Genomic DNA, 57,181 nt, shown 5'->3' with positions numbered 1-57,181 from the left:
GCTCGCGGGCGTACTTGGCGGCCAGCACCTTGCCTTCGAAGCCGCGCTTGCCGAAGCCGCCCGGCACCAGGATGGCGTCGACGCCGCCCAGCACCTTGGCCGCGCCCTCGGCTTCCACCTGCTCGGAATCGACCCACTGCAGGTTCACGCGCGTCTGCTGCTTGATGCCGCCGTGGCGCAGGGCTTCGCCCAGCGACTTGTAGGCGTCCTTGTGCTCGACGTACTTGCCGACGATGGCCACGTTGACCTCGTCCTTCGGATGCTCCACCGCTTCCACGGTGCGCTGCCAGGCGGAGAGGTCGGCCGGGCCGGCGTCGAGGCCGAGGCGCTTGACCACGATCTCGTCCAGGCCCTGCTTGTGCAGCCACAGCGGCTGCTTGTAGATGATGTCCACGTCGGTGGCGCTGATCACCGCGTGCTCCGGCACGTTGGTGAACAGCGCGATCTTGCGGCGCTCGCCATCGGGCAGCGGCTGCTCGCAGCGGCACAGCAACACGTCCGGCTGGATGCCGATCGAGCGCAGTTCCTTCACCGAATGCTGGGTGGGCTTGGTCTTGATCTCGCCGGCGGCCTTGATGTACGGCACCAGGGTGAGATGCATGAACAGGCACTTCTCCGGGCCATGCTCGATGCGCAGCTGGCGGATCGCCTCCAGGAACGGCAGCGACTCGATGTCGCCCACCGTGCCGCCGATCTCCACCAGGGCCACGTCGAAGCCGCGGGTGGCCTCGTGGATGCAGTGCTTGATCTCGTCGGTGATGTGCGGAATCACCTGCACGGTGGCGCCGAGGTAGTCGCCGCGGCGCTCCTTGCGGATCACCGACTCGTAGATCTTGCCGGTGGTGATGGAGTTCTTGCCGGTGAGGCGGGTGTGGACGAAGCGCTCGTAGTGGCCCAGGTCCAGGTCGGTCTCGGCGCCGTCGTCGGTGACGTAGACCTCGCCGTGCTGGAAGGGGCTCATCGTGCCCGGGTCGACGTTGATGTACGGGTCGAGCTTCATCATGGTGACCGAAAGGCCACGCGCTTCCAGAATGGAAGCCAGCGACGCCGCGGCGATGCCCTTGCCAAGCGAGGACACCACACCGCCGGTGACGAAAATCAGGGGGGTCATGGGATGCAGCCGTGCTGGAAATCGGCATTTTAGCGGAGGTCGCTCCGGGCCGCGAGCGGTAGAGCGAAAATTCCTCCGGCGATTCATTGTGTCGCGTACAGATCGGCTCGATCCGACTGCTAGCATGAACGGATGAGCGAACTCATTCCGCCCCGCCTCGCCCTCTTGCGCCAGGCCATGCGCCGCCACGGCGTCGATGCCTGCCTCGTCCCCAGCGCCGATCCCCACCTGTCCGAATACCTGCCCGCCCACTGGCAGGCGCGGAGCTGGCTGTCCGGCTTCACCGGTTCGGCCGGCACCTTGGTGGTGACCGCGGACTGGGCCGCGCTGTGGACCGATTCGCGCTACTTCGCCCAGGCCGAGCGCGAACTGGCCGGTACCGGCGTGGAACTGATGCGCCAGCGCACGGCCAACGTGCCCGAGCCGCAGGAATGGCTGCGCCAGCAGTTGCACGAAGGCCAGGTGCTGGCCGTGGCCGGCGACAGCCTGCCGCTGTCCGGCCGCAGCCGCTTCGAACGCCAGTTCGAAAGCACCGGCGCACGCCTGCGCACCGACCTGGACCTGCCCGGCGAAGCCTGGACCGGGCGCCCGCCCCTGCCCGCCGCGCCGGTCACCGAACACCCGATCCGCTACGCCTGCATCACCCGCGCCGACAAACTCGCCCGCCTGCGCACCGCCATGCGCAAGCTCGGCGCCAGCCATCACCTGGTCTCCAGCCTGGACGACGTGGCCTGGCTGACCAACCTGCGCGGCAGCGACGTGGAGTGCAATCCGGTCTTCCTCGCCCACCTGCTGGTGGCGGCGGAAGGGCCGGCCGTGCTGTTCGTCGACCGCCGCAAGCTCACCGACGCGCTGGTCGGCGCGCTCGCCGCCGACGGCGTGCGCATCGCCGACTACGCCACCGTCACCGACGCGCTCGGCGAACTGCGCGAAGGCGAGCGCCTGCTGCTGGATGCCGGCCGCGTGGCCTGCGCCGTGGCCGATGCGATCGCGCCGGCCGCGCAGCTGATCGACGCGGCCAATCCGTCCACCGCGATGAAGGCGCGCAAGAGCGCCGCCGAGCTGGATCACGTGCGCGAGGTGATGCGCCGCGACGGCGCCGCCCTGTCCCGCGCGTTCCGCCGCCTGGAGGAACGCCTCGCCGCCGGCATGCGCCAGACCGAGCTGGACGTGCACACCCTGCTGCGCGAGGAGCGCTCGGCCCAGCCCGACTTCGTCGGCGAAAGCTTCGCCACCATCGCCGGCTACCAGGCCAACGGCGCCCTGCCGCATTACCGCGCCACGCCCGAGCACCACAGCACCCTCAAGCCGCTGGGCCTGCTGCTGGTGGATTCCGGCGGCCAGTACCTGGGCGGCACCACCGACGTCACCCGCGTGCTGGTCCTGGGCGAGACCACCGCCGAGCAGCGCCGCGACGCCACCCTGGTGCTGAAGGGCCTGATCGCGCTGTCGCGCGCCCGCTTCCCCAAGGGCGCCAGCGGCCCGCAGCTGGACGCGTTGGCGCGCGCGCCGCTGTGGGCGTCGGGCATGGACTACGGCCACGGCACCGGCCACGGCGTGGGCTATTTCCTCAATGTGCACGAGGGGCCGCAGAGCATCCGGCCGCCGACCAGCGGCCCACTGGTGGCGCTGGAGCCGGGCATGATCAGCTCGATCGAGCCGGGCCTGTACAAGCCGGGCCGGCACGGCATCCGCCACGAGAACCTGGCGGTGGTGGCCGAGGCCGACCAGACCGAGTTCGGCGAATTCCATGCCTTCGAGACCCTGACCATGTGCCCGTTCGACCGCCGCGCACTGGAGCCGGGCCTGCTCAACCCCGAGGAGCGCGCCTGGCTGGACGACTACCACGCCCGCGTGCGCGCCGCGCTCAGCCCGCTGCTGGAAGGCGCCGACCTGGTCTGGCTGGAGCGCCATTGCGCGCCGCTGTGAGACCAAAGCTGGCTTGACCTCCTTGGCCGGCCACCCCATCCTCCCGCGGCTTTCCCCGCTTAACTTCCGGCAGAACCCCCGAGCATGAGCAGTCGCTACAACGCCGCCGACATTGAAGTCCTCTCCGGCCTTGACCCGGTCAAGCGCCGGCCGGGCATGTACACCGACACCAGCCGCCCGAACCACCTGGCGCAGGAAGTCATCGACAACTCGGTGGACGAGGCCCTGGCCGGCCACGCCAGCGCGATCGAGGTGATCGTGCACACCGACGGCTCGGTGCAGGTCAGCGACGACGGCCGCGGCATGCCGGTGGACATCCATCCGGAGGAAGGCATTCCCGGCGTGGAGCTGATCCTCACGCGCCTGCATGCGGGCGGCAAGTTCTCCGGCAAGAACTACAACTTCTCCGGCGGCCTGCACGGCGTGGGCGTGTCGGTGGTGAATGCGCTGTCCAGCCGGGTGGAAGTGACCATCCGCCGCGACGGCAACGAATACCGCATGGCCTTCGAGCACGGCGACCGCGCCAGCGCGCTGGAAGTGATCGGCAGCGTGCCGAAGAAGAAGACCGGCACCACCGTGCACTTCTGGCCCGACCCGAAGTACTTCGATACGCCGAAGATCCTGCTCTCCAAGCTCAAGCACCTGCTGCGCGCCAAGGCCGTGCTGTGCGCGGGCCTCAACGTCAAGCTCACCGACGAAGCCAGCGGCGAAGTGGTGTCCTGGCACTACGAGGACGGCCTGCGCGATTACCTGCGCGGCGAACTGGAAGGCGCCGAGACGCTGCCGGCCGAGCTGTTCGTGCATCACGTGCAGCGCGACACCGAAGGCCTGGACGTGGCCCTGGCCTGGCTGCCGGAAGGCGAGCTGGTACAGGAGAGCTATGTCAATTTGATTCCCACCGCGCAGGGCGGCACCCACGTGAACGGCCTGCGCAGCGGCCTGACCAATGCGGTGCGCGAGTTCTGCGACATCCGCAACCTGCTGCCGCGCGGCGTGAAGCTGGCGCCGGAAGACGTGTGGGAGCGCTTGTCTTTCGTGCTGTCGGCCAAGCTGCAGGATCCGCAGTTCGCCGGCCAGACCAAGGAGCGCCTTTCGTCGCGCAACGCCGCCGCCCTGGTGGAAGGCGTGGTGCACGACGCTTTCAGCCTGTGGCTGAACCAGAACGTGGAGCTGGGCGAGCGCATCGCCATGCTTGCGATCGAGCGCGCCAGCGCGCGCCTGAAAGCCTCCAAGCAGGTGGTGCGCAAGAAGATCACCCAGGGCCCCGCCCTGCCCGGCAAGCTGGCCGACTGCAGCGCCACGGACCTGAGCCGCACGGAGCTGTTCCTGGTCGAAGGCGACTCCGCCGGTGGCAGCGCCAAGCAGGCGCGCGACAAGGATTTCCAGGCGATCCTGCCGCTGCGCGGCAAGATCCTGAACACCTGGGAAGTCGAATCCGGCTCGGTGCTGGCTTCGGAGGAAGTGCACAACCTGGCCGTGGCGATCGGCTGCGATCCGGGCAAGGACGACCTGAGCGGCCTGCGCTACGGCAAGGTGATCATCCTGGCCGACGCCGACTCCGACGGCCTGCATATCGCCACCCTGCTGAGCGCGCTGTTCCTGCGCCACTTCCCCGCCCTGGTGCGCGACGGCCACGTGTTCGTCGCGATGCCGCCGCTGTTCCGCGTGGACGTGGGCAAGCAGGTGTTCTATTGCCTGGACGAGAACGAGAAGACCGCGCTGCTGCAACGGATCGAGCGCGAGAAGATGAAGGGCCAGGTCAGCACCACGCGCTTCAAGGGCCTGGGCGAGATGAACCCGGGGCAGCTGCGCGAGTCGACCATCCATCCGGATACGCGGCGGCTGGTGCAGCTGACCGTCGAAGATGGCGAGGGCACGGCGAAGCTGATGGATATGCTGCTGGCGAAGAAGCGGGCGAGTGATCGCAAGGCTTGGCTGGAAGAAAAGGGCGACCTGGCGACGCTTGAGGTTTAAAGCTTTTAAAGCCCCTCTCCCACCGGGAGAGGGGTTGGGGTGAGGGTACGGGCGGAGCGCAAGAATGATGTGCACGACTCCGCCCGAACCCTAATCCGGCTGCCGCCACCTTCTCCCGGCGGGAGAAGGACTCCAGATTGAAGACTGAGAATTAGCGAAGCGCCCGTTGCGGCGCTAAGGTACGCCGACTTCATCCGAGCCTTCCGCCATGGCCCTGACGCCACCGCTGGACCTGCAACGCTGGATCGACGAACACCGCCACCTGCTGAAGCCGCCGGTGGGCAACAAGTGCATCGTCGACGGCGACTTCATCGTGATGATCGTCGGCGGCCCGAACGCGCGCACCGACTACCACTACGACGAAGGTCCGGAATTCTTCTACCAGCTCGAAGGCGAGATGGTGCTGAAGGTGCAGGACGACGGCGCCGCGCGCGACATCCCGATCCGCGCCGGCCAGATGTTCTACCTGCCGCCGCGCGTGCCGCATTCGCCGCAGCGCATGCCCGATTCGATCGGCCTGGTGATCGAGCGCCGCCGCCTGGCGGACGAGAAAGACGGCCTGCTGTGGTTCTGCCAGCAGTGCAACCACAAGCTGTTCGAGGAATATTTCGCGCTGGAAAGCATCGAGCGCGATTTCCCGCCGGTGTTCGAGCGCTTCTACCGTTCGCTCGAAGCGCGCACCTGCACGCAATGCGGCGCCGTGCATCCGGCGCCAGCCAAATATGCGTAGGTTGGGGTGACAACCCCAACACAAGGGCGCGGTCGGCGTAACGATGTTGGGGTTGTCACCCCAACCTACCGAGCCATTTCTTAGCCATGCGCCGCAGCGATTCGTCCGCCGAAGCATCGGCCGCGATCTCCGCCACCGGCTTCCACGCCAGCGCCAGCGATTCCTCGCTTACCGCGAACGCCTCGCTGCCGCCGGCGCGCACCACGTAGCGCACGTCGTAATGCCAATGGCCCGGTTCGCCGGCGCGCTCGGGAATCCAGTGGCAGTCCAGGTCGAACGGCAGCGGCTCCACCGCCAGCTGGGTCAGGCCGGATTCTTCCTCGGCCTCGCGCAGCGCCACGCCGGCGAGGTCCGGGTCGCCGTCGGCATGCCCGCCCAATTGGAGCCAGCGGCCGAGCTTGCGGTGATGGGTGAGCAGCACCCGCGCGCCGTCCGCGCTGACCAGCCAGGCCGAACCGGTGAAGTGCCCCACCGCATGGGCGCGCTCGAACACCGTCGGCGCCGAGCGCAGGAATTCGCCGAAGCTTGCGGCGACCTCGCCCTCGTCCGGATGGGCCTGCGCGTAGGCGTTCAAATGCGCGGAAAAAGCCTGGCGGTGATCGTGCATGACTTGTGACATATAGGAATGGGATGAACCTGCGATTGTAGCTGCGGCGCGTCTTGTACCCCTCCCATCGCTCGGCTAAGGTTCGGTGCTTCCGCGCCGAGCGCAACCGGCTTGTGGCGTCGAAATCCTTTGCCGGACAAGCCCGTAGGGCGATTCGTTCGGTAGTTGTCCGAAAAATTACAAGCAGCCATTCCCGGAGGGGGGAACCCATGCTGAAAAACCTGTTTGCGACGACGCAGATTTCGCCTGCGTCCGCCGATCTGCAGGAGGGCGGCGCGCACGGCGAGGCCACCCTCAAGCGCGCACTTACCGCGCGGCATCTGGTGATGCTGGGCATCGGCGCGATCATCGGCGCGGGCATCTTCGTCATCACCGGACAGGCCGCGGCCCAGCATGCCGGCCCCGCGATCGTGCTCAGCTTCGTGTTCGCCGGCATCGCCTGCGCGCTGGCCGCGCTGTGCTACGCCGAGTTCGCCGCGATGCTGCCGGTATCCGGCAGTGCTTACTCCTATTCCTACGCCACGCTGGGCGAGTACGTCGCCTGGTTCGTCGGCTGGAGCCTGGTGCTGGAATACCTGTTCACCGTGGCCACGGTGGCGGCGGGCTGGTCGGGCTATTTCAACAAGCTGCTGTCCCTGATCAGCGGCTGGATCGGCCAGGACGTGAGCCTGCCGCAGACCCTGGCGTCCGCGCCGTTCACGGTGGTCGACGGCCATATCCAGGCCACCGGCATGTTCATCAACCTGCCGGCGGTGGCGATCATCGCCGCCATCACCGGCCTGTGCTACGTGGGCATCACCCAGTCGGCCTTCGTCAACTCGATCATCGTGGCGATCAAGGTCACCGTGATCCTGCTGTTCATCGCCTTCGCCACCAAGTACATCAACCCGGACAACTGGCATCCCTTCATCCCGGCTTCCGAAGGCGCGTCCAAGTACGGCTGGGCCGGCGTGGGCCGCGCGGCCGCCATCGTGTTCTTCTCCTATATCGGCTTCGACGCGGTCTCCACCGCGGCCGGCGAGGCGAAGAACCCGCAGCGCGACATGCCGATCGGCATCATCGGCTCGCTCATTCTGTGCACCATCCTGTACATCATCGTCGCCGGCATCCTCACCGGCATCGCCGACTTCCGCCTGCTCGGCACGCCCGAGCCGGTGTCCACCGCGCTGGACAACTACCCGAGCCTGCACTGGCTGCAGATCATCGTGGTGATCGGCGCCGTCACCGGCCTGAGCTCGGTGATGCTGGTGATGCTGATGGGCCAGCCGCGCATCTTCTATTCGATGGCGCGCGACGGCCTGATCCCGGCGGTGTTCGGCCGCATCCACCAGAAGTTCCGCACGCCGCACGTCGGCACCGTGGTGGTCGGCGTGCTCGCCGCCGCGCTGGGCGGACTGTTCAATATCGGCGTGCTGGGCGAAATGGTGGCGATGGGCACCTTGCTGGCGTTCGCCACCGTGTGCATCGGCGTGCTGGTGCTGCGCTATACGCGCCCCGAGCTGCCGCGCGCGTTCCGCGTGCCGGTGCCGTGGCTGGTCTGCCCGCTGGGCGCGCTGGCCTGCATGGCGCTGTTCCTGCAGTCCTTCCTCGAGCACTGGCGCTGGATGCTGGCCTGGATCGCGATCGGCCAGGCGATCTACTTCCTCTACGGCTACTCGCACAGCAAGCTGCGCAAGCCGGCCGCCTGATCGATCCCGCCTCCGAGGGCCGGCTCCGCGCCGGCCTTCTCTTTTATAGTCGGCCCGATCCGACACCCGCATCACCCAGGTCCACGCATGCTCAAGCAGCTTCTCGCCCGCAAGACCGATTTCTCCGACGCCGACGACTGCCACGGCGGCCCTGCCCTGCGCCGCACCCTGGGCAAATGGGGGATCACGGCGCTGGGCATCGGCGCGGTGATCGGCACCGGCATCTTCGTGGTGACCGGACAGGCGGCGGCGGAACATGCCGGTCCGGCGGTGCTGATCTCGTTCATGCTGGCGGCGATCTGCAGCGGCTTCACCGCGCTGTGCTATGCGGAATTCGCCACGCTGATCCCGATTTCCGGTAGCTCGTATTCCTACGCCTACGCCACCCTGGGCGAACTGGTGGCCTGGTTCATCGGCTGGAACATGGTGCTGGAATACGGCATCTCCGCCTCCGCGGTGGCGGCGAGCTGGACCGGCTACTTCACCAGCCTGCTCGACCACGTCGGCATCCACCTGCCGGTGGCGCTGACCGAAGCGCCGCTGGCATTCAAAGACGGGCACCTGGTCGCCACCGGACATCTGCTCAACCTGCCGGCGGTGGCGATCGTGCTGGCGCTGACCTGGCTGTGCTACGTCGGCATCCGCGAGTCCTCGGGCCTGAACGTGCTGATGGTGGCGCTGAAGGTCGGCCTGATCATCGTGGTGGTGGTCGCCGGCTACCGCTATATCGATCCGGCCAACTGGCATCCCTTCATTCCCGCCGAGCAGGAACCGGGCAAGTACGGCTGGTCCGGCATCATGCGCGGCGCGGCGATGGTGTTCTTCGCCTACATCGGCTTCGAGGCCACCTCGACCGCGGCGCAGGAATGCAAGAACCCGCAGAAGGACCTGCCGTTCGGCACGCTGGTCTCGCTGGTGATCTGCACCGTGCTGTACCTGGCGATGGCGGCGGTGCTTACCGGCCTGATTCCCTATACCGAGCTGGGCACCAGCGAGCCGGTGGTCACCGCGATCCGCAACCATCCGGAGCTGGGCTGGCTGCGCCTGGTGGTGGAGATCGGCGCGATGATCGGCCTGTCCTCGGTGATTCTGGTGATGATCATCGCCCAGCCGCGCATCTTCATGATCATGTCGCGCGACGGCCTGCTGCCGCCGGTGTTCAACCGCATCCATCCCAAGCACCGCACGCCGCACCTCAATACGGTGATCACCGGCGTGGGCATCGCCATCCTGGCCGCGGTGTTCCCGCTGGACCTGCTGGCCGACCTCACCTCGATGGGCACCCTGATCGCCTTCGTGGCGGTCTGCGCCGGCGTGCTGATCCTGCGCTACACCTCGCCGGAGCTGCCGCGCCTGTTCCGCGTGCCGGCGGCCTGGTTCGTCTGCACCGCCGGCGTGCTGAGCTGCCTGGCCCTGCTGTACTTCATGGCCTGGTTCAACTGGCTGCTGATGATCGCGTGGACGGTGATCGGCCTGTGCATCTACTTCGGCTACGGCCGGCGCCACAGCCGCCTGCGCCGCGCCTCCTGAGGCGATCTCCGCCGAACGCCCGCCAATGGCGGGCTATGGCGCAAAACGCCAGCGTATGGTGCTCAACTGAACAGAACTGCCGCGAAATGCGCAATCGACGCGGATTTTTGATGCTCAGTCACGAATAACGCCATAAGCTATTGTTTTTTCTCATTTTAACGAGACTTTTTCGGGAAAAATTTTTCGTCCGGATGCCCCAAACGGCGGTTTGGGGAGTAACATCTGCCGTCCGTGGGTAGATCACTTGGCAGTGGGCCCCGGATTGCCGCCCGGCGCGTCAGGCGGGTCAGCTCCTCGGCCTGACGCGTCTGGGCTGCATCTTCTCTCCGGCTCGATTCTCCGATCGCCGATGGAAGCTCCAGACACTCTCTTCAAACGCGCTACGGCGCGTTTTTTCATGTCCGCCGCGCAAAGAAAAAGGCCGGCACCAGGGCCGGCCTCTTTGCGCATGCCGCTGTCGCTCAGGCTTTCTTCGAATGCGACACGCACCAGCCCTTCGCATTCACCGACTTGCCCGGGAACAGCTGGCAGGGACCGTAGCCCGAGGCGCCGCCCGAATAGAACTGGCAGTTCGAGCAGGCGTCGCCGGCCTTGTGCTTGGCGTCCTTGGTGGTGCCCGCGTCCTCGACATAGCCCAGCGCCTTGGCGGTCGGATCGTCCGGACTCACGTGCGGCAGGTCGGCAGCGCGCGCTACGCGCGGCAGCGTGCCGATCACCGCGGCGGCGGCGACGGTGCCGCTGGCGATCTTCAGGAACTGGCGGCGGGATTCGAGTGTTTTGTCGTTCGACATTGGGGACAACCTCCGTCTTGGGGACATGGCGCCGCGCCGGGCGGCGAATCGGCGGCCATGGTACGCCCGGCCTGCACAACACCATGAGAATGGCTCGCATTCGGCGCCCAGGTTGTCAAAAGGGCGTACGGACCGGCGTGCTATAGTCCCCTGCCATTTGGACGTCCATATCGCAATGAGCCAGGTCCTTCCCTCCTCCATCGCGCCGGAACTGTTCGCCGAACGCGCCGACGCGATCGCCAACGCCGCGCGCGAACTCGCGCTCGCCGGCTGGACGCCGGCCACCAGCAGCAACTTCTCCATGCGCATCGACGCGGAGCACGCGGCCATCACCATCTCCGGCCGCGACAAGGGCAAGCTCGGCCGCGCCGACATCATGCTGATCGACATGCACGGCAAGGCCGTCGGCACCGCCGCGCGCCCCAGTGCGGAAACCGAACTGCATACGCAGATCTACCGCCGCCTGCCGCAGATGAACGTGGTGCTGCACACCCACTCGCGCACGCAGAGCGTGGCTTCGCGCCTGTTCGCGCAGGAAGGCGTGGTGCGGCTGGAAGGTTGGGAACTGCAGAAGGCCATCGCCGGCGAAACCACCCACGACGCCGTGCTGGACATCCCGGTGTTCCCCAACACCCAGCACATGCCCGAGCTGGTGGCCCAGGTCGAGGCCTGGTTCGACAGCGGCAAGCCGCTGCATGCCTACTTGATCAACGGCCACGGCATCTACACCTGGGGCAGGGACATGGCGGAAACCCGCCGCCACCTGGAAGCCCTGGAATTCCTGCTGGGCTGCGAACTCGATCTGAGGAGATTGTCCGCATGAGCCGCCTGCGCATTTTCGACGACCAGCACCCCGACGCGCCGCTCGCCGTCCACACCGAGCACGCCGCCATCGCGCGCGAGCTGGGCCGGGTCGGCGTGCGCTTCGAGCAGTGGGAAGCCGGCCAGCCGATCGCCCCCGGCGCCAGCCAGGACGAAGTGATCGCCGCCTACCGCGCCGACATCGACCGCCTGATGCACACCGAGGGCTACCAGGCCGTCGACGTCATCAGCCTGAAGCCCGACCACCCGGACCGCGCCACGCTGCGCCAGAAGTTCCTGAGCGAGCACACCCACAGCGAGGACGAAGTGCGCTTCTTCGTCGCCGGTGCCGGCCAGTTCACCCTGCACATCGACGGCAAGGTCTACGACGTGCTGTGCGAACAGGGCGACCTGATCGGCGTGCCCGACGGCACCCGCCACTGGTTCGACATGAGCGAGGCGCCCTACTTCGTGGCGATCCGCCTGTTCACCAACAAGGAAGGCTGGGTCGCCAACTTCACCGGCGAGGACATCGCCCTGCGCTTTCCGCGCATGCTGCCGCACGCCTCGGGGACGGCGGCCGCCTGAACCGCTCCGCGCCCCGGCGGCGCGGCTAAGCTTGCCACTCCGGGCCCGGCTGCACGGGCCCGCGTTTCCGTCATCGCTTCCACGGCTACCCGCATGACCGTCATCCGCGCCATCGTCACCGACATCGAAGGCACCACCAGCTCGATCAGCTTCGTCAAGGACGTGCTGTTCCCCTATGCGCGCAAGCGCCTGCCGGCCTACGTGGAAACCCACGTCGACACGCCCGAGGTGCAGCACTGGCTGCACGAGGCGGCCAAGGAGGCCGGCCTGGTCGAGGCCAGCCGCCAGGAGATCATCGAGCTGCTGCTGCGCTGGATCGACGAGGACCGCAAGTCCACCGCGCTGAAGGCGCTGCAGGGCATGATCTGGAAGGACGGCTACGCCAGCGGCGAATACCGCTCGCACATGTATCCGGAAGTAGCCGCCCGCCTGCGCGAATGGCGCGGCGAAGGCCTGCACCTGTACGTGTATTCCTCCGGCTCGGTGGCCGCGCAGAAGCTGCTGTTCGGCTACAGCGAAGCCGGCGACCTCACCCCGCTGTTCGCCGGCTATTTCGATACCGAGACCGGCCCCAAACGCGAGCAAGCGTCCTACGCGAAGATCGCCGAGGCGATCGGCGAGCTGCCGGAGCACCTGCTGTTCCTGTCGGACATCGTGGAAGAACTGGACGCCGCCAAGGCCGCCGGCTTCCACACCGCCTGGCTGCTGCGCCCGCCGCTCGCGGTGCCGGCCGAGCCGCGCCACCCCGCCTATACCGATTTCGACGCCATCCAGCCCTGAGTTCGCGTCCGCCGCCATGCGCATTGCCTTGACCGCCCTGCTCGCCTTCGCCGCCGGCGTGCTGCTCACCTTGCTGGTGCACCGCGCCGCGCCCGCGCTGGCGGCGCATCACGATGCTCTGCCGGCTGCCGCGGCAACGGTCGCCAAGGCCGCGCCCGCCGTCGCCAGCTCAGCGGAACTGCCCGCCCCCGCTACGGAAGACGAAGCCGACCGCTGGCCGGAAAAAGGCTCGACGCCCGAACAGGTCGCCTACGCCCAACCCCGCATGCTGCGCGAGGCCATCGCCAAGCTGGGACCGCGCGTCGCTGGCACGCCGAATCTTTACTTGGTGGCCTTTGCCGGCGACGGCGGCGAAGACGTGTTCCACAACGAAGTCGAATACGCCGGCAAGCTGTTCGCCGACCGCTTCGGCGCCACCGTGCACCCGCTGCTGCTGGCCAACAGCCCCGACACGCTGGAGACCCGCCCGCTGGCCACCTGGAGCAATCTGGAAAGCACGCTGGACGCACTCTCGGGCGTGATGAACAAGAACGAGGACATCCTCGTGCTCTACCTCACCTCGCACGGCGACCCGGACCACAACCTGCTGGTCGACATGGACCCGCTGCCGCTGGACCAGATCGGCGCACCGGACCTGGCCGGCATCCTGGCCAAGCATCCGTTCAAGTGGAAAGTAGTGGTGGTGAACGCCTGCTACTCCGGCGGCTTCGTACCGCCGCTGAAGGGCCCCGGCACGCTGGTGCTGACCGCTGCGCGTGCCGACCGCAGTTCGTTCGGTTGCGGCAGCGATTCCGATATCACGTATTTCGGTCGTGCGTGGCTGGTGGATGCGATGAATCGCACGGCGGATTTTATTGCCGGGTTCCAGCAGGCAAAGGCGGAGATTGCGCAGTGGGAGACGCGCGATCACCTGACGCCGTCGGAGCCGCAGATCGACGTGGGCGCTGGGATCGCGGATCAGTTGGCGCGCTGGCGCGGGCATGTGAAGCCGGGGGCGGCGGTGGCGTTTGAGCCATCGCATGTGGATGTGGCGCCTGCGGCGCGGTAGCTCACCCTTCTTGCTCGTCATTCCGGCGTGGGCCGGGATCCAGTAACGGTATCGTTTGATTTTCGCGTCGACGCGGACTGGCCGCTTATGCAGCGGGCATTTCGTGCGCCTGCCGGCGCCCGAGTCACTTTCTCTTTGCTGGCTCAAAGAGAAAGTAACCAAAGAGAAATAGCCTTAGAGCAAAGGCTCGCGACGCGACTAGAAGGAGCGGTGGGCGGCTGCGGTAACTTGATTAACCTGGGTCTATACGAAACGACGGTGCGTTCACGTGACGCGCGCTTCAACGTGCCGTGGCGAAGAGGACATTCAGCGAATGAGGCGGCTTTTGCGCTTTGCTCCCGCATGCGACACCACCGCACTTCTCCCTCTCCCCTCCGGGGAGAGGGTCGGGGTGAGGGGTCGGGCGGAGCGCGGCGCTGGATCTCACCTCAACCCGATCTTTAAAGCTTCACCGATCTTTTGAGCCTTCGCGGATGAGGCATAACGAACGTTGCGCTCCGCCCGGCCCCTCACCCTACCCTCTCCCCGGAGGGGAGAGGGGTGATGACGTGAGGTATGCAGGAACGAAGAGCCAAAGCTGGCCTCGTTCCTTGAACATCCTCTTCGCCACGGCACGTTGAAGTACCCGCTACGTAAACGCACTGTCGTTTCGTATAGACCCAGGTTAATCAAGTTACCGCAGCCGCCCACCGCTCCTTCTAGTCGCGTCGCGAGCCGTTGCTCTCAGGCCATTTCTTTTGGGTTACTTTTTCTTTGGGCCAGCAAAGAAAAAGTGACTCGGGCGCCGGCAGGCGCACGAAATGCCCGCTGCATAAGCGGCCAAATCGCGATACCGCGAAAACCAGGCGATACAGAAACTGGATCCCGGCCTACGCCGGAATGATGAACATCCGAAATGCCCGCTGCATAAGCGGCCAAATCGCGATACCGCGAAAACCAAGCGATACAGAAACTGGACCCCGGCCTACGCCGGAATGATGAGCAAAGGCGTCATTGACGCCGACTATGCCGCGCCTCCAGCACGCGGCACACCTCACCCATGCCGAGGCCACGCGCGCGCAGCGCCACCATCAAATGGAACACCAGATCGGCGGCCTCGCCAAGGAGAGCCTCATCGTCCTGCGCCACCGCGGCGAGCGCAGTCTCCACCCCCTCCTCACCCACCTTCTGCGCCATACGGCGAATGCCACCCTCAAACAAACTCGTGGTGTAGCTGCCTTCGGGGCGCTCAACGTGGCGCCGCTCCACCAACCGGTCCAACACGGCCAGAAAGCCCAACGGCGGCGCCACCTCCACCTGCTCGCCGAAGCAGCTCGACGTGCCGAGATGGCAAGTCGGCCCCTGCGGCTCAACCTGCACCAGCAACGTGTCCCGATCGCAATCCACGCGCAGCGACTTCAGCGCCAGCACGTGTCCCGAACTCTCGCCCTTGGTCCACAAACGCTGCTTGCTGCGGCTGAAGAAAGTGACCTGGCCGGAATCCTGCGTCTTCGCCAAGGCCTCGGCATTCATATAGCCGAGCATCAGCACCTCGCCGGTCAGCCAGTGCTGCACCACCGCCGGCAGCAGGCCGTCGCCCTTGCTCCAGTCCAGTCGTGCGAAGTCGGTGTTGAAGTCGGTCATGGTCGATTCCGGTCAGAGACGTGTCGCGATGCCCGCGCCACGGAGGTAGTGCTTGAGCGCAGGAATGGCGATCGTGCCGCTGTGGAACACGCTGGCCGCCAGCGCGCCGTCCACGTCGGCCACCGCGAACGCATCGCGGAAATGCTCCGGCGCACCCGCGCCGCCGGAGGCCACCAGCGGCACGCGGCACAGCGTGCGTGCAGCGTGCAGCTGCTCCAGGTCGTAGCCTTCGCGCACGCCGTCGCTGCCCATGCAGTTGAGTACGATCTCGCCGGCGCCCAGGTGCTGGGCCTGTTCGATCCAGTCCAGCGTGCGGCGAGCAAGCGCTTGCGTCTTGCTGGGGTCGCCGGTGTACTGGCGCACGCGCCATTCGCCGTCGGCGTCGCGCAGGCTGTCCACGCCCACCACCACGCATTGCACGCCGAATGCATCGGCCAGTTCGCCGATCAGCGCGGGGCGCTCCAGCGCGGGCGAATTGACCGAGATCTTGTCGGCGCCTGCGTGCAGCACCGCGCGCGCTTCTTCCACGCTGCGGATACCGCCGGCCACGCAGAACGGGATGTCGATCTCGCGCGCCACCCGCTCGACCCAGCCGCGGTCGACGCTGCGCCCTTCCGGGCTGGCGGTGATGTCGTAGAACACCAGTTCGTCGGCGCCTTCGTCGCGATAGCGCATCGCCAGCTCGACGATCTCGCCCATCACCACGTGGTCGCGGAAGCGCACGCCCTTGACCACCTTGCCGTCGCGCACGTCCAGGCAGGGAATGATGCGGCGGCTCAGCATGCCAGCGCCTCCTCGATGGTGAAGCGGCCTTCCAGCAGGGCGCGGCCCAGGATCACGCCCTGCGCGCCCGCGGCACGCGCCGCCACGATGTCCTCTACCGAGCGCACGCCGCCGGAAGCCTGCACGGCCAGCGCCGGCACGCTGCGCGCGAGCTCGCGGTAAAGCTCCAGATTGAAACCGGCCAGCATGCCGTCGCGGTCGATGTCGGTGCACAGCAGCTGCTGCGCGCCACGCTCGGCGTACCAGGGCGCCAGTTCGTCCAGCGAGCGCGCTTCCAGTTCGGTCCAGCCGGCACTGGGCAGGGCCCAGCGTCCATCGATGCGGCGCGTGTCCAGCGCGATGGTGAACCTTTCCGCGCCGTACTCGTCCAGCCAGCCACCGACCCGTTCGGGCTCGCGGATCGCCACGCTGCCGAGCACCACACGCGCCACGCCGGCATCGAACAGGCGGCGCAGATCGTCCTCGCCGCGCACGCCGCCGCCAGCTTGCACGTGCATGCCGTCGCGCGCGATCGCCTCGATCACGCGCAGGTTGTCCAGGCTGCCGGAACGGGCACCGTCCAGGTCCACCACGTGCAGCCACATGGCGCCCGCGCCGGCGTAGCGCAGGGCCAGCGCGCGCGGCTCGAATTCGTAGGTGGTCTGCTGGGCGTAGTCGCCCTGGCGCAAGCGCACCACGCGGCCGGCGCGCAGATCGATGGCGGGGATGACGGTAAAGCTCATAGTTCGAGGAAGTTCTTCAGGAGCCTGGCGCCGACGGCGGCGGAACGCTCGGGGTGGAATTGCATGCCGTGGAAATTGCCGCGCGCGACGACGGCGGAGAACGCACCGCCGAAATCGGCGCTGGCCAGCGTGTGCTCGCCCGGCGGCAAGGCGTAGCTGTGCACGAAGTAGGCCCAGCCCTCATGCCCGGGTCCGTTCCCGAGCCCGGCCACCAGCGGATGCCCGCGCTCGACGCGCAGCTTGTTCCAGCCCATGTGCGGCACGCGCAGCTCCGGCGTGTCGGCGAAACGGCGCGCCGCGCCGGGGATCACGCCCAGGCACTCGGTGTCGCCCTCTTCCGAGCGCTCGAACAGCAGCTGCATCCCCAGGCACACGCCCAGCACCGGCTGGGTGAGCGAACGCATCAGCTCCACCAGCCCCAGCTCGCGCAGGCGCGCCATGCCGGGGCCGGCGGCGCCGACGCCGGGCAGGATCACCTTGTCGGCGGCGCGGATCGCCTGCGCATCGGAGGTAAGCGCCGCATCCGCGCCCAGCCGCTGCAGGGCGTAGCGCACCGAGCCGATATTGGTGCCGCCCGCATCGACCAGCACCACGGCCATTACAGCGCTCCCTTGGTACTGGGCAGCTCGCTGCCCTCGCGGCGGATGGCGTCGCGCAGGGCGCGCGCCACCGCCTTGAAGCAGGCCTCGACCATATGGTGCGCGTTCTCGCCGTACACGCTCAGGTGCAGGTTCGCGCCCAGGGTTTCGCACAGCGAGCGGAAAAAATGCGGCACCAGTTCAGTCGGCACCTCGCCCACGCGTTCGCGCGGGAAATTGCCGTCGAACACGAAATACGGGCGGCCCGAAAGATCCAGCGCGGCGCTGGCTTCCGATTCGTCCATCGGCAGCACGAAGCCGTAGCGGCCAATGCCGCGCTTGTCGCCCAGCGCCTGCCGCAGCGCTTGCCCCAGGGCCAGCGCGCAGTCCTCGATGGTGTGGTGCTCGTCGATATGCGTGTCGCCGTCGCACTGGAGTTGCAGCGCGAAGCCGCCGTGCTTGCCGATCTGCTCCAGCATGTGGTCGAAGAAGCCCAGCCCCGTGCGGGCCTTCGGTTCGGCCACGCGGTCCAGGTCCACGCTTACGGTGATGCGGGTTTCCTTGGTGTTGCGCACGACCGTGGCGGTGCGCGGCGCATCCAGCAGCTGGTGCGCGATCTCTTCCCACGACAGGCCCTTGGGCCCGACCAGGAAGCCGCGCACGCCCATGTTGGCGGCGAACTGCAGGTCGGTCTGGCGGTCGCCCACCATGGCCGAGAGGCCGCGGCTCCAGCTGTCGTCGGCCAGGTGATGGCGCAGCATGCCGACGCCGGGCTTGCGCGTGTCCAGCCCGTCGCGCGGGAAGCTCCGGTCGATCAGCACTTCGCGGAAGCGGATGCCCTGCGAGTCCAGGATGCGCATCAGCAGCTCGTGCGGGCCGGTGAAATGCGCCTCGGGGAAGCTGTCGGTGCCCAGGCCGTCCTGGTTGGTGACCATCACCAGCTCGTAGCCGGCGGCCACGCAGCGTTGCAGCGCGGCGATCACGCCGGGCAGCAAGGCCAGTTTCTCGTAGCTGTCGATCTGCTCGTCCGCCGGCTCCTCGATCAGGCAGCCGTCGCGGTCGACGAAAAGTATCTTACGGCTCATACGCGTCCTCCATTCAGCACTTCGAGCACACGCGTATTCTCCGCCGGAGTACCCAGGGTGATGCGCAAAGCATCGGCAAGATTCGGATAACGCCGTACGTCGCGGACCACAATCCCGGCCGCGAACAGGCGCTGGTAGGCGCCGCCGGCATCGTCGAAGCGCACGGCGAGGAAATTCGCCTGCGAATGCAGCACCTCGCGCACACCCGGCACAGCGGCCAGCGCGGCGGCCATGCGGCTGCGTTCTTCACGCACGATGCGGATATGCCCGGCCGCCTCCGCCTGCCCCGGCACCGACAGGCCGTCGAGCGCCGCCGTCACGCAAGGCCGCGGCAGCGGGTACGGTGGAATGATCCGACGCAACAGGGCGATCACCTCGGCATGCGCCAGCAGCGTACCGACGCGCGCGCCGGCCAGCGCCCAGGCCTTGGACAAAGTGCGCAGCACGGCGAGGTTGTCGTAGCGGTCGATCAGCTCCGCCACGCTGCCGCCGTCGGCGAACTCGACATAGGCCTCGTCCACCACCAGCAGCGCGCGGCCGGCCAGCTCGCGCGCCAGGCGCTCGATGGTGGCGCGCGGCACCGGCTGCCCGGTGGGATTGTTCGGCGTGCACACGAAGACCAGCTTCACCGCCGGCGTGACGGCGGCCAGCAAGGCGTCGGCGTCCACCGTGAAATCGGCCGCGAGCGGCACTTCCACGATGCCCGCGTCCTGGATGCGCGCGCATACGGAATACATGCCGAAGGTCGGCGGCTGGATCGCGATGGCGTCGCGCCCCGCGCGGCAGAACGCGCGCACCAGCAGGTCGATCGCCTCGTCGCTGCCGCGGCCGACCAGCAGTTGCCCCTCGCGCACGCCGTAGAGCTGGGCCAGCGCCTGCAGCAGCGCCGCCGGCTGCGGATCGGGATAGCGGTTGCAGCCCTGCCCCGCCGCGCCCGTTGGCGCCCAGGCCGATTCGTTCGCGTTGAGCAGGATGGCGCCGCCGCTGGCTTCCATGCGCGCCGAGGAATACGGCTGCATGGCGCGGATCTCCGGACGCGCCAGATCGAGCACGCTCATGCCTTCGCCTCCAGCGCGGCCAGGCGCAGCGTCACCGCGCGGCGGTGCGCTTCCAGCTGTTCGGCGGCGGCCAGGGTCGCGGTGCACGGGCCGATCGCGCGCAGGCCGTCGGCGCTCAGTTCCTGCACGGTGATCTGCTTCTGGAAGCTGGCCACCGACACGCCGCTGTAGCTGCGCGCATAGCCGTAGGTCGGCAGCACGTGGTTGCTGCCGCTGCAGTAGTCGCCCACCGACTCCGGCGTCCAAGCGCCGAGGAAGATCGAGCCGGCGCTGTCGATGCCGTCCAGCAGCGCGCGCGGCGCGGCCACCTGCAGGATCAGGTGTTCCGGCGCGTAGCGGTTGCTTACCGCCACCGCCTGTTCCAGCGAATCGACCAGGATCAGGCGGCTCTGCGCCAGCGCCTGCGTCGCGATGTCCGCCCGCGGCAAGGCGGCGCACTGGTTTTCGACTTCCACCGCCACGCGGTCGAGCAGCGCATCGGAAGGACTCAGCAGGATGACCTGCGAGTCGGGGCCATGTTCCGCCTGCGACAGCAGGTCGGCGGCGACGAATTCCGGATCGGCCTGGCCGTCGGCGATCACCAGCACTTCGGAAGGACCGGCCGGCATATCGATAGCCGCGCCGTCCGGATCGCCGGACACCTGCAGCTTGGCTTCAGTGACCCAGGCATTGCCGGGACCGAACAGCTTGTCGCAGCGCGGCACCGTGGCCGTGCCGTAAGCCATCGCGGCGATCGCCTGCGCGCCGCCCAGCTTGAATACGCGGTGCACGCCGGTGACGCGCGCGGCATACAGCACCGCCTCGTCGCAGCGGCCGTCCGCACGCGCGGGCGAGCACAGCACGATCTCGCGGCAACCGGCGATGCCCGCCGGCACGCCGAGCATCAGCGCGGTCGACGGCAGCGGCGCGCTGCCGGCCGGCACGTACAGGCCGACCTTGGCGATCGGGCGCAGCATGCGTTCGACGCGCACGCCGGGCGCGGTGTCCACGGCGACGGGACGCGGCGCGGACTCGCGATGGAAGGCGGCGATGCGCGCGGCGGCTTCTTCGATGGCGGCTTTCAGTTCGGGCGCCAGCGCGGCTTCGGCGGCGTCGAATTCCTCCGCCGTCACTTCGATCGCCTCGATCGCGCAGCGGTCGTACTTCGCGCTCAACTCGCGCAAGGCGGCATCGCCTTCGGCGCGCACCTTGGCGACGATCGCCTCCACGCCGCGGCGCAGTTCCTCCGCGCGCGACTGCGCGGGACGGGCCAGGGCCTGCACCTGCGCCGCGGGATCGAGCGCATTCCAGTCCAGTCGTTTCATGCCAGCATCTTCTCCACCGGCAGCACGAACATCTCGCGCGCGCCGGCCTTCTTGATCTCTTCCAGCTGCCGCCAGCTCACCTCGCCCGCGCACAGCGCCTGCAGCATCAGCTGGTCCGGCTGCCCCGCCACCGGCAGCAGGGTCGGCTGCGGGCCGCCCGGCAGCAGGCGGGTCACCGCGTCCAGGTGCTGGCGCGAGGTCTGCAGCAGCAGCAGGCGCGACTCGCGCACCTGCATCACGCCGTCGAGGCGCTTGAGCAGCAGCTCGATCATGTCGCCGCGCTCGTCGGTGGGCAGCGTCTTCGGGCCGGCCAGCACCGCTTCGCTTTCCAGCAGCACGTCGGCCTCGCGCAGCTGGTTGGCGACCAGGGTGCCGCCGCTCTGCACCAGATCGCAGATCAGGTCGGCCGTGCCCAGCCGCGGCGCGATCTCCACCGAACCGGCCAGGGTCACCACGCCGGCATCGACGCCATTGCGGCGCAACCAGTCGCGCAGCAAGCCCGGATACGAAGTGGCGATGCGCAGCCCGGCCAGCTGCTGCGGCCGCTCGTAGTTCATTTCCTGCGGCACCGCGATCGACAGCCGGCAGCGGCCGAAGCCAAGCGGACGCCATTCGGCGAGCGGTTCGGTCTCGCGTCCGTCCGTAAGCGAGTACTCGCTGAGCACGTTGCGGCCGACGATGCCGAGGTCGCACACGCCCTGGGCGATCAGCCCCGGGATGTCGTCGTCGCGCACCAGCAGCAGGTCGACCGGCTCGCCTTCGCCGAACAGGAACAGTTTGTCGCGGCTCTGGCGGAAGCTGAGGCCGCAGCGGTTGAGCAGGTCCAGCGCCGGCTCGGTCAGCCGGCCGGATTTCTGCATGGCGATACGCAGGCGGTCACGCGGTTTCATGCACGCCCCTTCTTCGCCGCCCGGCGGCGCGACGCACGGGCCGCGGCGGCCAGATAGCCGCCATTGCCCTGATTGAGGAAACGCGCCACGCGCCCGATGGTGGTGATGCTCACCGCCGTGCGCTCGTGGATCTCGCGGTACGGCACCTCGTCCAGCAGATACGGCACCACCCGCCACCGATCGACCAGCACTTCCAGCTCGGCCGGCGTGCACAGGTCGCGCAGGAAGGCGCTCATCTCCTCGGTGTTCTTCAACGACAGCAAGGCCTCGCTCAGACTGAGCTCGGCGGACTCGGCAGGCAGTTCGGGATCCAGCGATCGACGCTTCATAATGTACTAACGCGTTAATACAGTGGAGCAGACTATAGCCGGGTTGTGCGCTTGCAGCAAGCCCGCCACCCGGGCTTTATCCGCCGCACCCGCAACGACCGCTTCACCGGCCCAACGCCTACAATCCGCAACTTTCCGCCGCCACCGCCCCCATGACCGACACCCGCCCCATCGCCGCCACCGCCCACCTCCTGCTGCTCACCACCACCGTCTTCGCCCTGATCTGCGGTGCCGCCCAGTTCTGGCGCCACGACCTCGACCCCATCGCCATCCCCCTCAGCTTCTATCTCACCGGCCCCGGCGGCGCCTACGTACGCCTGGCGTACTACCTGATCTCGGCCGGCCTGCTGGGATTCGCCCTGGGCGGATACCGCGCCACCTCCCCACAACTACGCAGCCGCCTGGCCTCAGCCCTGTTCGCAGGCGCCGGCCTGGCCCTGCCCATAGTCGCCCTCACCGAACAATTCCTCGGCTCCCCACACGAACAACAAGCACGCCTGATCCACGGCCTGGCCGCACAAGCCACGTTTCTATGGCTGAGCTTCGGCATGCTGCTGTTGAACGCACGCTGGCGACGCGACACCGTATTGAGCGCAGGCAGCACAACGGGATGGATCGTGGCGTGGCTCGCGACCGCGGTGCTGTGGTCCCAAGTATTCCTACGCGACCTGCCGCATGGGCTGATGCAGAAACTGACGATCGGCTTGATTCTGGTATGGCTGGCGTGGGCGGCGCGGCATATGCGGCGCGCGGCCGGCGTCAGATAAAGGGGCTTTGGCTCGATGCGTGTTCCCGCAAGCCTTGGCCCCTCACCCTGCCCTCTCCCCGGAGGGGAGAGGGGTGATGTCGTGAGGCAGGCAGGAATGAAGAGCCAAAGCTGGCGCCAGTCACTGAACGTCCTCTTCGCAACGGCACGTTGAAGGGCGCGTTACGTAAACGCACCGTCGTTTCGTGTCGACTCTGGTTAATCCATTTCCACGGACGTCACTGCTCGTTCTAGTCGCGTCGCGAGCCGTTGCTCTAAGGCCATTTCTCTTTGGTTACTTTCTCTTTGGGCCAGCAAAGAGAAAGTGACCCGGGCGCCGGCAGGCGCACGGAATGCCCGCTGCATAAGCGGCCCATTCGCGTCACCGCGAAAACCAGGCGATACCGCCACTCGATCCCGGCCTGCGCCGGGATGACGAGCTAGCCGACAGCGCGCCGCTGAACCAGCTCGCACACCGTGCGCACATCCCCATCCATCGCGCGATCGCGCGACATAAACCCAATGTGCCCACGCAACACATCGTGCGCCTTGCGCACCGCCTCCCCGGCGTGGAAATCCCCCACCCCGGCCAAGGCCGAGGTCAACTGCTGCACCTCAGCAGCAAACTGCGCGTAATGCGCATGATCCTCCCGCGGCGCGTTAGCCACCTTGGCGGCGAGCGCCTTCCAATCGCCACGCGCCGCAAGCCGCCGTGCGGCATTCAACATCGCCTGGCGCAAATCCAGCGCCTGCGCAGCCGTATACAACTCCAACGCAATCACATGGCTGAGATCATCCAGCATCTCCAATACATGGCGCGCCTCATTGGCACCCATGGAGACATGATCCTCCGCATTGGCACTCGTCGGCACCGAGTAGACGCTCGCCGGATGCGCCCGCGTCGCCAGATCGTTGACCAGCGCCGCCGCCGTGTACTGCACGATCATGAAGCCGGAATCGGTACCGTCCTCATTGCCGGTGAGAAACGCCGGCAACCCATCGTTCGTCGCCGGATCCACCAGCTTGTTGAGCCGGCGCTCGGAAATCGAAGCGAGCACCGGAATCGCGGCCTTGACGTAACTCATCGCCAGCGCCAGCGGCATCCCATGGAAATGGCCCGCTGAAATCACCTGCTCCTCGATGAACTGCGCACCCTCCGCATCCGGGAAGATCAGCGGATTGTCGGTGACCGCATTGAGCTCGATATCGATCACGCGGCAGGCCTGCGCCCAGGCGTCGCGCACCGCGCCATGCACCTGCGGCATGCAGCGCAGGCAATAGGCGTCCTGCGGCTGGTGCTTCTTGCCGCCCTTGAACGGCAGGAAGCGGCTGTAGAAGGCCTCGCGGCCGTGGCGCTGGTTGGCCGGCACCCAGTCCCAGCCGATATCGAAGCTCAGCGCCTGGTCTTCCGGCGCCGTCCACGCATCGGAAGCCCACTGCTTGAAGCGCGGCACCAAGTGGTAAGGAATATCGACCAAGGTGCTTTCAGTCAGCAGCTCGCGCACATGCCCGGCGGTTTCCACCTGGCCGGGATGCGGGCGCAGCGCGTGCACTTCCGGGCGCAGCGCGCCGCTGCGGCCGGCGAAGGCATCGAGCGTCATGGCGGCGGCGAGGTCGGCGGTGTCCAGCAGGTATTCCAGCGTATCCAGCGCCAGCGCGGCGGTGGCCAGCATCTGCGCGGTGCCGTTGTTCAGCGCCAGGCCTTCCTTGAAGGACAGGCGGATCGGCGCCAGGCCTGCGCGCTCCAGCGCTTCGGCGCCGGGCAGGCGCTCGCCCTGGTAGAACGCTTCGCCGCCGCCGAGCAGCACGATGGCCAGATGCGACAGCGGGGCAAGGTCGCCGCTGGCGCCGACCGAGCCCTTCTCCGGCACTACCGGCACCACGCCGCTGTTGAGCAGCGCGGTCAGCGCGCGCAGGGTTTCCACGCGGATGCCCGAATGGCCGCGCATCAAGGTGTTGATGCGGATCACCAGCATGGCGCGCACCACGTCCTCAGCGAACGGCTTGCCCACGCACACGGCATGGGTGGTGATGAGGTTGTGCTGCAGTTCTTCCAGCAAGGTGCCTTCCGGCTTCTCGGGGTGGCCGCCGGGAAGTTCGTCGCGCAGGCGATGCGCGCCGAGCAGCTTGTCGGCATTGCTGCCGAAGCCGGTGGTGACGCCGTAGGTCGGCTCGCCGCAGCTCACCTTGTCGGCGAGGAAATCCGCCGCGCGCTGCACGCGCGCCAGCTGCGGCTCGTCCAGCACCACCGGCACGCGCTCGCGCGCGGCGGCGACCAGTTGCGCGCGGGTGAGGCTGCTGCCATCGAGTCGGATCTGCTCACGCTCATGGATATGGCTCATAGATGTGCTCCGCGCCGCTGGGCGCTGGTCTCATGGGGAATGGGGATGCGGCAAAACGAACTGCGCGGACGCCATCGACGACGGCGTCCGCGCCGGGATCACGGCGCGATCTCGGCCTGCGCCAGCTCGACGCGCAGCGTCTTGATCAGTTCCGCGCGGGCGACTTCGAACTGATCCTGGCGGCGCATGTCCTTCACGGTGACCACGCCCTTGGCCAGTTCGTCCTCGCCCAGCACCAGCACGAAGCGGATGCCCGCGCGGTCGGCATATTTGAACTGCTTGGCCAGCTTGCCGCCTTCCAGCACCACTTCGGTGGCGATGCCGGCGCCGCGCAGTTCGCTGGCCACGGCCAGGTAGTCGGCCATGCGCGACTCGTCCATCTGCGTGACCAGCACGTCCACCGTGCTGCGCGCGGTACTGATCAGGCCGGCTTCGCGCAGCTGCCAGTACAGGCGGGTGAGGCCGATGGAAATGCCCACGCCCGGCAGGCGCGACTTGGTGTACTGGCCGGCGAGGTTCTCGTAGCGGCCGCCGGAGCAGATCGAGCCGATCTGCGGGTAGTCGTTGAGCGTGGTCTCGTAGACGGTGCCGGTGTAGTAGTCCAGGCCGCGCGCGATCGAAAGATTCAGCGCGAAATGCGATTCCGGCACGCCGAAGTCGCGGATCAGGCCCAGCACTTCCTTCAGCTCCGCGCGGCCCTGCTCCATCGACTCCGGACCCGCGCCGAGCGCATCCAGCTGCTCGAAGGCCTCGTGCACCGAGCTGGAACGCACCTGCACGAAGGCGAGGATCTTCTCGGCTACGTCGGCGGCCAGGCCGAAGGTTTCGCCGGTGAGCGTCTCGCGCACGTAGTCGGCGCCGCGCTTGTCCAGCTTGTCCACTTCGCGCAGCACCAGGGTCTGCTGCTCGGCGTCGCTCACGCCCAGGCTTTCGAAGAAGCCGCGCATCAGCTTGCGGTTGTTGAGCTGGATGGTGAACGCGCCGATGTTCAGTTCGCGGAACACGCTGTAGATGACCGCCGGCAGCTCGGCGTCGTAGCGCACCGAGAGGCCGTCCTTGCCGATCACGTCGATGTCGCACTGGTAGAACTCGCGGAAGCGGCCGCGCTGGGCGCGCTCGCCGCGGTACACGCGCTGCATCTGGTAGCGGCGGAACGGGAAACTCAGGTCGTGCTCGTGCTCGGCCACGTAGCGGGCCAGCGGCACGGTGAGGTCGAAGCGCAGGGCCAGCTCGGGCTTCTCGCCTTGCTCCAGCGAACCGGTGGACTGCACGAAATAGACCTGGCGCTCGGTCTCGCCGCCGGTCTTGGTCAGCAGCACGTCGGAGAACTCCATCACCGGCGTTTCCACCGGCAGGAAACCGAAGCGCTCGTAGTTGCGGCGGATCGTGTCGAGCATGCGCTGGAACGCGATCTGGTCGAGCGGCAGCAGCTCGAGTACACCGGGCATGGTGCGGGCCGGGGTAAGCGCCATGAAATCCTCTGCTTCGAAAGGGAAACGCTGCCGGCGCCATGGCGCGCGGCGGTAGCCGCATAGGTTAGCAGAAGGCCTGCGCGCCCCTTCGCCGGCCACGCCGCCGAATCGGAATGTTCCGGACCTGTTGCGAAGTCCGCCGAGGGTCATTAAGATACGCGGCTCCCACGGGGTGTAGCTCAGCCTGGTAGAGCGCTACGTTCGGGACGTAGAAGTCGCATGTTCGAATCATGTCACCCCGACCAATTCGATGATCAAGCCGGCCCAGCGCCGGCTTTTTCATGTCCGCACGACAGGCGCGCATCCCTTCGCACATACTCGGCGCCACCTGCCCCTCGCTGACGCAAGGAACGCGCCGTGCCCCGTCTCGCTTCGCTCCGCACGATCCTCCTCGCCCTGCTGCTGATACCGCTGCTCGCCGCCTGCTCGAAGAAACAGGAAGTGACTCCGCAGGCCAGTATCGGCGGCGAAAAGAACAAGGCCGGCGTCGCGCTGGCCTACGAACACCGCCTCACCCTGCGCCTGCCGTCGGAAACCATCGCCCCGCGCCTGGTGGAGGCGCGCGCCGCCTGCGAGTCGGCGCGCTTCGGCGAATGCAGCGTGCTGCGCATCGAACAGTCCAGCTGGGACGCCGCGCTCATCGTGCGCATCGTGCCCGCCGGCGTGGAACCGCTGGTATCGCTGGCCGCCAAGGGCGGCGAAGTCGGCGAACGGGAAACCTCGGCCGAAGACCTCGCGCCCGCGGTGGCCGACAACCAGCGCCAGCAGAACCTGCTCAAGGCGCAGCAGCAGCGCCTGGATGCGCTGGCCGCGCGCAAGGACCTGGCCGTCGCCGACCTGATCGCGCTGGGCAAGGAACAGGCCTCGGTCGAGAGCCAGCTGCAGGAACTGGAACGCCAGTCGGCCGGACAGCAGCACCGCATCGCCACCAACCTGCTGACCTTGCGGCTGCGGCCGCTCGGCGCCGACTCGCGCGGCGCGCAGCTGCGCGAATCGCTCAAGGGCGTGCTCGACGAATTCGTCGACGGCCTGGCCAACGCGATCCAGGCGATCAGCTACGGCCTGCCCTTCGTGCTGCTGGGTTTCCCGCTGCTGCTGCTCTGGCTGTGGCTGTGGCGCCGCTTCGCGCGGCGCAAGGCGTAAGGCTCAGTCGAGCAGGGCCAGTTCGGCCAGCCGGTCCATTTCCTCGGCGTCGAAGCCCGCTTCCAGCCGCGCCTGCCGGTTGAACGGCCCGCGCGGCGTGCGGCCCATGTAGTCGCGCAGCAGATCCAGGAAGGCCTGGCGCGGCTCCAGCCCGTCGCGCTCGCAGCAGTGGCGGAACCAGCGCGTGCCGGCGGCGACGTGCGCCACTTCCTCGCGCAGGATCACTTCCAGGATCGCGATGGTGCGCTCGTCGCCCGCGCCGCGCAGGCGCTCGATGATGCCGGGCGTCACGTCCAGCCCGCGCGCCTCCAGCACGCGCGGCACCAGGGCCATGCGCGCGGTGTCGTGGTGCGCGGTCTTCTCGGCCATTTCCCACAGGCCGTTGTGCGCATCGAAATCGCCGTAGGCGTGGCCCAGTTCCGCCAGGCGCACGCTGAGCATGTCGAAGTGGCGCGCCTCGTCGTGGGCGCAGCTGGCCCAGTCGCGGTAGTACGCCTCGGGCTTGCCGCGGAAGCGGTAGACCGCGTCCCACGCCAGGTTGATCGCGTTGAATTCGATATGCGCCACGGCATGCACCAGCGCCGCGCGGCCTTCGGAGGTACCGAGGCCGCGGCTGGGCACCTTGCTGGCGTGGACCAGCAGCGGGCGTTCGGGGCGGCCGGGGGCGCTGATGGGTTCGGGTGCCGGCGAGGCCGGATCCGGCTGCAGTTCGCCGGCGAGCAAGGCGTTCCAGGCCGCGCGGGTCAGGCGCACTTTCTCCGCCGGGTCGGTGGCGTCGAGGCAGCGCCTGGCGGCCTGGTGCAGGTCGGTCATGAGGCCCGCTTACGCGCTGCGGCGCGCCGCCTTCGCGTCGTCCGAGCGCAGCATCTCGATCTGTTCCAGATACTGCTTGTCCAGCCCGGTGACGTATTCGCCGTTGAAGCAGGAGGCGTCGAAGTTGGTCAGCGACTCGTTGCCGTCCTGAACCGCCCAGAACAGGTCCTTCAGGTCCTGGTAGATCAGCCAGTCGGCGCCGAGCACCTGCTCCACTTCCTTCTCGGTATGGCCGGCGGCGACCAGTTCCGACGCGGCCGGCATGTCGATGCCGTACACGTTCGGATAGCGCACCGGCGGCGCAGCGGAGGCGAAGAACACGTTGCGCGCGCCGGCGTCGCGGGCCATCTGGATGATCTGGCGCGAGGTAGTGCCGCGCACGATGGAGTCGTCCACCAGCAGCACGTTCTTCTTGCGGAATTCCAGCTCCACCGGATTGAGCTTGCGGCGCACCGATTTCACGCGCTCGCCCTGCCCCGGCATGATGAAGGTGCGGCCGATATAGCGGTTCTTGACGAAGCCCTCGCGGAACGGCACGCCCAGCGCCTCGGCCAGCGCGCTGGCGGCGGTGCGGGCGGTATCGGGAATCGGGATGACCGCCTCGATGCCGTGGTCCGGGCGCTCACGCAGGATCTTCTCGGCCAGCTTCTGGCCCATGCGCAGGCGCGCCTTGTAGACCGAGACGTTCTCGATCATCGAGTCCGGGCGCGCCAGGTACACGTATTCGAAGATGCACGGCGCATGCGTGGCGCCCTCGGCGCACATGCGGCTGAACAGCTGGCCGTCGACGCTGATGAACACCGCCTCGCCCGGCGCCAGGTCGCGCAGGCGCTTGAAGCCGAGGATGTCCAGCGCCACCGATTCCGAAGCCACCGCGTACTCGCGGCCTTCCGCGGTAACGCGCTCGCCCAGCACCAGCGGACGGATGCCGTTGGGGTCGCGGAAGGCCAGCAGGCCGTAGCCCAGGATCAGCGCCAGGCAGGCGTAGCCGCCGCGCGCGCGGGCATGCATGCCGGCCACGGCCTTGAAGATGTGGTCCGGCGTGAGCGCCATGCGGTCCTGGATCTGCAGCTCGTGCGCCAGCACGTTGAGCAGCACTTCGGAGTCCGAATCGGTGTTGATGTGGCGGCGGTCGTCCTCGAACATCTCGCGCCGCAGGGTCTCGGTGTTGACCAGGTTGCCGTTGTGCGCGAACGCGATGCCGTAGGGCGAGTTCACGTAGAACGGCTGCGCTTCCGAGGAACCCTCGGAACCCGCGGTGGGGTAACGGCAATGGCCCAGGCCGATGCGGCCGCGCAGGCCGCTCATGGCGGTCTGGTTGAACACGTCGCGCACCAGGCCGTTGCCCTTGTGCAGGCGCAGCCGCGCGCCCTCGACGGTGGCGATGCCTGCCGCGTCCTGGCCGCGGTGCTGCAGCACCGTCAAGCCGTCGTAGAGGGCCGATGCCACCTCGGTGGTACCGACGATGCCGATGATTCCGCACATGGTTGTGATGCCTGTAAGTGCTTTAAGGATTCGTTGTCTGGCGCGGGGCGGCTTCCACCGCCTTGGGGTCGCGCGCGGCGCTCATGGCGGCCGGGTCGCGCGGTACCGCGGCGTCCACGCCGGGCGCGCGCGCTGCGCTGCGTGCCGGTGCGGGCGCCAGGCCCTGCAGCGCCGCCGGCAGGCCTTGCAGCTGGCCCTGCCATTGGCTGGGCAGTTGCGGCAGCTGGCTGGGCAACTGGGTCGGCAGCCGCAGCTCCGGCAGCTTGTCCGGCAGCGACGGCAGCCCGTCCATCGCCGTCGACGGCTGCTGCAGGAATCGCCGGGCGCTGCTCGGCACCTGCTGGTTCAGCCAGCCGGCCACGCCGGTGAACTGCGGCAGCAATGCCGACTGCTGCCACCACGGATCGCGCGTCAGCGCGGTGAGGCTGACCAGGAACACACCCACCGTCACCACCAGCACGCCGCGCGCCAGGCCGAACACCATGCCCAGCAGGCGATCCGTGCCGCTCAAGCCGGTGCCCTGCACCAGCCTGGCCACCAGGAACCGCACCACGATGCCCAGCACCAGCACGCCGACGAAGGTGGTCGCATAACCGGCCGCCAGGCGTGCCGAAGGCAGGCTGATCTTGTTCGCGTACAGCTCCGCCACGTGCGGGCCGAAGGTCCAGGTGATCCACGCCGCGGTAACCCAGATCAACAGCCCCAGGACCTCGGAAATGAGGCCGCGCCACAACCCGATCAAGACCGAGATGCCCAGTACCGCCAGGATGATGTAGTCGGCCCAGTTCATGGCGGCGCTGGCTCGATGCTCAGGGGGCGGAGACGACGTTGCCGGCGAGGCCGAGCTTGGTCTTGATCTGGTCGCGCACGCGCACCGCGTCGTCGCGCTGCGTCTGCGGCCCGGCGCGCACGCGCCACAGCTGCTTGCCGCTCGCGTTCACGGTGTCGACGTAGCCGTCGAAGCCGTTGGAGCGCAGCTTGTCGCGCAGCGCGGTGGCGTCGGCCTGGCTGCCCATCGCGGCCACTTGCACCGCCCAGCCGCCCGCGCGGGCGGCGGCGGGCGCAGGAGCGGCGGCGGCCGGCTTGGCGGCGGGTGCCGCCGCGGCCGCGGCCGGAGCGTCGTCCTGCGCCGGTGTGCTGGCGCTGCCTTCGAGGCGGGCCGGGGCGCCGGGGATGGTCTGGGTGATCTTCAGGCGCGCGGCCTCGGCGGCGGCGCGGGTGTCGAACGGACCGGCGGTGACCAGGGTCAGCTGCTTGCCCGCCTGGTTGAGCGGACGGCTGGACACCGGATAGCCGAGCGCGCGCACGCGCTGCGTCAGGCTTTGCGCGCTGGCGGCGGAGGCATAGGCGCTGAGATTGAGGGTGTAGCGGCCATGCGCCGCGGTCGCGGCCGGCAGGTCGGCGGCGGGTGCCGGGGTGGCGGCGGGCTTGGTCTGCGCGGGAATCGCCGGCTGCGCGGCCGGTTTCGGCGGCGCGGCGGCCTGGTTCGGGATCACCGGCTGGCCGGGCGTGCCGGGGCGGGTGACCGTGGTCGGCGCGGGCTGCTGGCCGGCGGCGGGGTCGGTCTCGACGTCGCGCGGGCGGTTGGAACCGATCTCCACCGTGGCCAGCTTGTCCGAGCCGGCCGGCGTGGCGGCCTGGCCCGCGGCCGAGGAAGCGGCGGCCGGTGCGGCAGCGGCGGTGCCGGCGGAGGCGGCGCCCGGGGTCAGGCTCATGGTGCGCGTCTGCAGGTCGCGGTCCGGCGCCGGCGGGATGGCCAGGCTGACCGTTTCGTCGCCACCGGTCTTCGGCGGCGTGCTGGAAAAGAACATCGGCACGAACAGAACCGCCAGCGCGATCAGGACGGCGGCACCCAGCAGACGTGTTTTCAAGACAGGCTCCAAGGCGGCAAAAGCGCAAACACGAAACGGCGGGATTATACCTGACGTGGACGATCACCCATGCGGGCGCTGCGATGACCGTTTCCAGCGTTCAGTTCTGCAGCACCGCGGCGGCGACGAAGAACGAACCGAAAGCCAGGATGCGCTCGCCCGGAAGCGCCGCCGCACGCGCCGCGGCAAGCGCGCTGCCCACATCTGCGTGAAGATCGAACGCGGCCGACGGCAGCGCCTGCTGCAACTCCTTGCGCAAGGCCTCCGCCGGCAGGCCGCGCGGCGTATCGCGCTCCAGCCCCGCCAGGTGCCAATGCCCGATGCGCGCGCCCAGCGCGGCGATCACGCCGCCCACGTCCTTGTCCGCCAGCGCGCCGTACACCGCATGCACGCGTCCGCCAGGATGCGCGTCCAGCCATTCGGCCAGCGCGCGCGCGGCCTGCGGGTTGTGGCCGACGTCGACGATCAGCGCTGGATCGCCGCCCAGCGCCTGCAGGCGCGCGGCGACGGCGGCGGTCTTCACGCCTTCGGCCGCGGCTGCCGCGAGCGCGGCGGACGGTATCGGCGCATGCGCGCTGTGCGCATGCAGCGCGGCGATCGCCGCCGCCGCATTGGCGTACTGCACGGGCGCGGCCAGCGACGGATCCGGCAGCTCGAAGGCGGTGCCGTCGCCATGCCGCCAGGTCCAGCCCTGCGCATGGCGTTCCACCCGGAAATCCACGCCGGCCCGCTCCACCCGCGCGCCGATGGCGGCCAGCGCCTCCAGCAGGCCGGCCGGCGGCGCGGCCTCGCCCACGATCGCCGGCCGGCCCTGGCGGGCGATACCGGCTTTCTCGCGGCCGATGCTGTCGCGGTCGTTGCCCAGCCAGTCCATATGGTCGAGATCGACGGTGGTGATCACCGCGACGTCGGCGTCGACGATATTGATCGCATCCAGCCGCCCGCCCAGCCCCACTTCCAGCACGGCGGCGTCCAGGTCCGCGCGCGCGAACAGGTCCAGCGCCGCCAGCGTGCCGAATTCGAAATAGGTCAGCGGAATATCGCCGCGCGCCGCTTCGATGCGTTCGAAGCTGTCGACCAGTGCCTGGTCGCCGGCATCCTGGCCGTCGATGCGGATGCGCTCGTTGTAGCGCAGCAGATGCGGCGAGGTGTAGCAGCCCACGCGGCGGCCGGCGGCACGCAGCATCGCTTCGAGCATGGCCACGGTGGAACCCTTGCCGTTGGTGCCGCCGACGGTGACGATCCAGCGCGCCGGCGCCGGCGCGCCCATGCGGCGCCACACTTCGCGCACGCGCTCCAGGCCCAGCTCGATGCTGCGCGGGTTGACGCCTTCCTGATAGCTCAGCCACTCGGCCAGCGTGCGCGACATACGGGTGTTTCCAGATAGGGGATCAGGCGTCCAGCGGACGCAGCCAGAAGCGCAACCGGTGGCTGCTCGGCGCGGCGTCGCCGGCTTCCGTCCAGTCCAGTGCGCAGAACATGTCGTCCTGGCGCGCATAGCCGCGCTTGCGCCAGAACGCATCGTTGGGGCGGTAATCGGCGGGGCGGCGCGGATCGTCGTCCGCGCGTTCCACCGCGCAGAATGCGGTCAGGCCGAAACCGCCCAGGCGCCGCGCATGCGCTTCGCGTTCGTCGAAGAAGTGGTGGCCCAGGCCCTGGCCGCGATACGCGGACAGCAGGACCGACTCGCCGAAATAGAACACCTCGTGCAACGGCAGTCCGCGTTCGAGAAACGGCCGGTGGAAGGCCTCGCCGTCATCGGCCAGCGGCAGCCCCGTGGAAGCACCGATCACGCGGCCGCCGTCCAGCGCCAGCACGAACACACTGCGCGGCGAGCGCGCATAGGCGGCGAGGTAGCGCTGCTCGTAGCCGGCATCGCCTTCGTACAGATACGGATACTCGCGGAACACCGCGATGCGCAGCCGCGCCAGGTCGCCCAGATAAGGGGTCACCGCCTCGCCGCTGCAGCTGATCACCTCGAGCGCCATGCTCAGCCGCCGACCTGGGCGATCCAGTCGTTGAGGTTGTAGTAGTTGCTGACGCGCACGAGCTTGCCGTCGCGGACGTCGAAGAACGCCCCGCCCGGCAATACGTAGCGCTGGCCCTGCGCGGGCGGCAGGCCTTCGTCGTCGGCGAGGTATTCGCCATGCACCACGTATTCGGCCGCGGCATGGGCGCCGTCGGCGCTGACCATCACCACGATGTCCTTCAGCTGCTCGCGGTAGCTGCGCTCCATGCGGCCGAGAAAGGCCTTGAACGCATCGATGCCGGTTTCGCGGCCGCCCTGGTTGATGTCGTGGGCGACGTCGCCGGCGAGGCAGCCGAGCATGGCGGACCAATCGGCGGCGTTGAAGGCGGCGTAGTAGCGGCGGATCAGGGATTCGGTGGGGGACATGGAGCGGACCGGGGAGTACGGACGCAAGAGAGTAACGCGTAGGTTGGGGTGAGCACAGCGAACCCCAACGGACCTCGCAAGGCAGGCGCCACGTTGGGGTTCGCTGCGCTCACCCCAACCTACGCGCCGTCCTGCGCAAACCCGCCGACACCAGCCGCCGCAGCACGCGCTCCTGCAAACTCCCATGCCCGATCAGTTCCATCCGCACCAGCGCCTCGTCCTCGCCTTCCACCGGTTCGCCCGGATGGAACAAGGCGCGCAGCAGATCCCAGCGCCCTCGCCACGATCCGCTCTTCGACTTCAACCAGCCCAGCGCCGGCAGCAGCCGCTGTTCCACCTCGGTGAAATCGCTACCGAACGGAAAGGCCGGAAACAGGCCGCGGCGCTCCATCGCGCCCAGCGCCTCGCGCAGATGCTCCGGCGTGTTGAGCCGCCACTTCTCCGGAATCTGGAAATCCGGCGACAACTTGCCCGCCGACTTCGCCTCCGCGCACAGCGCGTCGAGGAAGCGCGCATCGCTGATCGCCAGCATCGCTTCCACGCATTCGTTGTCGGACTTGCCGCGCAGGTCCGCCACGCCGTACTCGGTGACGAACAGATCGCGCAGATGCCGCGGGATGGTGCAGTAGCCGTAGTTGAAACGGATATTCGTCTCCACCGTGCCGCGCACCTTGCGGGTGGCGCGCAGCAGCAGGGCGGAGCGTCCGTCCGGCAGCTCATGCGCCATCGCCACGAAGTTGTACTGCCCGCCCACGCCACTGACCACGCGGCCGTCTTCCAGGCCGTCCGACACCGCCGAACCCAGCAGGGTCGCCATCATGCAGGTATTGAAGAAGCGCGCGCCGCGGCGCTGCAACGAAGCCAGCGCCTGGTGATTGCCGTACAGCTGGTTGACGTTGGAAACGCGGCACATGTCGATCGCATCGGGATCGGCCGCCTCGGTTTCGTCCAGCCAGCGGTACAGCTCCCGCGTGCCGAGAAAGAACGCGCCGCGCAGGTAATGCCCGCCGGGCGTTTCCGGCGCCAGCCGCCCTGCCGCCGAAGCACGTTCCAGACCTAAGTTGTCCCAGCTGCGCCGCCGCAGGATGCCGGCGCGCTGCAGATGCATGAAGCCGTCCATCACCATTTCGCTGGCGCCGTACAGGCCGGTGTCGAACGGCGCCAGCCCGCCGAAGCGCGCGGCCAGCGCATGGGTGGCGCCGCGCGGGTCCAGCGCCACCAGGGCGCGGCGCCAGTGCACGTTGTCGCGCTGGCGCAGCAGCAGCGCATGCACCAGCGCGTCGGACAGCGCGCCGATGCCGATCTGCAGGCAGCCGCCGTCCTTTACCAGCGCGCTGGCGTGCAGGCCCAGCGCGTATTCGGCCAGGTCCACCGGCTGGCGCGGCAGCGCGAACAGCGGGGTGGCGGTTTCCGGCTGCAGTTCCAGGTCGAAGAAGTTTGCTTCCACCTCGGCATGGCCGCTGAGGTACGGCAGGTCCGGATGCACCACCGCCACGCACAGCGGCCGCGCGCGGCCGGCGGCCCTGGCCTGGTCGAGGAAATCCAGGGTGAGGTCCGGGTTGCACGAGAGGCTGTAGCGCACGCCTTCGGGCGTCTCGCGGCGCGCCACCAGTTGCACCAGCAGGTTGATGTCCTGCACCACCAGGTCGCGCGCGACGTGCGTGTAGTTCTGGCTGATGTAGTTGCGCTGCGCGCTGCCGGACTGCAGCAGCGCGCCGGACTGCATGTAGAACTCGTGCACCGCCACGTTGGTGGGCAAGGCATTGCGCGCCTGGTCCACGGCGTATTGCGGGTCTTCCGCGTCGAGGCCGAAGTGGCGGTCGAGAAAGGGTTTGGCGAAGCGCTCTTCCAGCCCCGGCTGCGGACGCGGGCGGGTCAGCGACAAGGCGGTGTACAGCGTCATGGAGCGCGAGCCGTCGGCCTGGGTCAGCCGGTACAGCGCATTGAGCAGCCCATGCGGCTTGCCTAATCCGAGCGGCGCGGCGATGCGCAGATCGGGACCGAGCCGTTCGGCGATGTGCCGTGCGCAGGCTTCCGTGTCGGTACGACATTGCTCTGGCGTCATGGGCGCGGAGCATGCCAAAACGCAGTACGTGCTGCATAGCCGGCGCTTTCATGCTGCCTTCACCCGCCGCGGCGGTCACCAGCCATGCCCTACACTGCCGGCATGAACTTCGCCGCGTCCCCGACCTCCCCCACCCGGCGCCTCGCCGAACAGGCGCTCAGCCGCGCCGCCGGCGCGCCGCTGCTGCCGGGCAACCGCATCGACCTGCTGATCGACGCGGCCGTGCATTTCGAGGCCTGGCTGGCGGCGATCCGCGGCGCGCAGAAGCGCGTGCTGCTGGAGAACTACATCATCCGCGACGACGAGGTCGGCCGCGCCTTCCGCGACGCGCTGGTGGAGCGCGCCAGCAGCGGCGTGACGGTGGCCGTGGTGTACGACTGGATGGGTTGCCTGGGCCAGTCGCGCGCCAGTTTCTGGGCGCCGCTGCGCGCCGCCGGCGGCCAGGTGCGCAGCTTCAATCCGCCGCAGCTGGGCCAGCCGTTCGGCTGGATCAGCCGCGACCACCGCAAGCTGCTGGTGGTGGATGGCGAAAAAGGTTTCCTGTCCGGCGTGTGCATCAGCCAGAAGTGGCTGGGCGATCCGGCGCGCGGCATCGCGCCGTGGCGCGACACCGGCGTGGCGCTGCACGGCCCGGCGGTGGCGGAACTGGAACTGGCCTTTGCGCAGAGCTGGTCCTGCATCGGCGAACCGCTGCCCGAATTCCCGCTGGAACCGGTGCAGCCGGCCGGCGAGGTGGCGCTGCGGGTGATCGCCACCCAGCCTTCGACCGCCGGCATGTACCGCATGGACCAGCTGATCGCCGCGATGGCGCGCAAGACGCTGTGGCTGACCGACGCCTACTTCGTCGGCGTGGCGCCGTATGTGCAGGCGCTGGCTTCGGCGGCGCGGGACGGCGTCGACGTGCGCCTGCTGGTGCCGGGCAGCAGCGATATCCCGGTGGTCGCCGGCATGTCGCGTTCCGGCTACCGGCCCTTGCTCAAGGCCGGCATCCGCGTGTTCGAGTGGAACGGCTCGATGCTGCACGCCAAGACCGCGGTGGCCGACGGCCAGTGGGCGCGGGTGGGCTCGTCCAATCTCAATATCGCCAGCTGGCTGAGCAACCGCGAGATCGACGTGGCGGTGGAAGACGCCGCCTTCGCCCAGCAGTTGGCCGCGCAGTACGAGCAGGATCTGGCCAACGCCACCGAGATCGTGCTGACTCCGCGCCCGAACCGGCCGGACAAGGAGCGCGTCAGCGCCTCCGCCCGGCGCACCCGCACCGGCCGCATGGGCGGCAGTTCCAGCCGCGCCGCCGCCGGCGCCCTGCGCATCGCCAACACCATGGGCGCCGCGCTCAGCGACCGCCGCGTACTGGGCGACACCGAGACCGGCCCGCTGCTGGCCGGCACCGCCGCCCTGGTGGCGCTGGCGGCGGTGGCGATCCTGTGGCCGGCCGTGGTCGGCTGGCCGATCGCGGTGCTGGCGGCGTGGTTCGCGCTGAACTTCGGCATTCGCGCCTGGCGCGCGCGGCGCAAGCACCAGCGGCGGATCGAGGCGGCGGACGAGCCGGACGCCTGAGCGGGCGTAGGTTGGGGTGAGCCCCAGGCGCACCCCCCCGGGGGGGGGCCGGGTGGGGCGGGCGGAGGGCCGCCCCCCCCGGCCGCCGGCGGGGGGGTTGGTTGGGGTGCCCCGCAGGCGAACCCCAACGTTGCCACGCTGTTGGGGTTCGCCTGCGGCTCACCCCAACCTACACTTCAACACTTTGCGGCAAGCCCATGACAGCCCGGCAGTTCCTGCGCTAGTCTCCCGCTTTCCATGCCCGCCCCCGACGCTCCTACGCCGCCCTCGCGGCACATCCTTACGCCGAGCACGCTCAACCGGCTGGTGCGCGACCTGCTGGAGGATGCGCTGCCGCTGGTGTGGATCGAGGGCGAGCTGTCGAACGTGGCGCGGCCCGCCTCCGGGCACCTGTACTTCACCCTGAAAGATGCCAACGCCCAGGTGCGTTGCGCGATGTTCCGCCCCAAGGCCATCGGCCTGCGCTTCCGCCCCGCCGACGGCGCCCACGTATTGGTGCGCGCCCGCGTGGGCCTGTACGAACCGCGCGGCGAATTCCAGCTGGTGGCCGAGCATATGGAGCCGGCCGGCGAAGGCGCCCTGCAGCGCGAGTTCGAGCAGCTCAAGGCGAGGCTCGATGCCGAAGGCCTGTTCGACCGCTCGCGCAAGCGCCCCCTGCCCGCCTTCGCTCGCCGCATCGGCGTGATCACCTCCGCCACCGGCGCCGCCGTGCGCGACGTGCTGAGCGTGCTGTCGCGCCGCTGGCCGCTGGCCGAAGTGGACGTACTGCCGGTGCCGGTGCAGGGCCGGGAAGCGCCGCCGGCGATCGTCTCGATGCTGCGCCGCGCCTCCGCCAGCGGCCGCTACGACGTGCTCCTGCTGACCCGCGGCGGCGGTTCGCTGGAAGACCTGTGGGCCTTCAACGACGAACAGGTCGCGCGCGCCGTGCACGCCAGCGCCGTGCCGGTGGTGTCGGCCGTCGGCCACGAGGTCGATTTCAGCATCGCCGACTTCGTCGCCGACCTGCGCGCACCCACACCCTCAGCCGCCGCCGAACTGCTGGTCCCCGACGCGCAAGCCCTGGAACGCCACCTGCGCCAGCTCCGCCAGCGCCTGGCCACCCTTCAGCAACGCCGCCTGCACGCCCTGATCCAACGCACCGACCACCTGCTGGCCCGCCTGCAAGCCCAACGCCCCCAAGCCCGCCTGCAACGCGACCACGAACGCCTGTCCCACCTGCGCCACCGCCTGGCCACCGCCATGCGCGACACCCTGCGCGAAGACAGCCGCCGCCTGGAACGCAACCACGCCCGCCTCCTCACCCGCCACCCCCGCCACCACCTGCCGCTCTACACCCAACAACTCGCACAACAGCAACGCCGCCTGCACCAGGCCATCACCCGCATCCTCGAACGCCACCGCGCCACCCTCACCCAGACCGGCCGCGCCCTGCACGCCATCAGCCCCCTGGCCACCCTCGACCGCGGCTACGCCATCCTGTTCGACGAACAAGGCCACGTCATCCGCTCCGCCACATCCGTCACACCGGATGAGCGCGTACGAGCGAAGCTGGCCGATGGAGAGCTGATGTTGAAGAACGAGGGGCCGCGCTCTTAAGCGCCCGCTGCAGGCTTCAACTCCTCGCTCCGCCCGGCCCCTCACCCTGCCCTCTCCCCGGAGGGGAGAGGGGTGAAATCGTGAGGCAGGCAGGGGCGAAGAGCAAAAGCTGGCGTCGGTTCTTGAACGTCCTCTTCGCAACGGCACGTTGAAGTGCGCGTCACGTAAACGCACGGTCGTTTCGTGTCGACTCTGGTTAATCCGTTTCCACAGCCGCCACTGCTCCTTCTAGTCGCGTCGCGAGCCTTGGCTCTCAGGCCATTTCTTTTGGGTTACTTTTTCTTTGGGCCAGCAAAGAAAAAGTGACTCGGGCGCCGGCAGGCGCACGAAATGCCCGCTGCATAAGCGGCCCATTCGCGCCACCGCGAAAACCAGGCGACAAAGTCACTGGATCCCAGCTTCCGCTGGGATGACGAGCCCCCACGTCAGAATGACGCGCAAGCAATAACAACCCCCCAATTTCCATATAACCAAACGCGCCCCATCTCACACCTTTTGAACGCGCACCAGCGCATCCTGCCCGGCCATCCCCCGATGGAACGCGATGCATGAGAGCAGCAGCGTTATTCGTAAAAGCCCTCGAAGCCGAAGGCGTAAGACGCATCTTCGGCGTCCCCGGCGAAGAAAACCTCGACCTCGTCGAAGCCCTCCGCGACTCCAAGATCGAACTGATCGTCACCCGCCACGAACAAGCCGCCGGCTTCATGGCCGCCACCTGGGGCCGCCTCACCGGCGAAGCCGGCGTCGCGCTGTCCACCCTCGGCCCCGGCGCCACCAACCTTGTCACCGCCGCGGCCTATGCGCAGCTCGGCGCCATGCCGATGATGATGATCACCGGCCAGAAACCCATCCGCACGCACAAGCAGGGCCTGTTCCAGCTGGTCGACGTGGTCGACATGATGCAGCCGCTGACCAAGTACACACGGCAGATCGTCTCCGCGCCGACCATCCCCGCACGCGTGCGCGAAGCCTTCCGCCGCGCCGAAGAGGAACGCCCCGGCGCCGTGCACCTGGAACTGCCGGAAGACATCGCCCGCGACGAAGTCGACGAAGCCATCCTGCTGCCCACCGAATACGCGCGCCGCCCCTCGCCCGACGACGCCGCGCTGGTGCAGGCCGGCGAGGCCATTACGTCCGCGAAGCACCCGATCCTGATGATCGGCGCCGCCGCCAACCGCCAGCGCACCGCGGTGGCGCTGCGCACCTTCATCGACAAGCTCGGCATCCCGTTCTTCACCACCCAGATGGGCAAGGGCGTGGTCGACGAGGACCACCCGCTGTGGCTGGGCAATGCCGCGCTCTCCGACGGCGACTTCGTGCACCGCGCGATCGACGCCGCCGATGTGATCGTCAACGTCGGCCACGACGTGGTGGAGAAGCCGCCGTTCTTCATGCACAAGGGCCGGCGCACCGTCATCCATATCAACTTCTCCTCGGCTGAAGTGGACACGGTCTATTTCCCGCAGATCGAAGTGGTCGGCGATATCGCGCATACGGTGGAACGCCTGACCGACGCGCTGACCCCGCAGGCGCACTGGAACTTCAAATACTTCGACAAGGTGCGCGAGGCTTTCCACCGCCAGCTGGCCGAACACGAGAACGACCCGCGCTTCCCGATCCACCCCGTGCGGCTGGTCGCCGACACGCGCCGCTACATGCCCGACGACGGCGTGCTGTGCCTGGACAACGGCATGTACAAGATCTGGTATGCGCGCTACTACCGCGCCCGCCAGCCCAACACCGTGCTGCTGGACAACGCGCTCGCCACCATGGGCGCCGGCCTGCCCTCGGCCATGGCGGCCAAGCTGGTGTATCCGGAGCGCAAGGTGCTGGCGATCTGCGGCGACGGCGGCTTCATGATGAATGCGCAGGAGCTGGAAACGGCGGTGCGCCTGAAGATGGACCTGGTGATCCTGCTGCTGCGCGACGACGCCTACGGCATGATTCGCTGGAAGCAGGCGGAGATGGGCTACCAGGATTTCGGCATGCAGTTCAGCAATCCGGACTTCGTCAAGTTCGCCGAAGCGCACGGCGCGCATGGCCACCGGCCGCAACATGCGGACGAGTTCCTGCCCACGCTCAAGCGCGCCTTCGACCAGGGCGGCGTGCACCTGATCGACCTGGCCATCGACTACAGCGACAACCACCGCATCCTCAACGAAGAGATCCGCCGCCTCAGCGCGGCGGTGTGACCGGAGCGCCTGCATGCTTGAGAAAAAATATCCCTACTACCTGGCCAACAAGGCGCAGACCTCCAAGGAATGGATGGACGTACTGGACAAGTACAGCGGCAAGGTCGCCACGCGCGTGGCGGTGCCGGACGCCAAGGCCACCGAGCAGGCAATCGCCGCCGCGGTGAAGGCCGCCGAGCCGATGCGGCAGTTCAAGCCCTGGGCGCGCCAGGCCGTGCTGCAGCATTGCGTGCAGCGCTTTACCGAGCGGCGCGACGAGCTGGCCTATGCGCTGTGCGTGGAAGCCGGCAAGCCGATCAAGGATTCGGCCGGCGAAGTCACCCGCCTGATCGAGACGTTCAGCATCGCCGCCGAAGAAGCGGTGCGCACCAACGGCGAAACCATCAACCTGGAAATCGCCAAGCGGCTCGATGGCTACCACGGCTATACCAAGCGCGTGCCGCTGGGGCCGGTGTCCTTCATCACGCCGTTCAACTTTCCGCTCAACCTGGTGGCGCACAAGGTTGCGCCGGCGATCGCGGCCGGTTGTCCGTTCGTGCTCAAGCCCGCCGAACGCACGCCGATCGGCGCGCTGATCATCGGCGAGGTGCTGGCGGAAACCGATCTTCCCAAAGGCGCGTTCTCCATCTTGAACCTCGATGGCAAGCACGCTTCGCCGCTGGTGGAGGATCCGCGCTTCAAGCTGCTGTCCTTCACCGGCAGCCAGATCGGCTGGGACCTCAAGACCCGCGCCGGCCACAAGAAGGTGACGCTGGAACTGGGCGGCAATGCGGCCTGCATCGTCGATGCGGACCAGCAGCCGCGGCTGGACCACGTGATCGAGCGACTGGTGTTCGGCGCGTTCTATCAGTCGGGCCAGAGCTGCATCAGCGTGCAGCGCATCTACGCGCACGAAAGCCTGTACGACGAGCTGAAGAAGCGCCTGGTCGCGGCGGTGAAGAACCTGAAGGCCGGCGATCCGAAGAAGAAGGAAACCTTCCTCGGCCCGATGATCGACGAAGCCGCGGCCGAACGGCTGCATGGCTGGATCGAGGAAGCGCGCAAGGCCGGCGGCAAGGTGCTGTGCGGCGGCAAGCGCAAGGGGCCGATGCTGGAGGCCACCTTGATGGAGGGCGTGCCGCGCGATGCGAAGGTCAACCGGCAGGAAGTGTTCGGGCCGTTCGCGCTGCTGGCGCCGTTCAAGACGCTCGACGACGCCATCGCGATGACCAACGACTCCGACTACGGCCTGCAGGCGGGCATCTTCACCGACAGCCTGGCCCATGCCACGCGCGCGTGGAACGAGTTGGAACAGGGCGGCGTGATCGTCAACGACGTGCCGAGCTTCCGCGTGGACAATATGCCGTATGGCGGCGTGAAGCTGTCCGGCGCGGGGCGCGAAGGCGTGCGCTATGCGATCGAGGATATGACCGAGATCCGCCTGATGGTGATGCGCGAGGGCTGAGCGCAACTCTCGCGTAGGTTGGGGTGAGCCGCAGGCGAACCCCAACGATGCGATACGTCCAATGTTGGGGTTCGCCTGCGGCTCACCCCAACCTACGCCACGCTCGCCTCCACCCTCAAGCGCACCACATCCCGCAGCGGCGGCGCGCCGAAATGCCGGCTGTATTCGCGGCTGAACTGCGACGGGCTTTCATAGCCCACGCGATGCGCCGCGGTCGCCACGTCGCAACGCTCCGACAGCAGCAGCCGCCGCGCCTCCTGCAGGCGCAGCTGCTTCTGGTACTGCAAGGGACTGACCGCCGTCACCGCACGAAAATGGTGATGCAGCGACGAGGTCGACATGTTCACCTGCGCCGCCAGATCGTCGATGCGCAACGGCCGCTGGTAGTGCTCGCGCAGCCACTGGATGGCGCGGGTGATCTGATGCCCTTGGCTGCCCGCCGTGGCGATCTGCGCCAGGCGCGCGCCCTGCTCTCCCGTCAGCAGTCGATACAGCAGCTCGCGCTCAAGCAGCGGCCCCAGCACAGGTAGATCCTGCGGCGTCTCCAGCAGGCGCACCAGGCGCAGCACCGGATCGAGCAGGTCGCCGGTGACCGGGCTCAGCGCGATACCGCGCGAAGTAGCGGCCGCCGCACGCGCCGCGCGCACTTCGGGCAGCAGCTCGCGCACGCGCGGCAGATCGAAACGGATCTTGAGGCACAGGCAGGGCTCGTCCGGCTCCGCGCGCGACACCTGCGCGAGCACCGGCACGTCCACCGAGGTAAGCAGATAGCGGCCCGGCTCGAACACCAGCGCCTCCTGCCCCAGCACGATCTGCTTGGCGCCGCGCAGGGCCAGGCCGAAGCTGGGCTCGTACAGGGTGCAGGTGGGCGTGCTGGTGGAGTCGGCGCGGAACACCGAGAGCGGGCCCCATGGCGTCTCATAGGTACCCTCGCCGGGGGCGTATCGTTCAATCCGCGCTGTCAATTCCTCGCAACATTCCTGCAGATGCGGCGGGATCGATTCGTATAAAGGCTTGTGCTGCATGGGCTTGCACCGTAAAGCGACAGGCGTATTTTGCCTATTTCTACGACCCGTGGCGACCTTACCCAAACCACTTTGCAGGATCGGGCAACGATCTCGCAGTATCCGGCTAACTCCGCGCGGGAGCGGCGGCCCATACTTTTCAGGTCACCAGCCACCCTAATGACCTAGGAGCATCGCCCCATGGCCCTGACCATCCAAGGCTACGCCGCACAGTCCGCCACCACCCCGCTGGCACCGCACCGCTTCGAGCGGCGCGATCCGCGTCCGGACGACGTGGTGATCGACATCCTGTATTGCGGCGTCTGCCATTCCGACATCCACCAGGCCCGCAACGAGTGGCACAACAGCATCTATCCGATGGTGCCGGGCCACGAAATCATCGGCCGCGTCAGCGCGATCGGCGCGCAAGTGAGCAAGTTCAAGGTCGGCGACATGGTCGGCATCGGCTGCATGGTCGATTCCTGCCAGCACTGCGACGCCTGCCACAAGGGCCTTGAGCAGTACTGCGCCGAAGGCGCCACCTGGACCTACAACGGCATCGACCGCCGCGACGGCATGCCCACCTTCGGCGGCTATTCCGAGCGCATCGTGTCGTCCGAGAAGTTCGTGGTGAGCATCTCCGACAAGCTCGACCCCAAGGCTGCTGCGCCGCTGCTGTGCGCCGGCATCACCACCTGGTCGCCACTGCGCCACTGGAAGATCGGCAAGGGCAGCAAGGTCGCCATCGTCGGCCTGGGCGGCCTGGGCCATATGGGCCTGAAGTTCGCCAAGGCGATGGGCGCGGACGTCACCCTGTTCACCCGCACGCCGGATAAAGAAGCCGAAGCGCGCCGCCTGGGCGCCGACCACGTGGTGCTGTCCACCGATCCGGCGCAGATGAAGGCTGTGTCGCGCGCGTTCGACTTCATCCTCGACACCGTGCCCAGCCCGCACGACCTCAACCCCTACCTGGAAACGCTCAACATCGACGGCACGCTGTGCCTGGTCGGCCTGCTCGAACCGATCGAGCCGGCGGTGCAGGCCCACAACGTCGTGCTCGGCCGCCGCTCGATCGCGGGTTCCGGTATCGGCGGCATCGCCGAGACGCAGGAGATGCTCGACTACTGCGCCGAGCACGGCATCGTGTCGGATATCGAGATGATCGATATCCAGAACATCAACCAGGCGTACGAGCGCATGCTCAAGAGCGATGTGCGGTATCGGTTCGTGATCGACCTTGCTTCGTTGAAAAAGTCCGCGTAACGCCCGGCGTAGGTTGGGGTGTGCCGCAGGCGAACCCCAACAAGGCGACGCAACCGGTGTTGGGGGTGGCCAGCGGGTCACCCCAACCTACGCCAAATATGGAGGTGGGGCCTTAGCGCCCCATCTCCTCCAGCTCCATCCCCTTCGTCTCGCGCACCGCCTTCACCACGAACACCAGCGACACCAGCGCGAACAAGGCATACAAGCCATAGGCGAAGCTCAGCCCCAGCTCCGACAGCGCCGGAAAACTGCTGGTGATGATGAAGTTCGCCACCCACTGCGCCGCCGCGGCCACCGCCAGCGCGATCGCGCGGATGCGGTTGGGGAACATCTCGCCCAGCAGCACCCACACCATCGGGCCCCAGCTCAGGCCGAAGAACACCACGTAGGCATTGGCCGCCACCAGGGCCACCATGCCCCACGGCGCCGGCAGGCTCAGCGCCGCGCCGCTGCCGGTGGCCTGCGAGAAGCACCACGCCATCAGGCCCAGCGTCACCGCCATGCCGGCCGAGCCGATCGCCAATAAAGGTTTGCGCCCGATGCGGTCGACCAGGGCGATCGCCACCAGGGTCACCAGCACATTGACCACCGAGGTCACCACGCTGATCGAAAACGCATCGGACTCGCTGAAACCGACCGAGTGCCACAGCGTCGACGAGTAATAAAAGATCACGTTGATGCCGACGAACTGCTGGAACACCGACAGCAGGATGCCCACCCACACCACCGGCAGCAGGCCGGCCACGGAGCCGCGCAGGTCGCGCAGGCCGGGGCGGTATTCGGAACGCAGGCTTTGCGCGATGTCATTGAGCTTGTGCTCGAGCGCGTGCTCGTCGTGCAGATCGAGCACCTGGCGCAGCACCTGCTTCGCTTCGTCCATGCGTCCCTTAGCCACCAGGTGGCGCGGCGATTCCGGCACGCCCAGCACCAGCGAGCCATAGATCAGCGCCGGCACCACCGCCACCAGGAACATCCAGCGCCATGCCTCCAGACCGAGCCATAATTTTTGCGCGGCGCCACCAGCCGTACCCGCCAGCCACGCATCGCTGAGCAAGGCGGCAAAGATGCCCAGCACGATCGCCAGCTGCTGCAGCGAACCGAGCCGCCCGCGCACATAGGCGGGCGAGACTTCGGCGATATAGGTCGGCGCGATCACCGAAGCCATGCCCACGCCGATGCCGCCAACCAGGCGCCACAGCACCAGGTCCCACACGCCCGACGCCAGCCCGGAACCGAGCGCACTCAGCGCCAGCAAGGCTGCCGCCACCTGCATGGTGCGCACGCGGCCCCAGCGATCCGCCAGCGGGCCGGCATACCAGGCGCCCAGCGCCGAACCGAGCAGCGCGCACGACACCGCGAACCCGATGCTGCCGGCGCCCAGCCCGAAGCTGCCGCGCACCGCATCCACCGCGCCGTTGATCACCGCGGTATCGAAACCGAACAGAAATCCGCCCAGTGCCGCCGCCGCGGCGATTAGCACCACCCGCGCGGTCGCGCGGCCCTCCCCTTCGACCATCTCTGCCTTCATGCTGCGGCGCTCCCCGTGCCGTGGATCGGAAACAAAATGTCGGAAACAAACCGGGCCGATTCTGCGTTGCGTGCGTGCGCCGCGTCGATGAATACGTATGCAGCCTTTGCTGCCCCGCAACACGTTTTGCATGCGGATCGAGCCGCCATGCGCGCCACGGCCATGTGCGCCGGTTAAGCTGCAGCGCTTCCCCGTGCGCTGGAACGAACCGATGTCGCTGATCGTACTGCTGCTGCTCTGCCTGCTCGCCTACCTGGCCCGCCGCAAACGCCCGCGGCTGGCCCGCGCCCTGGGTGTGATTGCACTGCTGCTGGTGTTCGCCGTGGGTTGCGGACCGGTGCCGGGCTGGCTGATGCGCGGACTGCAGGGCGACTACGCCAGCGCGCCCTCGTTCCACTGGGGCGCGCGCAACGCGATCGTGCTGCTGGGCGCCGGCACCTTCAAGGATCCGGCGCACGGCACGCTGGAGCCGAGCTTCTTCGCCGACGGCCGCATTCTCGCGGCGGTGGCGCAGTACCAGTCATGCCACGCCGCAGGCGGCGACTGCAAAGTGCTGGCGAGCGGCGGCGACGCGCAGGGCAACGGCGCGCCTGAGGCAGTGGTCTATCGCGATGCGCTGGTGCATGCCGGCGTACCCGCCACCGACGTGCTGGTGGAAGACCGCAGCCTCAGCACCTGGCACAACGCCCAGTACAGCAAGCCGATGCTTGCCGCCTACGCGCCGCAGCGCACCGTGCTGGTCACCTCCGGCCTGCATATGCGCCGCAGCCTGCTGTATTTCGCCCATTTCGGCATCGAGCCGACGCCGGTGCGCGGTGATCTGCTGGAGCCGCTGTGGTCGGTGTATCCGCTGTCGTGGAATTTCACGGTGGCCGATGCGGCGCTGCATGAGTATGTGGGGATCGCGCGGTATCACGTGTACAACGCGCTGGGGTTGAATGCGCCGAAGCTGCGTTGAGGCCGGGCTGCGGCCTCTCTCCATCGAAACGGGGAAAGAGGCCGCAACTACGCTGACGCCAAGGTCAATCGCGCTGGAGTCTGCTGTTTAACTCACGGACCAGCGCATGCAGTTGGCCATGACTCTGCTCCAGCTCCTGGTACCGCTCCGCCTGGGAAGCGAATTCCTGCACCAGTCGCTCATGCGCCTGACGCAGTGCGAGCAGCTGCTCCAGCGTCACTGCATCGTCTATATAGAAGGCCGGCGCCATATTGGTCACCCGCCGCTTGAGCTGCGCATTGCCAACCGAAACGATGTTCGCTTCGAGCGCGTACGAATGCGCCCCCAAGGCCACCGCATTCGTTGCCTCTTCACTGCACCCGGCCCGCTGGCCCAGCGCCACCGTGGACTCCGCTCCGCTGACAGCCTGGTCTCCGATGCAGATGGAATAAATTCCGGCGACCTGTGTCGCCGCACCGATCGCCACGGTGCCGCGAAAAGGCGCCAGCGAGGATTGACCGATAGCAATACCTCTCGATCTCGCCTCGCTACCGTAACCGATCGCGACGCCGGTGTAGTTATAGCCGTCTGAGGTGAGCTCGGACGTTGCCTGCGCGCCGCGACCAATGGCCACGTCGTATGCACCATTGGCAGCGGCTTTGGACCCCACCGCCACGCCGTACTCTTGCAAGGCGCTGGCGCCGCCGCCCAAAGCCAGCGCATCCGTTCCCGCCGCCTCGGCATCGGTCTTGCCATTGACCGCCAGGAAGCGGACCTTGGCCAATACCGGCGAAAGCTGGCCGAACGTGGCCGCATCGGCGGAGTCCTGCCCTTCCGACAGGCCAGTAAGGCGGCGATCGCCCTTGGTCCCGGCGGCATTGATCAGGGTGCCGTCGGTCGTGGCACCGAGCGTCAATGCGCGGGTCGCGGTGTTCTGTTGAATCAGGCCGATACTGCCGCTGCTGATGTGTTCATCCAGTTCACTGATCTGCGCCTTGGCGGCAGCGATGTTCTTTGCATTCCCGGCAATCGCGGTCTCGTTGGCGGCGATCTTCTGGTTGGCGGCGAAGAGTTGGCGGCCGGTCACCGCTTCGTGGCTGGCGGCGGTCAATTCAGCGTCGGCCAGGAAACGAATCGCACGGCGGATCTGCATGGTTCCTACCGAAACGGTGTTGTCCTTGTCGGTCTTCGACCAAGCGCCAAGAGCTACCGCGCCAACGTGGGAGGCTGCACTCGAACCGCCAAGCGCCACGCTTGCCTCCTTATCAGCCGAGGTATTGACCCCGAGCGCGATGACGTGGGCGCCCTTGCCGTGCGCATTGTTGCCGATCGCCACAGCATTGAGTTCGGTCGCAGAAGAATTAGATCCAATCACTACGGAGCGGACGCCATCGCCCCGACTTGCCGGACCGAGCACAACGGCACGATCGCCGATAGCTTTGGTTTGAAATCCTATGGCGACGCCAATAGATGAAGCAGCCGATTCCTGTCCGACAGAGATGCTGGCCAGACCATTGGCCCTTACGTTCCATCCAATGGCGATAGGCCCTGTACTTCCATGCCCGTCGGCGACCGCATTGGGGCCGATGGCGATGGTCGCCTGAGTGACTGCCGAGGCCCCTGCGGAACCACCGGGATAGTCGGTAATTGAAATGAACTTCTCCAGCGTAGCCACAGAAGACTTTGACTCCGGATCGGGATTCATCAGCTCGGCAGGCACACGGCTGGCATTGGTTTCGACGTCTATCGTGGACATATCGGTCTCCCTAACGTGGCGGCAACAATCGAATGGAGCGCACACTCTTTGCTTGTCGCCGTGAAAAAAATGCATGATCGATCACGTCTAATATCGATATGTGTCACAGAAACTGGACCTGTGAATTACACCCATGATTAAGGCCCTTCGCCCATGACCACCCTCGTCTTCGTCCACGGCTGGAGCGTCACCAACACCTCCACCTACGGCGCGCTGCCGCAACGGCTGCAGCAGCAGGCTTCCGCGCAAGGCATGGGCGTGCGCATCGCCGACCTGTGGCTGTCCAAGTACGTGAGCTTCGACGACTCGGTGACCATGGCCGACCTGGTGCGCGCCTTCGACCACGCGCTGCGCGATCTGCATCTGGATGGCCCCAGCTTCGCGTGCATTACCCATTCCACCGGTGGTCCGCTGGTGCGCGAATGGCTGCGTGCGCAGCGCGAGCGGCCGGGGGTGTACAGCACGATCCGGTTGACGCATCTGGTGATGCTGGCGCCGGCCAATTTCGGTTCGGCCTTGGCGCAGCTCGGCAAAGGATTACTGGGGCGCATGCGCTCCGCTTTCGACGGCGTCGAACCCGGGCAGCGCATTCTCGACTGGCTGGAACTGGGCAGCCCCGAATCGCTGTCGCTCAATGTGGACCACATCCACGGCAGCGATCCCGCGGACAAGGGGCAGTTCCTGTTCGTGCTGACCGGCGACCGCCCGGACCGCGCGATGTACGACCACGTCAACAGCTATACCGGCGAGGATGGCTCCGATGGCGTGGTGCGCATCGCTTCCGCCAACCTCAACGCGGCGCATGCCGTGCTCACCTGCAAGAGCAGCGGCGCGAACGCGGACGTGCTGGGCCTGAATCTGGTGCACGCGCCGCGCACGGCGTTCAAGCTGATTCCCGGCGCCTCCCACTCCGGCGAAACGCAGGGCATCATGACCGCCGCGCCCGCCGCCACCATCGACGCCGTGCTGCGCTGCCTGCACGTGGCGGACCGCGCCGGCTACACCGCGCTGTGCGCTGCCTTCGAGGCGGAGAACCTGCAGCGCGATGCCGACAAGGTGGAGCTGGAACCGGTCGGTCCGTTTCCGCCGCGCGTGCATATCCACGATCCGCGCAGCCTGCTGATCGTGCGCCTCGCCGACGAAGCCGGCGAAGCGCTGCCGGATACGCGCTTCCTGCTCGCCGCCGGCACGCCGGCCAATCCGGACTGGATGCCGCGCGGCTTCATGCTCGACCGCCAGGCCAACAGCCGCGCGCCGGCGGTGATTTCGTTCTTCCTCGATTACTCGCTGCTGGCCGGCGACTCGCGCGTGGCCGATCCGCGCAACAGCCGGCAGACCTTGCGGCCGGTGGCGGATGGCCGCCGTCCGTATACCGCGCTGATCCAGCCCACCCTGGTCACCGGGCTGGTGCATCACTTGCCGGCGTCGACGGTGGACGATCTGTTCGCCGCACTGGGCCCGCACCAGACCACCGTGCTGGACGTGGTGCTGCCGCGCAAGGTGCACGAGGGTGTGTTCCGCCTCACCCAGAACCTGGCGCCGGAGGATTTCCGCAAGCCCGATCCGGGCGCCGTGATCGGCTGAAGCAACCCCGCCGGCCGCGCGGCGGCGTTGCATCCGGCGATGACTACCTGCGCACCCGCCCTGCCCGCCGCTTACCCGCGCGGCCGATTTCGCTTACCCTCGCCGGCCATGGATACCGCGGTGGACGAGGACGCGACGCTGATGCTGGCCTACGCGCAGGGCGACCTGGCTGCGTTCGAGGCCCTGTACGCGCGCCATCGCGGCACCTTGTACCGCTTTTTGCTGCGCGCCTGCCGCCAGCCGGCCATGGCCGACGAACTGTTCCAGGAAACCTGGAGCCGCGTGATCGCGGCTCGCGAGCGCTACCAGCCGCAGGCGAAATTCACCACCTGGCTGCTGCAGATCGCGCATAACCTGCTGGTGGACAGCTACCGGCGCAAACGGCCGACGCTGGACGGCGAAGCAGGCGAGCATGCGATCGCGCAGATGGAAGCGCCGCTGCAGGAGCAGCCCGAGCATGCGCTGTCGGATTTCGAACAGCGCCGCCGCCTGCAGCGCGCCATCGAGCAATTGCCGGACGAGCAGCGCGCCGCCGTGCTGCTGCGCCTGGAGCAGGAACTGAGCCTGGAGGAGATCGCCGAGGTCACCGGCGTGGGCCGCGAAACCGTGAAGTCGCGCCTGCGCTATGCCATGAACAAACTGCGCGAGCAGCTGGCCGAATGAATACGCAGCTTCCCCCCGACAACGGCAACGATCTCCCCGATAAGGGCCGCCTGCCCGGCGAAGACGAGCTCGGCGCGCTGTACCGCAAGCTCCCGCGCAAGGAGCCCGGCCCCGCGCTCGACGCCGCCGTGCTGCGCGCGGCCGCGCAGGCGATCCGCGCCGACCAGCCGGCGGCAGCCAGCGCGCGCGCGCCGAAGCGGCCGCGCTGGCCGATCGCGCTGAGCAGCGCGGCGGTGCTGGTGCTTGCGGCGGGACTGGGCTGGCGCATGCGCGATATGCCGGCGAGCGTGCCGGCCGCGCAGCCGGGTGCGGTGACCGTGCAGGAAGCGGCGAAACCGGCGGCTCCCACCGTGGCAGCGGCGCCTGCGCCTGAAGTCCAGGGCGATGTTGCGGAAAGCCCCGTTCCCCTGCCTGAGAAAGCCGCGCCGCCAGGCATCGTTGCGGCGCGAGTCCGCCAGACCGACGGCGTGGCGGCAAAGCGTGCCGCTCTCCCGGCTTCCGCCGTGCGCAACGCGCCCTTGCAGGAACAGGCCGCGCTCGCCTCCGCGCCGATGGCTGCGACACCCGCGCCTGCCGAACCGCCCGCGCCCGCCGCAGCTGCCGCCGAGCTGCGCGCCTACGCGCCGAAACAGGCCGAGCCTGTCGCCCAGGGCTATGCCGCCAACCAGCAGGCCGCGGACCGCCGTGCCGAAGCCGCAGCGGACGTCATGGCGACACCCGCCGCACCGCCGCCCGCCGACGACACCGCCCGCAACGCCCAGGACACTCCCGCGCAGGAACTGGACAAGATCCGTCGCCTGCTCGCCCAGCGGCATCGCGACGAAGCGCGCCAGCGCCTCGCCGACTTCCACCGCGACCACCCCGACTACACGCTGCCCGACGACCTGCGCACTCTGCTGCTCACGCCATGAGCCTGAGCTATACGCTGGCCGGTCCCTGCCAGCATCTGGAAGACATCAAGAAAAGCCGCTTCCTCGCCCAGGCCGCACCGGTGGATACGCCGGAGGCAGCGTTGGCCTTCGTGCGTCAGGTAAGCGACGCGGCCGCCACGCATAACTGCTGGGCCTACCGCATCGGCCAGGACTACCGCTTCAATGACGACGGCGAACCCGGCGGCACCGCGGGGCGGCCGATCCTGCAGGCGATCGAAGGCCAGGGCATCGACCGCGCGGTGGTGGTGGTCACGCGCTGGTACGGCGGCATCAAGCTCGGTGCGGGCGGACTGGCGCGCGCTTATGGCGGAACGGCCGCGGAGTGCCTGCGCCTGGCCGAACGCGTGGCGATCGTCGCGATGGCTCGCCTGGGTTTGCAGTGCGAATTCGCGGAGCTGCCGCTGCTGAAGGCGCGGCTGAAGGAATGCGAGGCGCAGATCGACGAGGAACACTTCGGTGCCGATGGCGTCGAACTGGTGCTGCGCCTGCCGGAAAGCCGCGTGGCGGAGGCGCAGGCGCGGATTATCGATATCACGCGTGGGCGCACCACAGCGAAGCGGTTGGATTGAAGCGTGAGCCCCTCTCCCGCCGGGAGAGGGGTTGGGGTGAGGGTACGGGCGGAGCGAAAGAGTGATGTGCTCCGCTCCGGCCGAACCCTCATCCGGCTGCCGCCACCTTCTCCCGGAGGGAGAAGGATTCCAACGTGGGGACAGACGTAATTGCACGCCTCACCCGCGCCAACGCACGCTTCACCGACTGCCCGCAAAACGCCACACCCCATCGCTTGCCGCCGCCATCTGCGCTTCGCACAATCGCGCGCTTCGCCTGCCGTGTTTCAAGGGACTGATTCCAGCCATGCACCGCCTGCCCGGCCTCGACCTGCTGCGCGCCATCGCCATCGTGTGGGTGATGCTGTTCCATTCCTACATCGTCGGCGGCCTCGGCGACTCGTGGAGCTGACTGGAAAACAACGGCTGGGCCGGCGTGGATCTGTTCTTCGTGCTCAGCGGCTATCTGATCGGTTCGCAGTGGCTCAAACCCCTGGCCAACGGCAGGCCGCCCGCGTTCGGGCGCTTCTATCTGCGCCGCGCGCTGCGCACCATGCCGGCCTTTTTCGCCGTGCTGGCGGTGTACTTCGCGTTTCCTTCCATGCGCGAGGCGCCGGGCATCCAGCCGTTGTGGCAGTTCCTCAGCTACACGGTCAACTTCCTGATCGACTACCGGCACAACCAGGCGTTCTCGCATGTGTGGTCGCTGTGCGTGGAAGAACATTTCTACCTGCTGTTCCCGCTGCTGGCCTGGTGGGTGGCGCGGCGCGGTTCGCTGCGCACATTCGTGGCGCTGTGCGTGTTGCTGCTGGCCGGCGGCATGGCGCTGCGCGGCTGGCTGTGGCTGCATATGGGCGAGCGGCCGTTCGTCGAGGTGATCTACTACCCGACCTGGAACCGGCTCGACGGACTGCTCGCCGGCGTCGTGCTCGCCACCATGCAGGCCTACCGTCCGGCCTTGTGGGCCGCGCTGCAGGCCCGCGCGAACATCGCGCTGCTCGCGGGCCTCGTGCTTACCAGCATCGCGCTGGCGATCTTCCAGGACCGCGCCGGCATGCTCGCCTCGGTGCTCGGCTATCCGCTGCTTTCCTGGGGCCTGGCCCTGATCGTGGCCGCGGCCACCAGCCCGGCCTGCTGGCTGGGCCGCCATCGCGTGCCCGGCATGGGCTGGCTGGCGCTGGTCTCGTACAGCCTCTATCTCGATCACAAGCTGGTATTTCACGCGGTGCAGAGCTGGCTTGCCGCGCATCCGTCGATTCAGGGCGTGAGCGCGTTTGCCCTCTATGCGGCCTGCACGCTGGCTGGCGGCGCGCTGCTGCACTACGCGGTGGAAGCGCCGTTCCTGCGCCTGCGCGACCGCCTGCAGCGCCGCCCTGCTGCGCGGCCGGTACTGGCGCCGACGTCGGCCGGGGCCTGAGCGTCGACGTTGTCGCAGCATCACCCTTTTTGCCATGGGCATGTGATTGAATCGCCGATCCGGACCCCCATGTCCCACCGGTCCAGACCCGGCGAAGCCCATGAGCGAAGAACCCCAGGCGAACGACTCCTCCCCCAAGCGCCGGCTCGGCGCGCTGCGCCAGCTCTGGCCCTTCCTCAAGCCGCATCGCGCACTGGCGATCGGCTGGCTGGTGTTCCTGGCGATCTCCTCCGGTTCCACCCTGGTGCTGCCGATGGCGGTGCGCCACATGATCGACCAGGGCTTTGGCGCGTCCAACGCCGCCACCATCAACCTCACCTTCCTGGGCCTGTTCGGCGTGGCGCTGGTGCTGGCGGCGTCCACCGCGGCGCGCTACTTCTGCATCACCCTGCTGGGCGAGCGCGCGCTGGCCTCGATGCGCGCCAAGCTGTATTCGCACGTGATCCGCCTGGATGTGGGCTTCTTCGAGCGCAGCCGCGTCGGTGAACTGATTTCCCGCCTGGGCACCGACACCGAAGTGGTGCAGGCGCTGATCGGCTCGGGCATCTCGGTGGCCTTGCGCAGCATGGTCACCCTGGTCGGCGCGGTGGTGGCGATGGTGTGGACCATCCCGCGCCTGGCCGGCTTCACCGCCCTGGTGATCCCCGCGATGATGCTGCCGATCCTGGTGTTCGGCCGCCGCGTGCGCAAACTCTCGCGCGCCAGCCAGGACCGCCTGGCCGATGCCGCCGCGATCGCCAACGAAACGCTCAACGCCGCGCCCGCGGTGAAGGCCTATGCGCGCGAGGACATCGAGAGCACGCGCTACGGCAGCGCCATCACCCGCGCCCTGGCCACCGCGCGCAAGCGCATCGGCACGCGTTCGCTGCTGACCGCGGCGGTGATCGTGCTGATGTTCGGCGCGATCACCCTGGTGCTGTGGATCGGCGCGCGCGACGTGCTCGCCGGCGACCTCACCCCCGGCCTGCTCAGCCAGTTCGTGCTGTATGCGATCTTCGCCGCCGGCTCGGTGGCCGGCCTGTCCGAAGTGTGGGGCGACGTGCTGCGCGCTGCGGGCGCGATGGAGCGCATCGGCGAACTGCTCGGCGAGCGCGCCGAAGTGACCAGCCCCGCGCAGCCCCAGCCGCTGCCCAAGCCGGTGAGCGGCGCGCTGCATTTCGAGCGCGTGGCCTTCCACTATCCCAGCCGCCCGGACGCCCCGGCGCTACACGATTTCGAACTGCGCATCCGCCCCGGCGAGACGGTGGCCCTGGTCGGCCCTTCCGGCGCCGGCAAGAGCACGGTGCTGGCCCTGCTGCTGCGCTTCTACGATCCGCAGGGCGGCCGCATCACGCTCGACGGCGTCGACCTGCGCGCCCTGGCGCTGCCGGACCTGCGCGGCGCCATCGCCCTGGTGCCGCAGGAAACGGTGATCTTCAGCGGCACCGCCGCCGACAACATCCGCTTCGGCCGCCAGGACGCCAGCGACGACGAAGTGCGCGACGCCGCGCGCGCGGCCGAGGCGCACGAGTTCATCAGCGCGCTGGATGGCGGCTATGGCTCGGAGCTGGGCGAGCGCGGCGTGCGCCTGTCGGGCGGACAGCGCCAGCGCGTGGCGATCGCGCGCGCGATCCTGCGCGACGCGCCGCTGCTGTTGCTGGACGAGGCGACTTCGGCGCTGGATGCGCAGTCGGAGGCGGCGATCCAGCAGGCGCTGGAGCGGCTGGAGAAGGGACGCACCACGCTGGTGATCGCGCATCGCCTGGCCACCGTGCAGCGCGCCGACCGCATCGTGGTGATGGATGGCGGGCGCATCGTGGCGCAGGGGACGCATGAGAGCTTGCTGGCGGAAGGTGGGCTGTATGCGGAGCTGGCGAAGCTGCAGTTCGCCGCCTGAACCGATCTCACGCTGGCGTAGGTTGGGGTGAGCCGCAGGCGAACCCCAACACCAGCAGCATCAGGCGCATCGTATTGTTGGGGTTCGCCTCCGGCTCACCCCAACCTACGCATTCAGGGCTGCGACCAGCGCCCGCACCTGCTCCACATCGCTGCGGATCTCGCCGCCTTCCATATCGTGCAATTCCGGACGCCGGTGCCGCATGCCGGAAGGCAGCTGGCGCTTGGCCGATGCATGCAGTTCGGTGGCGCCAGTCGCTTCCGCCAGCGCCGCAATGTTCTGCGCCGTCACGCCCGCTCCCGGCATCACCGCGATGCAGCCATCCGCCCGCTGCACCAGCCGCCGGATCAAGGGCGCGCCCTCCATCGCACTGGCTCGTGCGCCTGAAGTCAGCACGCGCTCGCAACCGAGCGCGATCAGGTCTTCCAGTGCCTGCTCCGGATCCGCGGTGAGATCGAACGCGCGATGGAAGGTCACGCCCATCCCGCCGGCCGCGCGCATCAGCGGCTTGCAGCGTTCGCTGTCGACGCGGCCATCGGCATCGAGCACGCCGATTACCACGCCGTCGCAACCCAGCGCGGCGCAGGTTTCGATATCACGCTGC

Annotated in this window: 48 protein-coding genes, 1 tRNA gene and 1 pseudogene (2 of these 50 cut by a window edge); 24 read left to right on the top strand and 26 right to left on the bottom strand. The window is 68.2% G+C overall.

The window, feature by feature from the left end; all coding sequences use genetic code 11:
• Positions 1-1,111, bottom strand: partial view of a CTP synthase gene (locus KK141_RS05655; protein WP_214570288.1) — the 5' portion only. 569 nt of this gene lie to the left of the window's left edge; the window shows 1,111 of its 1,680 coding nt (coding positions 1-1,111); it begins with the start codon at positions 1,109-1,111; its stop codon lies beyond the left edge, outside the window.
• 132 nt (positions 1,112-1,243) lie between these two features.
• On the opposite strand from KK141_RS05655, the gene KK141_RS05650 reads away from it, so the two are divergent.
• The 3 genes from KK141_RS05650 to KK141_RS05640 all read left to right on the top strand — a co-directional run bounded on the left by KK141_RS05650 (position 1,244) and on the right by KK141_RS05640 (position 5,744).
• Entirely contained in the window at positions 1,244-3,040 is a 1,797-nt protein-coding gene (locus tag KK141_RS05650; protein WP_214570289.1) for an aminopeptidase P family protein, read from the top strand.
• Between the two features lie 84 nt (positions 3,041-3,124).
• The gene (gene parE, locus KK141_RS05645; protein WP_214570290.1) at positions 3,125-5,014 is read left to right on the top strand and encodes a DNA topoisomerase IV subunit B; all 1,890 of its coding nucleotides are present in this window, start codon (positions 3,125-3,127) and stop codon (positions 5,012-5,014) included.
• A gap of 208 nt (positions 5,015-5,222) precedes the next feature.
• Positions 5,223-5,744 (top strand): 3-hydroxyanthranilate 3,4-dioxygenase, encoded by a 522-nt coding sequence (locus KK141_RS05640; protein ID WP_214570291.1) that lies wholly within the window; start codon positions 5,223-5,225, stop codon positions 5,742-5,744.
• A 55-nt stretch (positions 5,745-5,799) separates the two neighbouring features.
• Here KK141_RS05640 and KK141_RS05635 read toward each other — a convergent pair whose 3' ends face one another.
• Positions 5,800-6,351 carry an NUDIX hydrolase gene (locus tag KK141_RS05635; RefSeq protein WP_214570292.1) on the bottom strand — a complete coding sequence of 184 codons (552 nt, stop codon included), beginning with the start codon at positions 6,349-6,351 and terminating at the stop codon, positions 5,800-5,802.
• Between the two features lie 209 nt (positions 6,352-6,560).
• On the opposite strand from KK141_RS05635, the gene KK141_RS05630 reads away from it, so the two are divergent.
• Positions 6,561-8,039 (top strand): amino acid permease, encoded by a 1,479-nt coding sequence (locus tag KK141_RS05630; protein WP_214570293.1) that lies wholly within the window; start codon positions 6,561-6,563, stop codon positions 8,037-8,039.
• A gap of 87 nt (positions 8,040-8,126) precedes the next feature.
• Positions 8,127-9,569 (top strand): amino acid permease, encoded by a 1,443-nt coding sequence (locus KK141_RS05625; protein WP_214570294.1) that lies wholly within the window; start codon positions 8,127-8,129, stop codon positions 9,567-9,569.
• A gap of 461 nt (positions 9,570-10,030) precedes the next feature.
• Here KK141_RS05625 and KK141_RS05620 read toward each other — a convergent pair whose 3' ends face one another.
• A complete protein-coding gene (locus KK141_RS05620; RefSeq protein WP_214570295.1) occupies positions 10,031-10,360 on the bottom strand; it encodes a high-potential iron-sulfur protein in 330 nt (109 codons plus the stop codon).
• Between the two features lie 175 nt (positions 10,361-10,535).
• Here KK141_RS05620 and KK141_RS05615 point away from each other — a divergent pair, with 175 nt between their 5' ends.
• The 4 genes from KK141_RS05615 (at position 10,536) to KK141_RS05600 (ending at position 13,577) form a co-directional block, all read left to right on the top strand.
• Positions 10,536-11,183: a methylthioribulose 1-phosphate dehydratase gene (locus KK141_RS05615; protein WP_214570296.1), complete on the top strand. Its 648-nt coding sequence runs from the start codon at positions 10,536-10,538 to the stop codon at positions 11,181-11,183.
• Positions 11,180-11,749 (top strand): acireductone dioxygenase, encoded by a 570-nt coding sequence (locus KK141_RS05610; protein WP_214570297.1) that lies wholly within the window; start codon positions 11,180-11,182, stop codon positions 11,747-11,749. The genes KK141_RS05615 and KK141_RS05610 overlap by 4 nt, the downstream gene beginning before the upstream one ends.
• Positions 11,750-11,842: 93 nt before the next feature.
• Positions 11,843-12,529 (top strand): acireductone synthase, encoded by a 687-nt coding sequence (gene mtnC / locus KK141_RS05605; RefSeq protein WP_214570298.1) that lies wholly within the window; start codon positions 11,843-11,845, stop codon positions 12,527-12,529.
• Positions 12,530-12,545: 16 nt separating this feature from the next.
• Positions 12,546-13,577, top strand: coding sequence for a C13 family peptidase (locus tag KK141_RS05600; RefSeq protein ID WP_214570299.1), 1,032 nt, complete (start codon positions 12,546-12,548; stop codon positions 13,575-13,577).
• A 990-nt stretch (positions 13,578-14,567) separates the two neighbouring features.
• On the opposite strand, the gene hisIE is transcribed toward KK141_RS05600, so the two are convergent.
• The 9 genes from hisIE to KK141_RS05555 are packed head-to-tail and all read right to left on the bottom strand — an operon-like array spanning position 14,568 to position 21,949.
• Positions 14,568-15,200 carry a bifunctional phosphoribosyl-AMP cyclohydrolase/phosphoribosyl-ATP diphosphatase HisIE gene (gene hisIE, locus KK141_RS05595; protein WP_214570300.1) on the bottom strand — a complete coding sequence of 211 codons (633 nt, stop codon included), beginning with the start codon at positions 15,198-15,200 and terminating at the stop codon, positions 14,568-14,570.
• 12 nt (positions 15,201-15,212) lie between these two features.
• Positions 15,213-15,983 (bottom strand): imidazole glycerol phosphate synthase subunit HisF, encoded by a 771-nt coding sequence (hisF, locus tag KK141_RS05590; RefSeq protein WP_214570301.1) that lies wholly within the window; start codon positions 15,981-15,983, stop codon positions 15,213-15,215.
• Positions 15,977-16,705 carry a 1-(5-phosphoribosyl)-5-[(5-phosphoribosylamino)methylideneamino] imidazole-4-carboxamide isomerase gene (locus KK141_RS05585; protein WP_214570302.1) on the bottom strand — a complete coding sequence of 243 codons (729 nt, stop codon included), beginning with the start codon at positions 16,703-16,705 and terminating at the stop codon, positions 15,977-15,979. Before KK141_RS05585 ends, hisF begins: the two co-directional genes overlap by 7 nt.
• Entirely contained in the window at positions 16,702-17,304 is a 603-nt protein-coding gene (hisH, locus tag KK141_RS05580) for an imidazole glycerol phosphate synthase subunit HisH (RefSeq protein ID WP_214570303.1), read from the bottom strand. Before hisH ends, KK141_RS05585 begins: the two co-directional genes overlap by 4 nt.
• Entirely contained in the window at positions 17,304-18,368 is a 1,065-nt protein-coding gene (gene hisB / locus KK141_RS05575) for a bifunctional histidinol-phosphatase/imidazoleglycerol-phosphate dehydratase HisB (protein WP_214570304.1), read from the bottom strand. Before hisB ends, hisH begins: the two co-directional genes overlap by 1 nt.
• Complete coding sequence (gene hisC, locus KK141_RS05570) at positions 18,365-19,426, bottom strand: histidinol-phosphate transaminase (protein WP_214570305.1); 1,062 nt, start codon at positions 19,424-19,426, stop codon at positions 18,365-18,367. The genes hisB and hisC overlap by 4 nt, the downstream gene beginning before the upstream one ends.
• Positions 19,423-20,730: a histidinol dehydrogenase gene (gene hisD / locus KK141_RS05565; protein ID WP_214570306.1), complete on the bottom strand. Its 1,308-nt coding sequence runs from the start codon at positions 20,728-20,730 to the stop codon at positions 19,423-19,425. Before hisD ends, hisC begins: the two co-directional genes overlap by 4 nt.
• Positions 20,727-21,620, bottom strand: a complete 894-nt coding sequence (gene hisG, locus KK141_RS05560) for an ATP phosphoribosyltransferase (RefSeq protein WP_214570307.1) — start codon at positions 21,618-21,620, stop codon at positions 20,727-20,729. Before hisG ends, hisD begins: the two co-directional genes overlap by 4 nt.
• Positions 21,617-21,949: a YerC/YecD family TrpR-related protein gene (locus tag KK141_RS05555; RefSeq protein ID WP_167258708.1), complete on the bottom strand. Its 333-nt coding sequence runs from the start codon at positions 21,947-21,949 to the stop codon at positions 21,617-21,619. Before KK141_RS05555 ends, hisG begins: the two co-directional genes overlap by 4 nt.
• A gap of 152 nt (positions 21,950-22,101) precedes the next feature.
• Here KK141_RS05555 and KK141_RS05550 point away from each other — a divergent pair, with 152 nt between their 5' ends.
• Complete coding sequence (locus tag KK141_RS05550; RefSeq protein ID WP_214570308.1) at positions 22,102-22,716, top strand: DUF998 domain-containing protein; 615 nt, start codon at positions 22,102-22,104, stop codon at positions 22,714-22,716.
• Between the two features lie 418 nt (positions 22,717-23,134).
• Here the strand turns inward: KK141_RS05550 and KK141_RS05545 are convergent, their stop codons facing one another.
• Both KK141_RS05545 and hisS read right to left on the bottom strand, forming a co-directional pair.
• Entirely contained in the window at positions 23,135-25,036 is a 1,902-nt protein-coding gene (locus KK141_RS05545) for an aromatic amino acid ammonia-lyase (RefSeq protein WP_214570309.1), read from the bottom strand.
• A gap of 98 nt (positions 25,037-25,134) precedes the next feature.
• Positions 25,135-26,508 carry a histidine--tRNA ligase gene (hisS, locus tag KK141_RS05540; RefSeq protein ID WP_214570310.1) on the bottom strand — a complete coding sequence of 458 codons (1,374 nt, stop codon included), beginning with the start codon at positions 26,506-26,508 and terminating at the stop codon, positions 25,135-25,137.
• Between the two features lie 168 nt (positions 26,509-26,676).
• Between hisS and KK141_RS05535 the strand changes: the two genes are divergently transcribed.
• Both KK141_RS05535 and KK141_RS05530 read left to right on the top strand, forming a co-directional pair.
• A tRNA-Pro gene (locus KK141_RS05535) sits at positions 26,677-26,753 on the top strand.
• 112 nt (positions 26,754-26,865) lie between these two features.
• A complete protein-coding gene (locus KK141_RS05530) occupies positions 26,866-27,651 on the top strand; it encodes a DUF4349 domain-containing protein (protein ID WP_345777561.1) in 786 nt (261 codons plus the stop codon).
• Between the two features lie 3 nt (positions 27,652-27,654).
• On the opposite strand, the gene KK141_RS05525 is transcribed toward KK141_RS05530, so the two are convergent.
• The 8 genes from KK141_RS05525 to KK141_RS05490 form a co-directional block, all read right to left on the bottom strand.
• Positions 27,655-28,464, bottom strand: a complete 810-nt coding sequence (locus KK141_RS05525; protein WP_214570311.1) for a ferritin-like domain-containing protein — start codon at positions 28,462-28,464, stop codon at positions 27,655-27,657.
• 9 nt (positions 28,465-28,473) lie between these two features.
• The gene (gene purF, locus KK141_RS05520; RefSeq protein ID WP_214570312.1) at positions 28,474-29,949 is read right to left on the bottom strand and encodes an amidophosphoribosyltransferase; all 1,476 of its coding nucleotides are present in this window, start codon (positions 29,947-29,949) and stop codon (positions 28,474-28,476) included.
• Between the two features lie 22 nt (positions 29,950-29,971).
• A complete protein-coding gene (locus KK141_RS05515; protein ID WP_214570313.1) occupies positions 29,972-30,739 on the bottom strand; it encodes a CvpA family protein in 768 nt (255 codons plus the stop codon).
• Between the two features lie 19 nt (positions 30,740-30,758).
• Entirely contained in the window at positions 30,759-31,820 is a 1,062-nt protein-coding gene (locus KK141_RS05510; RefSeq protein ID WP_214570314.1) for an SPOR domain-containing protein, read from the bottom strand.
• A 100-nt stretch (positions 31,821-31,920) separates the two neighbouring features.
• Positions 31,921-33,189 (bottom strand): bifunctional tetrahydrofolate synthase/dihydrofolate synthase, encoded by a 1,269-nt coding sequence (folC, locus tag KK141_RS05505; protein WP_214570315.1) that lies wholly within the window; start codon positions 33,187-33,189, stop codon positions 31,921-31,923.
• Between the two features lie 22 nt (positions 33,190-33,211).
• Positions 33,212-33,808 (bottom strand): GNAT family N-acetyltransferase, encoded by a 597-nt coding sequence (locus tag KK141_RS05500; protein WP_214570316.1) that lies wholly within the window; start codon positions 33,806-33,808, stop codon positions 33,212-33,214.
• A 2-nt stretch (positions 33,809-33,810) separates the two neighbouring features.
• Positions 33,811-34,215, bottom strand: coding sequence for a ketosteroid isomerase-related protein (locus KK141_RS05495; protein WP_214570317.1), 405 nt, complete (start codon positions 34,213-34,215; stop codon positions 33,811-33,813).
• 109 nt (positions 34,216-34,324) lie between these two features.
• On the bottom strand, positions 34,325-36,280 hold the full coding sequence (locus KK141_RS05490; RefSeq protein WP_214570318.1) for an acetyl-CoA hydrolase/transferase C-terminal domain-containing protein: 1,956 nt from the start codon (positions 36,278-36,280) through the stop codon (positions 34,325-34,327).
• An 84-nt stretch (positions 36,281-36,364) separates the two neighbouring features.
• Here KK141_RS05490 and KK141_RS05485 point away from each other — a divergent pair, with 84 nt between their 5' ends.
• From KK141_RS05485 to KK141_RS05470, 4 genes are all read left to right on the top strand, one after another.
• Positions 36,365-37,837 carry a phospholipase D-like domain-containing protein gene (locus KK141_RS05485; RefSeq protein ID WP_250901573.1) on the top strand — a complete coding sequence of 491 codons (1,473 nt, stop codon included), beginning with the start codon at positions 36,365-36,367 and terminating at the stop codon, positions 37,835-37,837.
• Between the two features lie 237 nt (positions 37,838-38,074).
• Positions 38,075-39,433, top strand: a complete 1,359-nt coding sequence (gene xseA / locus KK141_RS05480) for an exodeoxyribonuclease VII large subunit (protein ID WP_214570319.1) — start codon at positions 38,075-38,077, stop codon at positions 39,431-39,433.
• 548 nt (positions 39,434-39,981) lie between these two features.
• A complete protein-coding gene (locus KK141_RS05475; protein WP_214570320.1) occupies positions 39,982-41,625 on the top strand; it encodes an acetolactate synthase large subunit in 1,644 nt (547 codons plus the stop codon).
• A gap of 13 nt (positions 41,626-41,638) precedes the next feature.
• Positions 41,639-43,069 (top strand): aldehyde dehydrogenase family protein, encoded by a 1,431-nt coding sequence (locus KK141_RS05470; protein ID WP_214570321.1) that lies wholly within the window; start codon positions 41,639-41,641, stop codon positions 43,067-43,069.
• A 92-nt stretch (positions 43,070-43,161) separates the two neighbouring features.
• On the opposite strand, the gene KK141_RS05465 is transcribed toward KK141_RS05470, so the two are convergent.
• Positions 43,162-43,965, bottom strand: a complete 804-nt coding sequence (locus KK141_RS05465) for an AraC family transcriptional regulator (RefSeq protein ID WP_345777562.1) — start codon at positions 43,963-43,965, stop codon at positions 43,162-43,164.
• Positions 43,966-44,274: 309 nt separating this feature from the next.
• On the opposite strand from KK141_RS05465, the gene KK141_RS05460 reads away from it, so the two are divergent.
• On the top strand, positions 44,275-45,336 hold the full coding sequence (locus tag KK141_RS05460; protein WP_214570323.1) for an NAD(P)-dependent alcohol dehydrogenase: 1,062 nt from the start codon (positions 44,275-44,277) through the stop codon (positions 45,334-45,336).
• A gap of 112 nt (positions 45,337-45,448) precedes the next feature.
• Here the strand turns inward: KK141_RS05460 and KK141_RS05455 are convergent, their stop codons facing one another.
• A complete protein-coding gene (locus KK141_RS05455) occupies positions 45,449-46,864 on the bottom strand; it encodes a sugar porter family MFS transporter (protein ID WP_214570324.1) in 1,416 nt (471 codons plus the stop codon).
• 220 nt (positions 46,865-47,084) lie between these two features.
• Between KK141_RS05455 and KK141_RS05450 the strand changes: the two genes are divergently transcribed.
• The gene (locus tag KK141_RS05450) at positions 47,085-47,822 is read left to right on the top strand and encodes a YdcF family protein (RefSeq protein ID WP_214570448.1); all 738 of its coding nucleotides are present in this window, start codon (positions 47,085-47,087) and stop codon (positions 47,820-47,822) included.
• Between the two features lie 64 nt (positions 47,823-47,886).
• On the opposite strand, the gene KK141_RS05445 is transcribed toward KK141_RS05450, so the two are convergent.
• The gene (locus tag KK141_RS05445; protein ID WP_214570325.1) at positions 47,887-49,557 is read right to left on the bottom strand and encodes a hypothetical protein; all 1,671 of its coding nucleotides are present in this window, start codon (positions 49,555-49,557) and stop codon (positions 47,887-47,889) included.
• A gap of 153 nt (positions 49,558-49,710) precedes the next feature.
• On the opposite strand from KK141_RS05445, the gene KK141_RS05440 reads away from it, so the two are divergent.
• The 6 genes and pseudogenes from KK141_RS05440 to KK141_RS05415 all read left to right on the top strand — a co-directional run bounded on the left by KK141_RS05440 (position 49,711) and on the right by KK141_RS05415 (position 56,577).
• Positions 49,711-51,141, top strand: a complete 1,431-nt coding sequence (locus KK141_RS05440; RefSeq protein WP_214570326.1) for a phospholipase — start codon at positions 49,711-49,713, stop codon at positions 51,139-51,141.
• Positions 51,142-51,249: 108 nt separating this feature from the next.
• Positions 51,250-51,804 carry an RNA polymerase sigma factor gene (locus tag KK141_RS05435; RefSeq protein ID WP_214570327.1) on the top strand — a complete coding sequence of 185 codons (555 nt, stop codon included), beginning with the start codon at positions 51,250-51,252 and terminating at the stop codon, positions 51,802-51,804.
• A complete protein-coding gene (locus tag KK141_RS05430) occupies positions 51,801-52,715 on the top strand; it encodes a hypothetical protein (protein WP_214570328.1) in 915 nt (304 codons plus the stop codon). The genes KK141_RS05435 and KK141_RS05430 overlap by 4 nt, the downstream gene beginning before the upstream one ends.
• Positions 52,712-53,305, top strand: a complete 594-nt coding sequence (locus KK141_RS05425) for a YigZ family protein (protein ID WP_214570329.1) — start codon at positions 52,712-52,714, stop codon at positions 53,303-53,305. Before KK141_RS05430 ends, KK141_RS05425 begins: the two co-directional genes overlap by 4 nt.
• 286 nt (positions 53,306-53,591) lie before the next feature.
• Positions 53,592-54,701 (top strand): annotated as a pseudogene (locus KK141_RS05420) (acyltransferase).
• A 100-nt stretch (positions 54,702-54,801) separates the two neighbouring features.
• Positions 54,802-56,577 carry an ABC transporter transmembrane domain-containing protein gene (locus tag KK141_RS05415; protein WP_214570330.1) on the top strand — a complete coding sequence of 592 codons (1,776 nt, stop codon included), beginning with the start codon at positions 54,802-54,804 and terminating at the stop codon, positions 56,575-56,577.
• A 105-nt stretch (positions 56,578-56,682) separates the two neighbouring features.
• On the opposite strand, the gene KK141_RS05410 is transcribed toward KK141_RS05415, so the two are convergent.
• Positions 56,683-57,181, bottom strand: the 3' portion of a protein-coding gene (locus tag KK141_RS05410; RefSeq protein ID WP_214570331.1) for a copper homeostasis protein CutC. 233 nt of this gene lie beyond the right edge of the window; the window shows 499 of its 732 coding nt (coding positions 234-732); its start codon lies beyond the right edge, outside the window; its stop codon occupies positions 56,683-56,685.

The organism is Dyella sp. LX-66 (genome assembly GCF_018599165.1).
Lineage (GTDB): Bacteria > Pseudomonadota > Gammaproteobacteria > Xanthomonadales > Rhodanobacteraceae > Dyella_D > Dyella_D marensis.
Note: the sequence above shows the minus strand (reverse complement) of the source record. Positions and strands in the feature narration are given on the sequence as shown.

Excerpts from the sequence above, each read along its gene's own strand:
- KK141_RS05650 (WP_214570289.1), top strand. The coding sequence starts at position 1,244 with ATGAGCGAACTCATTCCGCCCCGCCTCGCCCTCTTGCGCCAGGCCATG.
- parE (WP_214570290.1), top strand. The coding sequence starts at position 3,125 with ATGAGCAGTCGCTACAACGCCGCCGACATTGAAGTCCTCTCCGGCCTT.
- KK141_RS05640 (WP_214570291.1), top strand. The coding sequence starts at position 5,223 with ATGGCCCTGACGCCACCGCTGGACCTGCAACGCTGGATCGACGAACAC.
- KK141_RS05635 (WP_214570292.1), bottom strand. The coding sequence starts at position 6,351 with ATGCACGATCACCGCCAGGCTTTTTCCGCGCATTTGAACGCCTACGCG.
- KK141_RS05630 (WP_214570293.1), top strand. The coding sequence starts at position 6,561 with ATGCTGAAAAACCTGTTTGCGACGACGCAGATTTCGCCTGCGTCCGCC.
- KK141_RS05625 (WP_214570294.1), top strand. The coding sequence starts at position 8,127 with ATGCTCAAGCAGCTTCTCGCCCGCAAGACCGATTTCTCCGACGCCGAC.
- KK141_RS05620 (WP_214570295.1), bottom strand. The coding sequence starts at position 10,360 with ATGTCGAACGACAAAACACTCGAATCCCGCCGCCAGTTCCTGAAGATC.
- KK141_RS05615 (WP_214570296.1), top strand. The coding sequence starts at position 10,536 with ATGAGCCAGGTCCTTCCCTCCTCCATCGCGCCGGAACTGTTCGCCGAA.
- KK141_RS05610 (WP_214570297.1), top strand. The coding sequence starts at position 11,180 with ATGAGCCGCCTGCGCATTTTCGACGACCAGCACCCCGACGCGCCGCTC.
- mtnC (WP_214570298.1), top strand. The coding sequence starts at position 11,843 with ATGACCGTCATCCGCGCCATCGTCACCGACATCGAAGGCACCACCAGC.
- KK141_RS05600 (WP_214570299.1), top strand. The coding sequence starts at position 12,546 with ATGCGCATTGCCTTGACCGCCCTGCTCGCCTTCGCCGCCGGCGTGCTG.
- hisIE (WP_214570300.1), bottom strand. The coding sequence starts at position 15,200 with ATGACCGACTTCAACACCGACTTCGCACGACTGGACTGGAGCAAGGGC.
- hisF (WP_214570301.1), bottom strand. The coding sequence starts at position 15,983 with ATGCTGAGCCGCCGCATCATTCCCTGCCTGGACGTGCGCGACGGCAAG.
- KK141_RS05585 (WP_214570302.1), bottom strand. The coding sequence starts at position 16,705 with ATGAGCTTTACCGTCATCCCCGCCATCGATCTGCGCGCCGGCCGCGTG.
- hisH (WP_214570303.1), bottom strand. The coding sequence starts at position 17,304 with ATGGCCGTGGTGCTGGTCGATGCGGGCGGCACCAATATCGGCTCGGTG.
- hisB (WP_214570304.1), bottom strand. The coding sequence starts at position 18,368 with ATGAGCCGTAAGATACTTTTCGTCGACCGCGACGGCTGCCTGATCGAG.
- hisC (WP_214570305.1), bottom strand. The coding sequence starts at position 19,426 with ATGAGCGTGCTCGATCTGGCGCGTCCGGAGATCCGCGCCATGCAGCCG.
- hisD (WP_214570306.1), bottom strand. The coding sequence starts at position 20,730 with ATGAAACGACTGGACTGGAATGCGCTCGATCCCGCGGCGCAGGTGCAG.
- hisG (WP_214570307.1), bottom strand. The coding sequence starts at position 21,620 with ATGAAACCGCGTGACCGCCTGCGTATCGCCATGCAGAAATCCGGCCGG.
- KK141_RS05555 (WP_167258708.1), bottom strand. The coding sequence starts at position 21,949 with ATGAAGCGTCGATCGCTGGATCCCGAACTGCCTGCCGAGTCCGCCGAG.
- KK141_RS05550 (WP_214570308.1), top strand. The coding sequence starts at position 22,102 with ATGACCGACACCCGCCCCATCGCCGCCACCGCCCACCTCCTGCTGCTC.
- KK141_RS05545 (WP_214570309.1), bottom strand. The coding sequence starts at position 25,036 with ATGAGCCATATCCATGAGCGTGAGCAGATCCGACTCGATGGCAGCAGC.
- hisS (WP_214570310.1), bottom strand. The coding sequence starts at position 26,508 with ATGGCGCTTACCCCGGCCCGCACCATGCCCGGTGTACTCGAGCTGCTG.
- KK141_RS05525 (WP_214570311.1), bottom strand. The coding sequence starts at position 28,464 with ATGACCGACCTGCACCAGGCCGCCAGGCGCTGCCTCGACGCCACCGAC.
- purF (WP_214570312.1), bottom strand. The coding sequence starts at position 29,949 with ATGTGCGGAATCATCGGCATCGTCGGTACCACCGAGGTGGCATCGGCC.
- KK141_RS05515 (WP_214570313.1), bottom strand. The coding sequence starts at position 30,739 with ATGAACTGGGCCGACTACATCATCCTGGCGGTACTGGGCATCTCGGTC.
- folC (WP_214570315.1), bottom strand. The coding sequence starts at position 33,189 with ATGTCGCGCACGCTGGCCGAGTGGCTGAGCTATCAGGAAGGCGTCAAC.
- KK141_RS05500 (WP_214570316.1), bottom strand. The coding sequence starts at position 33,808 with ATGGCGCTCGAGGTGATCAGCTGCAGCGGCGAGGCGGTGACCCCTTAT.
- KK141_RS05495 (WP_214570317.1), bottom strand. The coding sequence starts at position 34,215 with ATGTCCCCCACCGAATCCCTGATCCGCCGCTACTACGCCGCCTTCAAC.
- KK141_RS05490 (WP_214570318.1), bottom strand. The coding sequence starts at position 36,280 with ATGACGCCAGAGCAATGTCGTACCGACACGGAAGCCTGCGCACGGCAC.
- KK141_RS05485 (WP_250901573.1), top strand. The coding sequence starts at position 36,365 with ATGCCCTACACTGCCGGCATGAACTTCGCCGCGTCCCCGACCTCCCCC.
- xseA (WP_214570319.1), top strand. The coding sequence starts at position 38,075 with ATGCCCGCCCCCGACGCTCCTACGCCGCCCTCGCGGCACATCCTTACG.
- KK141_RS05475 (WP_214570320.1), top strand. The coding sequence starts at position 39,982 with ATGAGAGCAGCAGCGTTATTCGTAAAAGCCCTCGAAGCCGAAGGCGTA.
- KK141_RS05470 (WP_214570321.1), top strand. The coding sequence starts at position 41,639 with ATGCTTGAGAAAAAATATCCCTACTACCTGGCCAACAAGGCGCAGACC.
- KK141_RS05460 (WP_214570323.1), top strand. The coding sequence starts at position 44,275 with ATGGCCCTGACCATCCAAGGCTACGCCGCACAGTCCGCCACCACCCCG.
- KK141_RS05455 (WP_214570324.1), bottom strand. The coding sequence starts at position 46,864 with ATGAAGGCAGAGATGGTCGAAGGGGAGGGCCGCGCGACCGCGCGGGTG.
- KK141_RS05445 (WP_214570325.1), bottom strand. The coding sequence starts at position 49,557 with ATGTCCACGATAGACGTCGAAACCAATGCCAGCCGTGTGCCTGCCGAG.
- KK141_RS05440 (WP_214570326.1), top strand. The coding sequence starts at position 49,711 with ATGACCACCCTCGTCTTCGTCCACGGCTGGAGCGTCACCAACACCTCC.
- KK141_RS05435 (WP_214570327.1), top strand. The coding sequence starts at position 51,250 with ATGGATACCGCGGTGGACGAGGACGCGACGCTGATGCTGGCCTACGCG.
- KK141_RS05430 (WP_214570328.1), top strand. The coding sequence starts at position 51,801 with ATGAATACGCAGCTTCCCCCCGACAACGGCAACGATCTCCCCGATAAG.
- KK141_RS05425 (WP_214570329.1), top strand. The coding sequence starts at position 52,712 with ATGAGCCTGAGCTATACGCTGGCCGGTCCCTGCCAGCATCTGGAAGAC.
- KK141_RS05415 (WP_214570330.1), top strand. The coding sequence starts at position 54,802 with ATGAGCGAAGAACCCCAGGCGAACGACTCCTCCCCCAAGCGCCGGCTC.